This is a genomic window from Sphingobium sp., from assembly GCF_003248505.1.
Taxonomy (GTDB): Bacteria; Pseudomonadota; Alphaproteobacteria; order Sphingomonadales; family Sphingomonadaceae; genus Sphingobium.
On the sequence record NZ_QFOA01000010.1, the window covers coordinates 1 to 54,181 of the forward strand.

At 66.1% G+C, this 54,181-nt stretch carries 61 protein-coding genes and 1 tRNA gene (1 of these 62 cut by a window edge); 22 read left to right on the top strand and 40 right to left on the bottom strand.

Annotated elements, in window-relative coordinates; all coding sequences use genetic code 11:
- Positions 1-492: 492 nt before the first annotated feature.
- Positions 493-583 (bottom strand) — tRNA-Ser (locus tag DI606_RS06085).
- 82 nt (positions 584-665) lie between these two features.
- A complete protein-coding gene (locus DI606_RS06090) occupies positions 666-1,925 on the bottom strand; it encodes an MFS transporter (RefSeq protein ID WP_293980604.1) in 1,260 nt (419 codons plus the stop codon).
- A gap of 122 nt (positions 1,926-2,047) precedes the next feature.
- Here DI606_RS06090 and DI606_RS06095 point away from each other — a divergent pair, with 122 nt between their 5' ends.
- Together DI606_RS06095 and DI606_RS06100 are read left to right on the top strand one after the other, a co-directional pair.
- Entirely contained in the window at positions 2,048-4,072 is a 2,025-nt protein-coding gene (locus DI606_RS06095; RefSeq protein ID WP_293980606.1) for a TonB-dependent siderophore receptor, read from the top strand.
- A 233-nt stretch (positions 4,073-4,305) separates the two neighbouring features.
- Positions 4,306-4,944, top strand: a complete 639-nt coding sequence (locus tag DI606_RS06100; protein WP_293980608.1) for a 5'-methylthioadenosine/S-adenosylhomocysteine nucleosidase — start codon at positions 4,306-4,308, stop codon at positions 4,942-4,944.
- Positions 4,945-4,951: 7 nt separating this feature from the next.
- Here DI606_RS06100 and DI606_RS06105 read toward each other — a convergent pair whose 3' ends face one another.
- From DI606_RS06105 to petA, 4 genes are all read right to left on the bottom strand, one after another.
- Positions 4,952-5,488, bottom strand: a complete 537-nt coding sequence (locus DI606_RS06105; RefSeq protein ID WP_293980610.1) for an adenine phosphoribosyltransferase — start codon at positions 5,486-5,488, stop codon at positions 4,952-4,954.
- A 71-nt stretch (positions 5,489-5,559) separates the two neighbouring features.
- Positions 5,560-6,408 (bottom strand): cytochrome c1, encoded by an 849-nt coding sequence (locus DI606_RS06110; protein ID WP_293980612.1) that lies wholly within the window; start codon positions 6,406-6,408, stop codon positions 5,560-5,562.
- 15 nt (positions 6,409-6,423) lie between these two features.
- Positions 6,424-7,743 carry a cytochrome b/b6 gene (locus DI606_RS06115; protein WP_293980614.1) on the bottom strand — a complete coding sequence of 440 codons (1,320 nt, stop codon included), beginning with the start codon at positions 7,741-7,743 and terminating at the stop codon, positions 6,424-6,426.
- A 12-nt stretch (positions 7,744-7,755) separates the two neighbouring features.
- Positions 7,756-8,322 carry a ubiquinol-cytochrome c reductase iron-sulfur subunit gene (gene petA / locus DI606_RS06120; RefSeq protein ID WP_293980616.1) on the bottom strand — a complete coding sequence of 189 codons (567 nt, stop codon included), beginning with the start codon at positions 8,320-8,322 and terminating at the stop codon, positions 7,756-7,758.
- Between the two features lie 193 nt (positions 8,323-8,515).
- Here petA and DI606_RS06125 point away from each other — a divergent pair, with 193 nt between their 5' ends.
- The 3 genes from DI606_RS06125 to DI606_RS06135 are packed head-to-tail and all read left to right on the top strand — an operon-like array spanning position 8,516 to position 10,469.
- On the top strand, positions 8,516-8,986 hold the full coding sequence (locus DI606_RS06125) for a tRNA (cytidine(34)-2'-O)-methyltransferase (RefSeq protein WP_293980617.1): 471 nt from the start codon (positions 8,516-8,518) through the stop codon (positions 8,984-8,986).
- Entirely contained in the window at positions 8,983-9,867 is an 885-nt protein-coding gene (hemF, locus tag DI606_RS06130; RefSeq protein WP_293980619.1) for an oxygen-dependent coproporphyrinogen oxidase, read from the top strand. The genes DI606_RS06125 and hemF overlap by 4 nt, the downstream gene beginning before the upstream one ends.
- Positions 9,868-9,872: 5 nt before the next feature.
- Positions 9,873-10,469 carry a GNAT family N-acetyltransferase gene (locus DI606_RS06135; RefSeq protein WP_293980621.1) on the top strand — a complete coding sequence of 199 codons (597 nt, stop codon included), beginning with the start codon at positions 9,873-9,875 and terminating at the stop codon, positions 10,467-10,469.
- Here DI606_RS06135 and DI606_RS06140 read toward each other — a convergent pair.
- Entirely contained in the window at positions 10,454-11,215 is a 762-nt protein-coding gene (locus DI606_RS06140; protein ID WP_293980623.1) for a hypothetical protein, read from the bottom strand. The genes DI606_RS06135 and DI606_RS06140 overlap by 16 nt on opposite strands.
- 78 nt (positions 11,216-11,293) lie before the next feature.
- Here DI606_RS06140 and lipB point away from each other — a divergent pair, with 78 nt between their 5' ends.
- The 3 genes from lipB (at position 11,294) to DI606_RS06155 (ending at position 13,158) form a co-directional block, all read left to right on the top strand.
- Positions 11,294-12,010, top strand: coding sequence for a lipoyl(octanoyl) transferase LipB (lipB, locus tag DI606_RS06145; protein ID WP_293980625.1), 717 nt, complete (start codon positions 11,294-11,296; stop codon positions 12,008-12,010).
- A 62-nt stretch (positions 12,011-12,072) separates the two neighbouring features.
- Positions 12,073-12,366 (top strand): hypothetical protein, encoded by a 294-nt coding sequence (locus tag DI606_RS06150; protein ID WP_293980627.1) that lies wholly within the window; start codon positions 12,073-12,075, stop codon positions 12,364-12,366.
- 93 nt (positions 12,367-12,459) lie between these two features.
- Positions 12,460-13,158, top strand: coding sequence for a hypothetical protein (locus DI606_RS06155; RefSeq protein ID WP_293980628.1), 699 nt, complete (start codon positions 12,460-12,462; stop codon positions 13,156-13,158).
- A 5-nt stretch (positions 13,159-13,163) separates the two neighbouring features.
- Here the strand turns inward: DI606_RS06155 and queE are convergent, their stop codons facing one another.
- The 25 genes from queE to DI606_RS06280 all read right to left on the bottom strand — a co-directional run bounded on the left by queE (position 13,164) and on the right by DI606_RS06280 (position 35,146).
- Entirely contained in the window at positions 13,164-13,811 is a 648-nt protein-coding gene (gene queE / locus DI606_RS06160) for a 7-carboxy-7-deazaguanine synthase (RefSeq protein ID WP_293980629.1), read from the bottom strand.
- Positions 13,812-13,826: 15 nt separating this feature from the next.
- The gene (queC, locus tag DI606_RS06165; RefSeq protein ID WP_293980630.1) at positions 13,827-14,519 is read right to left on the bottom strand and encodes a 7-cyano-7-deazaguanine synthase QueC; all 693 of its coding nucleotides are present in this window, start codon (positions 14,517-14,519) and stop codon (positions 13,827-13,829) included.
- A 50-nt stretch (positions 14,520-14,569) separates the two neighbouring features.
- Positions 14,570-14,998, bottom strand: a complete 429-nt coding sequence (locus DI606_RS06170; RefSeq protein ID WP_293980632.1) for a hypothetical protein — start codon at positions 14,996-14,998, stop codon at positions 14,570-14,572.
- A 126-nt stretch (positions 14,999-15,124) separates the two neighbouring features.
- The gene (locus DI606_RS06175; protein ID WP_293980634.1) at positions 15,125-16,030 is read right to left on the bottom strand and encodes an Hsp33 family molecular chaperone HslO; all 906 of its coding nucleotides are present in this window, start codon (positions 16,028-16,030) and stop codon (positions 15,125-15,127) included.
- Between the two features lie 103 nt (positions 16,031-16,133).
- Positions 16,134-17,063, bottom strand: coding sequence for an ornithine carbamoyltransferase (gene argF, locus DI606_RS06180; protein WP_293980635.1), 930 nt, complete (start codon positions 17,061-17,063; stop codon positions 16,134-16,136).
- Between the two features lie 54 nt (positions 17,064-17,117).
- Positions 17,118-18,314, bottom strand: coding sequence for an aspartate aminotransferase family protein (locus DI606_RS06185; protein WP_293980636.1), 1,197 nt, complete (start codon positions 18,312-18,314; stop codon positions 17,118-17,120).
- Between the two features lie 165 nt (positions 18,315-18,479).
- On the bottom strand, positions 18,480-18,875 hold the full coding sequence (fliS, locus tag DI606_RS06190) for a flagellar export chaperone FliS (protein WP_293980638.1): 396 nt from the start codon (positions 18,873-18,875) through the stop codon (positions 18,480-18,482).
- Between the two features lie 17 nt (positions 18,876-18,892).
- Positions 18,893-20,317: a flagellar filament capping protein FliD gene (gene fliD / locus DI606_RS06195; RefSeq protein ID WP_293980639.1), complete on the bottom strand. Its 1,425-nt coding sequence runs from the start codon at positions 20,315-20,317 to the stop codon at positions 18,893-18,895.
- Positions 20,318-20,398: 81 nt separating this feature from the next.
- Positions 20,399-20,839 (bottom strand): hypothetical protein, encoded by a 441-nt coding sequence (locus tag DI606_RS06200; protein WP_293980640.1) that lies wholly within the window; start codon positions 20,837-20,839, stop codon positions 20,399-20,401.
- 146 nt (positions 20,840-20,985) lie between these two features.
- On the bottom strand, positions 20,986-22,131 hold the full coding sequence (locus DI606_RS06205; RefSeq protein WP_293980641.1) for a flagellar biosynthesis protein FlhB: 1,146 nt from the start codon (positions 22,129-22,131) through the stop codon (positions 20,986-20,988).
- 1 nt (position 22,132) lies between these two features.
- Positions 22,133-22,915, bottom strand: a complete 783-nt coding sequence (gene fliR, locus DI606_RS06210; RefSeq protein ID WP_293980642.1) for a flagellar biosynthetic protein FliR — start codon at positions 22,913-22,915, stop codon at positions 22,133-22,135.
- On the bottom strand, positions 22,912-23,184 hold the full coding sequence (fliQ, locus tag DI606_RS06215) for a flagellar biosynthesis protein FliQ (RefSeq protein ID WP_293980643.1): 273 nt from the start codon (positions 23,182-23,184) through the stop codon (positions 22,912-22,914). Before fliQ ends, fliR begins: the two co-directional genes overlap by 4 nt.
- Positions 23,185-23,201: 17 nt before the next feature.
- On the bottom strand, positions 23,202-23,993 hold the full coding sequence (gene fliP, locus DI606_RS06220) for a flagellar type III secretion system pore protein FliP (protein WP_293980644.1): 792 nt from the start codon (positions 23,991-23,993) through the stop codon (positions 23,202-23,204).
- The gene (locus tag DI606_RS06225; RefSeq protein WP_293980646.1) at positions 23,983-24,249 is read right to left on the bottom strand and encodes a flagellar biosynthetic protein FliO; all 267 of its coding nucleotides are present in this window, start codon (positions 24,247-24,249) and stop codon (positions 23,983-23,985) included. The genes fliP and DI606_RS06225 overlap by 11 nt, the downstream gene beginning before the upstream one ends.
- 85 nt (positions 24,250-24,334) lie before the next feature.
- Positions 24,335-24,670, bottom strand: a complete 336-nt coding sequence (fliN, locus tag DI606_RS06230; RefSeq protein WP_293980648.1) for a flagellar motor switch protein FliN — start codon at positions 24,668-24,670, stop codon at positions 24,335-24,337.
- The gene (locus DI606_RS06235) at positions 24,667-25,551 is read right to left on the bottom strand and encodes a flagellar motor switch protein FliM (RefSeq protein WP_293980649.1); all 885 of its coding nucleotides are present in this window, start codon (positions 25,549-25,551) and stop codon (positions 24,667-24,669) included. The genes fliN and DI606_RS06235 overlap by 4 nt, the downstream gene beginning before the upstream one ends.
- 141 nt (positions 25,552-25,692) lie before the next feature.
- Positions 25,693-26,367, bottom strand: a complete 675-nt coding sequence (fliL, locus tag DI606_RS06240) for a flagellar basal body-associated protein FliL (protein ID WP_293980650.1) — start codon at positions 26,365-26,367, stop codon at positions 25,693-25,695.
- A gap of 28 nt (positions 26,368-26,395) precedes the next feature.
- Positions 26,396-28,309 carry a hypothetical protein gene (locus DI606_RS06245; protein ID WP_293980651.1) on the bottom strand — a complete coding sequence of 638 codons (1,914 nt, stop codon included), beginning with the start codon at positions 28,307-28,309 and terminating at the stop codon, positions 26,396-26,398.
- Between the two features lie 4 nt (positions 28,310-28,313).
- Entirely contained in the window at positions 28,314-28,739 is a 426-nt protein-coding gene (locus DI606_RS06250) for a hypothetical protein (protein ID WP_293980653.1), read from the bottom strand.
- Positions 28,736-30,064 carry a FliI/YscN family ATPase gene (locus DI606_RS06255; RefSeq protein WP_293980655.1) on the bottom strand — a complete coding sequence of 443 codons (1,329 nt, stop codon included), beginning with the start codon at positions 30,062-30,064 and terminating at the stop codon, positions 28,736-28,738. Before DI606_RS06255 ends, DI606_RS06250 begins: the two co-directional genes overlap by 4 nt.
- Entirely contained in the window at positions 30,061-30,696 is a 636-nt protein-coding gene (locus DI606_RS06260) for a FliH/SctL family protein (protein WP_293980657.1), read from the bottom strand. The genes DI606_RS06255 and DI606_RS06260 overlap by 4 nt, the downstream gene beginning before the upstream one ends.
- Entirely contained in the window at positions 30,689-31,705 is a 1,017-nt protein-coding gene (fliG, locus tag DI606_RS06265; RefSeq protein WP_293980659.1) for a flagellar motor switch protein FliG, read from the bottom strand. The genes DI606_RS06260 and fliG overlap by 8 nt, the downstream gene beginning before the upstream one ends.
- Positions 31,698-33,467 (bottom strand): flagellar basal-body MS-ring/collar protein FliF, encoded by a 1,770-nt coding sequence (gene fliF / locus DI606_RS06270; protein ID WP_293980661.1) that lies wholly within the window; start codon positions 33,465-33,467, stop codon positions 31,698-31,700. The genes fliG and fliF overlap by 8 nt, the downstream gene beginning before the upstream one ends.
- Positions 33,468-33,470: 3 nt before the next feature.
- A complete protein-coding gene (gene fliE, locus DI606_RS06275; RefSeq protein WP_293980731.1) occupies positions 33,471-33,830 on the bottom strand; it encodes a flagellar hook-basal body complex protein FliE in 360 nt (119 codons plus the stop codon).
- Between the two features lie 20 nt (positions 33,831-33,850).
- Complete coding sequence (locus tag DI606_RS06280) at positions 33,851-35,146, bottom strand: sigma-54-dependent Fis family transcriptional regulator (RefSeq protein ID WP_293980663.1); 1,296 nt, start codon at positions 35,144-35,146, stop codon at positions 33,851-33,853.
- Positions 35,147-35,488: 342 nt separating this feature from the next.
- On the opposite strand from DI606_RS06280, the gene DI606_RS06285 reads away from it, so the two are divergent.
- From DI606_RS06285 to mdoH, 3 genes are all read left to right on the top strand, one after another.
- Positions 35,489-36,316: a flagellin gene (locus DI606_RS06285; RefSeq protein ID WP_293980665.1), complete on the top strand. Its 828-nt coding sequence runs from the start codon at positions 35,489-35,491 to the stop codon at positions 36,314-36,316.
- 237 nt (positions 36,317-36,553) lie between these two features.
- Positions 36,554-38,041: a glucan biosynthesis protein gene (locus DI606_RS06290; RefSeq protein WP_293980667.1), complete on the top strand. Its 1,488-nt coding sequence runs from the start codon at positions 36,554-36,556 to the stop codon at positions 38,039-38,041.
- 60 nt (positions 38,042-38,101) lie between these two features.
- Entirely contained in the window at positions 38,102-39,982 is a 1,881-nt protein-coding gene (gene mdoH / locus DI606_RS06295) for a glucans biosynthesis glucosyltransferase MdoH (protein ID WP_293980669.1), read from the top strand.
- A gap of 22 nt (positions 39,983-40,004) precedes the next feature.
- Here mdoH and DI606_RS06300 read toward each other — a convergent pair whose 3' ends face one another.
- The 8 genes from DI606_RS06300 to DI606_RS06335 form a co-directional block, all read right to left on the bottom strand.
- On the bottom strand, positions 40,005-40,736 hold the full coding sequence (locus DI606_RS06300; RefSeq protein WP_293980671.1) for a sigma-70 family RNA polymerase sigma factor: 732 nt from the start codon (positions 40,734-40,736) through the stop codon (positions 40,005-40,007).
- A 14-nt stretch (positions 40,737-40,750) separates the two neighbouring features.
- On the bottom strand, positions 40,751-42,871 hold the full coding sequence (flhA, locus tag DI606_RS06305; protein ID WP_293980673.1) for a flagellar biosynthesis protein FlhA: 2,121 nt from the start codon (positions 42,869-42,871) through the stop codon (positions 40,751-40,753).
- 9 nt (positions 42,872-42,880) lie between these two features.
- Positions 42,881-43,627: a lytic transglycosylase domain-containing protein gene (locus DI606_RS06310; protein WP_293980734.1), complete on the bottom strand. Its 747-nt coding sequence runs from the start codon at positions 43,625-43,627 to the stop codon at positions 42,881-42,883.
- Positions 43,628-43,837: 210 nt separating this feature from the next.
- Positions 43,838-44,146, bottom strand: a complete 309-nt coding sequence (locus tag DI606_RS06315; RefSeq protein ID WP_293980675.1) for a hypothetical protein — start codon at positions 44,144-44,146, stop codon at positions 43,838-43,840.
- Between the two features lie 4 nt (positions 44,147-44,150).
- Positions 44,151-44,423 carry a flagellar biosynthesis anti-sigma factor FlgM gene (gene flgM / locus DI606_RS06320; protein WP_293980677.1) on the bottom strand — a complete coding sequence of 91 codons (273 nt, stop codon included), beginning with the start codon at positions 44,421-44,423 and terminating at the stop codon, positions 44,151-44,153.
- Positions 44,424-44,468: 45 nt separating this feature from the next.
- The gene (locus DI606_RS06325) at positions 44,469-45,023 is read right to left on the bottom strand and encodes a flagella basal body P-ring formation protein FlgA (protein ID WP_293980735.1); all 555 of its coding nucleotides are present in this window, start codon (positions 45,021-45,023) and stop codon (positions 44,469-44,471) included.
- Between the two features lie 92 nt (positions 45,024-45,115).
- Complete coding sequence (locus DI606_RS06330; RefSeq protein WP_293980679.1) at positions 45,116-45,607, bottom strand: flagellar motor protein MotB; 492 nt, start codon at positions 45,605-45,607, stop codon at positions 45,116-45,118.
- Positions 45,604-46,269, bottom strand: a complete 666-nt coding sequence (locus DI606_RS06335; RefSeq protein WP_293980736.1) for a MotA/TolQ/ExbB proton channel family protein — start codon at positions 46,267-46,269, stop codon at positions 45,604-45,606. The genes DI606_RS06330 and DI606_RS06335 overlap by 4 nt, the downstream gene beginning before the upstream one ends.
- A 254-nt stretch (positions 46,270-46,523) precedes the next feature.
- Between DI606_RS06335 and flgB the strand changes: the two genes are divergently transcribed.
- From flgB to DI606_RS06390, 11 genes are all read left to right on the top strand, one after another.
- The gene (gene flgB / locus DI606_RS06340) at positions 46,524-46,892 is read left to right on the top strand and encodes a flagellar basal body rod protein FlgB (RefSeq protein ID WP_293980681.1); all 369 of its coding nucleotides are present in this window, start codon (positions 46,524-46,526) and stop codon (positions 46,890-46,892) included.
- Positions 46,893-46,894: 2 nt separating this feature from the next.
- Positions 46,895-47,305, top strand: coding sequence for a flagellar basal body rod protein FlgC (flgC, locus tag DI606_RS06345; protein WP_293980683.1), 411 nt, complete (start codon positions 46,895-46,897; stop codon positions 47,303-47,305).
- A complete protein-coding gene (locus DI606_RS06350; RefSeq protein ID WP_293980685.1) occupies positions 47,302-47,958 on the top strand; it encodes a flagellar hook capping FlgD N-terminal domain-containing protein in 657 nt (218 codons plus the stop codon). Before flgC ends, DI606_RS06350 begins: the two co-directional genes overlap by 4 nt.
- Positions 47,959-47,998: 40 nt before the next feature.
- Positions 47,999-48,844, top strand: coding sequence for a flagellar hook-basal body complex protein (locus tag DI606_RS06355; RefSeq protein ID WP_293980687.1), 846 nt, complete (start codon positions 47,999-48,001; stop codon positions 48,842-48,844).
- Between the two features lie 22 nt (positions 48,845-48,866).
- Positions 48,867-49,610 carry a flagellar basal body rod protein FlgF gene (locus DI606_RS06360; RefSeq protein WP_293980689.1) on the top strand — a complete coding sequence of 248 codons (744 nt, stop codon included), beginning with the start codon at positions 48,867-48,869 and terminating at the stop codon, positions 49,608-49,610.
- A gap of 85 nt (positions 49,611-49,695) precedes the next feature.
- Entirely contained in the window at positions 49,696-50,484 is a 789-nt protein-coding gene (gene flgG, locus DI606_RS06365) for a flagellar basal-body rod protein FlgG (protein ID WP_293980691.1), read from the top strand.
- 10 nt (positions 50,485-50,494) lie between these two features.
- Positions 50,495-51,172: a flagellar basal body L-ring protein FlgH gene (locus DI606_RS06370; RefSeq protein ID WP_293980693.1), complete on the top strand. Its 678-nt coding sequence runs from the start codon at positions 50,495-50,497 to the stop codon at positions 51,170-51,172.
- 19 nt (positions 51,173-51,191) lie between these two features.
- Entirely contained in the window at positions 51,192-52,292 is a 1,101-nt protein-coding gene (locus DI606_RS06375; protein WP_293980695.1) for a flagellar basal body P-ring protein FlgI, read from the top strand.
- Positions 52,292-52,630, top strand: coding sequence for a rod-binding protein (locus DI606_RS06380; RefSeq protein ID WP_293980738.1), 339 nt, complete (start codon positions 52,292-52,294; stop codon positions 52,628-52,630). Before DI606_RS06375 ends, DI606_RS06380 begins: the two co-directional genes overlap by 1 nt.
- Positions 52,627-53,961 (top strand): flagellar hook-associated protein FlgK, encoded by a 1,335-nt coding sequence (gene flgK / locus DI606_RS06385; protein WP_293980698.1) that lies wholly within the window; start codon positions 52,627-52,629, stop codon positions 53,959-53,961. Before DI606_RS06380 ends, flgK begins: the two co-directional genes overlap by 4 nt.
- Before the next feature lie 17 nt (positions 53,962-53,978).
- Positions 53,979-54,181: the 5' portion of a flagellin gene (locus DI606_RS06390; RefSeq protein WP_293980699.1), read on the top strand. Its footprint extends 643 nt past the window's final position; 203 of the gene's 846 nt are visible here — the first part of the coding sequence; its start codon is at positions 53,979-53,981; its stop codon lies off the right edge, out of view.

Below are 54,181 nucleotides of genomic sequence, written 5' to 3' on the forward strand. Positions count from 1 at the left end.
GAGCGCAACGCCGCCATCGCAGACAATAATGACGATGTTCGGCTAACAGAACCACGCCGGGATCGATCACGGCCTCGACCTCATCGCTGACTTGCTCCCCGACCACGTTCCCATGATGGACCCGCCGCCGCCCGAAACGCGACCTATGGTCAACGGCTACAGCCATCCTGGCAGTGATCGCGCGTCATACGTCCAAGTCTGAATCGCGCCGATCGCCGCGACCGACTGTACTTGCTTTGATAAACTGCTTCCTTTCGGGAAGCCGACCGGCCCCGAAGGTTCTCACACCCGCAGACCTCGATCTGCCTGATGGTGATGGAGCCGCGGCGGATCGGACGCGAAGCACGTTGAGACACACGCGTTAGTTCGCACGTGTCCTTTTCACGCTCATGTTGTGCGAGGCTGCTCAATTGAGTGTGGGACCGAAGGGGGAACTGCTATCTCAGCTATTCCATAGTTCCCACGGTTTTCAGATACTTGTATTAAATCATATGGCGGAGCGGGAGGGATTCGAACCCTCGATACGCTTTTGGCGTATACTCACTTTCCAGGCGAGCGCCTTCGACCACTCGGCCACCGCTCCGCATGCACTGGAAGGCGGCTCCCTATCGTGGGAGGACGCGCTAGGCAAGGGGCAAAGCTCGACCGCCGCAAAGCGGCGCACGTCACGTCGCGGGACGAGTTTCGGGCAAGGCCAGCAACACGGGAAGGCAGGCGAGCGCGACGATGGCGATCATGATCCCGGGGGCGGCGGACGAACCGGTGTAGCTGACGGCCCATTGCGCCAACAGGGGCGTGAGGCCACCGAACACCGCCGTCGCGCTGGTCGCGCCCAGGGCAAGGCCACTCAACCGTTCGCGTGCGGGGAATTGCTCGGCGGTGGCGACCGCGCCCACCGCGCTGACCCCGCCCGCCAACGACGCCAGCAGGATTGCGCTGCCCAGAACCGCCAGCGGGGACGCCCCTGCCAGCAGGACGAAGGCCGGATAGGGCAGCGCAGCGGCGAGGATCGCCAGAAGGACCAAAGTCGGCTTCCGCCCGAAACGGTCAGCGGCCATGCCCACGAACGGAGTCGCAACGATCACTGCCAGCGCGGCCAGGGTCGCCAGTTGCAAAGCCGACGCTTCCGATAGTTCGCCCTGCGCCACCAGATGGACGGGCAGATAGGTGATGCCGATATAATAAGTGATCGACCCAAGCGCCGAGATCGTAAATCCGCGCAGAATGCCGCTACGGTGCCGGGAAAGCGCTTCGCCGAGCGGGCGCCGAGCCAGCGTCCCCGCGTCTCGCGCCGCTTCGAACTCCGGCGATTCGGCCATGGCCGACCGCACGACCAGGATTGTGCCTGCCAGCAACGCGCCTAACAGGAAGGGCAATCGCCAGCCCCAGCCGTCAAGCGCCGCTTGGGGCAGCAACGTGACTGTGAGCGCACTGATACCGGCGGCGAGCAGCCCGCCCACTTCGCTGGTCGCGGCGGCCAGCGAGGTGACAAGGCCGCGCCGATGATCGGGCGCGCCTTCGAGGAGATAGGCGACAACGCCCGTATATTCCCCACCGACAGCGAATCCCATCACGCACCGTAGGAGGATGAGCAACACGCCAGCGACCGGGCCGACCTGCGCAGCGGTCGGCAGCAGGGCGGTCGCCAGCATTGCGACCGTCATCAGCGCCATGGACGCCAGCAGCGTTGCCCGCCGCCCATGCCGATCGCCGAAATGGCCGAACGCCATCGCACCGAGCGGTCGCATGAGGTAGGCGACGGCAAAGCCGCCCAGCGCGGCCAGCAGCGGATCCTGCCCGACAAAGAAAAGGCGCGCGATCACGGTCGCGAGATACAGGAACAGGGTGAAGTGGTACCACTCGACGATCGTCGAGAGCGCGGCGAGCGCCATGGAAGTACGGTTGAAGGAAGGCGGCGCAGCCATCCCCCACCTCTAGCCGCCAGAACCCGTTGGAACAACGATGCTTTCCTGTACCAGCGATTATTCGATCGCTACCCCCTCGCGCCCAGTGACAAGCGGTCTCGGAGGCGGCAGAACGCGCTGCGATGAAACGCACCACCCTGACCGCCATGATGTTACTGGTACCCTGTTCCGCGTGGGCGCAGGGCCAACCGACGCTGCCCGCACCCACCATCGTCGTGACGGGCGCTGGCCTTGCCCAGCCGCCCGGCGCGCCTGCTTATGGATCGGTGGTGATCGACCGGGACCGGCTGGTCGACAACGCGTCGGGGCGGATCGAAAATCTGCTGGCCGATGTCGCGGGCTTCCAGCAATTCCGGCGGTCGGACAGCCGGTCTTCCAATCCGTCCAATCAGGGCGCGACGTTGCGGGCCCTGGGCGGTAACGCGTCCAGCCGCACATTGGTGCTGTTGGATGGCGTACCGGTCGCCGATCCCTTTTTCGGCTACATTCCCTTTAGCGCCATCGTGCCCGACCGCCTGTCGTCGGTGCGGGTGACGCGGGGCGGTGGCATCGGCCCCTTCGGTGCGGGTGCGGTCGCAGGCACGATCGAATTGGCGGGCGGCACGCGTCAGGATCTGCCCATATTTTCGGCGAGCGCTTTTGCAGGTAGCCGGAATGCCAGCGAACTGGCCGCCGCCATCGCGCCGGATCTGGGCAACGGTTATGTCAGCCTGTCGGGTCGCTGGGACCGGGGCGACGGGTTTCAGACGACGCCGCGCGACCAGAGGGTGAGCGCCACCGTCCCCGCCGCCTATGACAGTTGGTCGGCGAACATCCGCGCGGTCGCGCCCTTGTCGGACCAGGCCGAGGTTCAGGTCCGCGCCACTCTGTTCGAGGACCGCCGCACGTTGCGCTTCGCCGGAGCCGACAGCATGAGCCAGGGGCAGGACGCGAGCATCCGCCTCGTCAGCCGCGGGCCGTGGCAGGTCGATGCCCTCGCCTATCTTCAGGCGCGCGATTTCTCGAACATCGTCATTTCGTCCACCAGTTTCCGCAAGTCGCTCGACCAGCGTGCCACGCCCTCGACCGGGATCGGCGGCAAGCTGGAACTGCGCCCACCGGTCGGCACCGATCATGTGCTGCGGATGGGTGTAGACACGCGGTTTGCGCGCGGCGAGATGATGGAGGACGCCTATAACGCCAACCTTGCCGCCAATCCGCTGACCGCGCGCCGTCATGCCGGTGGGCGGCAGGTTACCACGGGGCTGTTCGTCGAGGACGACTGGACGCCGAATGCGCTCGACCGAAGGCTGGTGCTGACGGCAGGCGCGCGGGCGGATCGCTGGACGATCAGCGACGGGTCGTTCCGCGCTACGGGACCGACCGGGGCGGTGACGGGCTCGACGCGCTTTCCCGACCGATCGGACTGGGCCTTTTCCGGACGAGCGGGCGCGCTCTACCGGGTGGCGGAAGCGTTGTCGCTGCGGGCGGCGGCCTATAGCGGCTTTCGCCTGCCGACACTCAACGAACTCTACCGGCCCTTCGTGGTGTTCCCCATCACCACGCAGGCCAACGCCGCATTGAAGCCCGAGATGCTCAAGGGAGTCGAGGCAGGGCTGGACCTGCACCCGGCAAGGGGCGTCGACCTTGCAGCCACGATCTTCGTCAACCGGCTGGACGATGCCATCGCCAATGTGACCGTCGCACCCAACATTCGCCAGCGTCGCAATGTCGATGCGATCCTGGCGCGCGGGGTCGAACTGACCGCGAGCGCGGCGCTAACACAGCGTCTGTCGCTGACCGCGTCCTATGCCTATAGCCGCAGCAAGGTCGATGCGCCGGGCACCGCGCTCGACGGTCTGGCACCGGCGCAATCGCCGCGCCACGCCGCGAGTGCGACAGCGACGTGGACAGCTGAACACGCATTTTCGCTATCGGGCACGGTTCGCTATATCGGGCGGCAATATGAGGACGACCTGCAAAGCGACAGCCTGCCCGATGCCCTGACCGTCGATGGGTTTGCGCGCCTACCCATCAGCCGAACCATCAGCCTTGTCGCGCGGGCGGAGAATATCTTCGATGCGCGGGTGGTCACGCGCAATGCGGGCGGATCGATCGACCTCGGCACGCCGCGCACCCTCTGGATCGGGGTGCGGGTCGGCGGTTAAGGGGCTGCCGAGCCCGGGAGGCCTACACCGGATTGCAACGCTCGCAGCCGCATCCGGCCAGCATCGGGATCGCGAAACGGTGAGAAATCCGGCAAACTGCATCACCATGGGCAGGACGTGGCTTCCTGCCCCAACCATCGGGGGCACCTTACTCGGCCTTGACCGCCTCGCTTCTACGGCGGCTTGCGCCTGCCTGTCAGCCCGTTATGGCAAGGTCGCTAGCGGGGGACGATATGGCGCAATGCGAAATTCTGGCGGGCAGACGTGTGTTGTTCGTCATGGCGGTCGAAATGGAATATGGGCCGCACCTCAAGGCGCGGTTTGACGCGCTGCTGACCGGAGTCGGGCCGGTCGAGGCGGCGATCGCCACCGGCGTGGCGCTGCAAAAATTGGCGGCGGAACAGGCGTTGCCCGACCTTGTCGTGTCGCTCGGGTCAGCGGGATCGCGCCGCTGCCCGCTGGGCGCGGTTTTTCAGGTCGCAAGCGTGTCGTGGCGCGACATGGACGCCTCCCGCCTCGGCTTTGCGAAGGGGGTGACGCCACTGATGGAGCATCCCGTCGACATTCCACTGGTTACGCCGCTGGACGTGCCGCTGGCGCGCCTGTCGACCGGCGCGAATGTCGTGGGTGGAGAGGAATATGCTGCCATCGACGCCGACATGGTGGACATGGAAAGCTTTGCCGTCGCGCGTGCTTGTGCCCGGTTCGGGGTGCCGATGATGGGGCTGCGCGGCATTTCCGACGGACCGGGTGAGCTGGACCATATCGACAGCTGGACGCAGTTGCTTGGACTGATCGATGAGCGTCTGGCGGTGGCGGTGGACGGGATCGAGCCAGCGTTGCGCGCGGGGAAGCTGAGGTCGCAGAACTGACGGCAGGTCAGTGCCCGTCGAAGGTGAGGATCGCCTGCGCCGGAACGCCCTGCCCTTCCAGCAGCGCCCGCCCGCCAAGGTCGGGCAGATCGATGGCGAAGAGTGCCATCGACACGTTTGCGCCCTGTTCGCGCAGCAACTGGGCTGCGGCAATTGCCGTGCCGCCGGTCGCGATGAGGTCGTCGACCAGGATGATGCGGCTGCCCGCCGGGGCCTGTCCTTCATGCAGTTCCAGTCTGTCGGTGCCATATTCGAGCACATAGTCGATGCCCACGGTCGGGCCGGGCAGCTTGCCCGCCTTGCGCACCGGGACGAAGCCCTTGCCCAGCGCCGCAGCGAGCGCCGCGCCCAGAATGAAGCCGCGCGCCTCGATCCCGACGATGAGGTCGGGGTCCAGCGGGCGGGCGATAGCGACCAGCCGGTCGACAAGTTCGCGCAGCCCTTCGCCATCTGCCAACAGGGTCGTGATGTCCCGGAACTGGATGCCTGGCTTGGGAAAGTCGGGGATGGTCCGCACCAGGGCGGTCAGCGTGTCGCGGCTCATGGCCGCCTCCATAGAGAAAGGGCGTGGCTCCCTCAAGGAAGCCACGCCCTTTTGTCTACGAACCGGTCGGTTCAGGCGGCCTTTTTCTTGTCCGCCCAGATATTCTGGTACGCCATATAGGCAAGAGCCGTAGCGATTAGCAGGAAGATGACCGTCGCCACGCCCGCACGATGGCGGTTTTCCAGCTTGGGCTCCGCCGTCCAGGTGAGGAACGCGGCGACGTCCTGCGCCATCTGGTCGACCGTCGGCTTGGTGCCGTCGCCATAGGTTACCTGACCCTCCGCCGTCAGCGGCGGCGCCATGGCAAGGTTGAGGTTCGCGAAATAGGGATTGTAGTGCAGCCCCTGCGGCGTTTTCGCGTCAGGAAATTCCTTCAGCAATGCAGCCGGCTGCGACTGGAACCCGGTCAGCAGCGAATAGACATAGGCGCTGCCATGGTGGCGGGCCTTGGTCATCAGCGACAGGTCCGGCGGGATCGCATTGTTGTTCGCCGCCGCCGCCGCGACATTGTTGGCGAAGGGCTTGGGGAAGTGATCGGCCGGGACCGGATCGCGCGTGGAAGCCTCGCCGGTCTTGGGATCGACGTCGGGGGTCTTGATCGCCCACTGCTTGGCGATCGCCTTCACTTCCGCCTCGTTGTAGCCCAGCTGCTGAAGATCGCGGAACGCCACGAACTTCAGGCTGTGGCAGGCCGAGCAGACTTCCTTGAACACCTGGAAGCCGCGTTGCAGCTGGCGCCGGTCATATTTGCCGAACGGTCCGTCGAACGAGAAAGACACGTGCTTGGGCGGAAGGTGGAATTCATGCTCCACCGTGGGTTGGGGCGGATCGGTGACGAAAGCCGTCGCGCCGACGAGGAAGGAGATCAGCAGCCAGCCCGAAAAGAACAGGCCGACGAGAATTGCGCCGATGCGAACCATGGAACCTGTTCCCCCTTAACCGGCGTTCGAAGGCTGCGGATCGGTGCCCATGCCGGGCAGCGCATCCTCTTCGCCTTTGATGTGGTGGCGATTGAGCACCGATTCCGTGATCGATCCGGGCAGCGGCAGCGGCTTTTCGTAGCGCGCGATGAGCGGCAGGACGATGAGGAAGTGCGCGAAATAATAGGCCGCGGCGACCTGGCTGATCATGACATAGGGTTCCGCCGCGGGCGCGCCGCCGCAATAGCCCAGCACCAGCACGTCGAGGATCAGGATCCAGAAGAACTTCTTGAAGGTCGGACGATAATTGCCGGACCGCACTGGCGAGGTATCGAGCCAGGGCAGGAAGAAGAGCAGCAGGATCGACGCGAACATCGCCAGCACGCCCAGCAGTTTCGCCGGAACGAAGAGGAAGTCGACCGTGAAGGCGCGCAGGATCGCGTAGAAGGGCCAGAAATACCATTCCGGCACGATGTGCGCGGGCGTCGAAAGCGGATTGGCCTCGATATAATTGTCCGGGTGGCCCAAATAATTGGGCGCAAAGAACAGCATGATCGCGAACAGGATCAGGAACACACCGACCCCGAAGCCGTCCTTGGCCGTATAATAGGGGTGAAAGGGCACCGTGTCCTGCGGCCCCTTCACGTCCACGCCCGACGGGTTGTTGGACCCTGGAATATGCAGCGCCCAGATGTGCAGGATGATGACGCCCGCAATCACGAAGGGCAGCAGGAAGTGCAGCGAGAAAAAGCGATTGAGCGACGCGTTTCCGGGAGCGAAGCCGCCCAGCAGCCAGGTCTGGATCGGTTCGCCCACGACCGGGATCGCGCCGAACAGGCCGGTGATGACCTTCGCGCCCCAATAGCTCATCTGCCCCCAGGGAAGCACATATCCCATGAACGCCGTCGCCATCATCAACAGGAAGATGACGAGACCGAGCAGCCACACCATTTCGCGCGGGGCCTTGTACGATCCGTAAAAGAGGCCGCGGAAAATGTGGAGATAGACGACGATGAAGAAGAAGCTCGCGCCGTTGGCGTGGGCATAGCGCATCAGCCAGCCCGCGTTCACGTCGCGCATCGTCTGCTCGACGGTGCCGAACGCGACAAGGTCGTTCGCGCCGTAGTGCATCGCCATAATGACGCCGGTGACGATCTGGATCATCAGCGCCAGCCCGGCGAGCACGCCGAAATTCCAGAAATAGTTGAGGTTGCGCGGCACAGGATAGCCCGCGCCGATGGCGTTGTAGACGAGGCGCGGAAGCGGCAGCTTCTCGTCCACCCACTGCATCATGGGATGCTTGGGGGTATAATGTTCAGCCCAGGGAAAGCTCATGAAATTACCCCCTTAACCCACGAGAATGGCGGTATCGGAAGTGAAGCTGAACTTCGGAACTTCCAGGTTCTTGGGCGCCGGCCCCTTACGGATGCGGGCCGCGGTATCGTAAGACGAACCGTGGCAAGGGCAGAAATAGCCGCCATATTCGCCGCGATTCTCGCCTTCGCCCGCGCCCAGCGGCACGCAGCCCAGATGGGTGCACACGCCCATCGTGATCAGCCATTCCTTCTTGCCGTCCACCGTGCGCTCTTCCAGCGTCTGGGGATCGCGCAGCGTCGACACGTCGACCTTGTCGGCCTCGGCGATTTCGGTCGGAGTGAGATGCCGCACGAACAGCGGCTGCGAACGGAATGTGGTCTTGATCGCCTGCCCCGGCTGGATCGCCGACAGGTCGACTTCGGTCGATGCCAGCGCCAGCACGTCCGCACTGGGGTTCATCTGGTCGATGAGCGGCAGCACGACCGCTACCGCACCCACGCCTGCGAAGCTTACGGCGGCGATATTGATGAAATCGCGGCGACGCACGCCTTCCTCGCCGGATAATGTCTTTCCGTCAGAATGCTCTACGCTCGCCATGCACCTCTACCCTTGCAAGACTTCCCTGTACACCGCATTGCCGTTGCCGGCACTGTTTATCAAGGGATTTGGGATGACAGCGATGGCTGGACCCGCCTCCCCCCCGGCGTGGTTCGTGGGCCTGATAACCAGACTGCACGCGCTTTGCCAACAGCAAACTCGCGCACCCTATGACAATTTGCCGCAGTGCATTATGGCAAAAGCCATGCGTATTGCTCTCTATCAACCCGAGATCGCAGGCAATGTAGGGGCGGTCCTGCGCCTCGCCGCCTGCCTTTCCGTCCCGGTCGACATCGTCATGCCGACCGGATTCGCCTTTTCGGACGCGCGCCTCAAACGCGCGGCCATGGACTATGGGGAGGCCGCCGACGTGACCCGCCATGCCAATTTCACCGCGTTCGACGCGCAGCGCCGCGCGCAGGGCCGTCGCCTGCTGCTCATGAGCGCGCACGCATCCCAGCGGCTGCCCGATGTCCGGTTCGAGCCGGACGACGTGCTGATGATGGGGTCGGAAAGCGCGGGCGTCCCGCCCGAGGTGCGCGACATCGCCGACATCCGCGTGCGCATTCCCATGGCGCCGGGTTTCCGTTCATTGAACCTTGCCGTATCGACCGGCATCGCGCTCGCCGAGGCGCTGCGTCAGACCGAGGGCTTTCCCGCATGACCCGTCCCGTTCCCGCCGTCCCCTTCCCGCTCGACGCCCGGCAGCAGGCGGCGCGAGGCTGGTTCGAATCGCTGCGCGACCGCATCTGCGTGGAGTTCGAGGCGATCGAGCGCGAGGCGGGCAGCGACGCCGCGTTCGTCTATACCGCGTGGGATCGCGAGGCGGAGGGGCAGGCACCGGGCGAAGGCGGCGGCGGCGTGCGCGGCGTCATGAAGGGCAAGGTGTTCGAGAAGGTCGGCGTCAACATATCGACCGTGGGCGGGGAATTCGCGCCCGGCTTTGCCCAGACGATCCACGGCGCGGCGGACAATCCCGCCTTCTTCGCGACCGGCATCAGCCTAGTCGCGCATATGGCGAACCCGAACGTCCCGGCCGTACACATGAATACGCGCTACCTCGTCACCACCAAAAGCTGGTTCGGCGGTGGCGCGGATCTCAATCCGCCCTTGCCGCGCGAGGAGGATACGGCGCATTTCCATGCGGTCTTCAAGGACGCCTGCGACGCGCACGACCCCGATCATTATCCCCGATTCCGCGCCTGGGCGGACGAATATTTCTTCATCCCCCATCGCGGCGTGCATCGCGGCGTGGGCGGCATCTTCTACGACCATCTCGAAACTCCGGACGATGCTGCGTTCGATGCGCATTTCGCCTTCACACGCGCAGTCGGCGACGCTTTCCTTACCGCCTTTCCGCCCATCGTGCGGCGACGCATGGACGAGCCGTCGAGCGAAGCGGACCATGCGACGATGCTGGAATGGCGCGGGCGCTATGCTGAATTTAATCTGGTGCACGACCGCGGCACGCTCTTCGGACTCAAGACCGGCGGCAATATCGACGCCATTCTCATGAGCCTGCCGCCGATGGCGAGCTGGAGCTGACCGCGATGGGCCTGACGCGGGTGGAGCCGGGCATGGTGGCGACCATCGTCACGTCTCTGGAAATGCGGCAACGGCCCGTGCCTGCGCCGGTGCCGCCCGCGCCCTTGCGTCTGGTGCGCTGGAAAAGCCCCGAAATCGACGCCTATCGCACGCTTTTCCGCCGGGTGGGCGAAGAGTGGCTGTGGTTTTCCCGGCTGGTCATGGCGGACGAGGCGTTGCGCGCGATCCTGATCGACCCGGCAGTCGAGGTCTATGCCGTCACCGACCCGCGGGGGACGGAGATCGGCCTGCTGGAACTGGATTTTCGCGCGCCGCCCGACTGCGAACTGAGCTTCTTCGGCCTCGCGTCGGGGTTCACGGGCAAGGGGCTGGGCCGCTGGCTGATAGCGCAGGCGACCGCGCTCGCATGGCGCAAGGGGGTGGAGCGGTTCTGGGTCCATACCTGCACCCTCGACAGTCCGGCAGCGCTCGGCTTCTACATGCGATCAGGCTTCGTGCCGTTCGCGCGCGATGTCGAAACCTTTGCCGACCCGCGCCTTGCCGGGGTGCTGCCACGCGGTGCGGCGTCCCATGTGCCCCTGCTGGATCAGCCCGCCGCCTGACGATAGAGCCGCGCCAGCATCACCAGCATATAGACCTGCACCACGCCCGACACGCCCGCCGCCGCGATGCCGCCCAGCAGGCGCGCGCCGTCGACGCCCGCGACAAGGCCGCCGATCACGCCGAACACCGCCTGCGCGGCAGACCCCGCGATGGTCGATACGACCAACACGATGGCGAGGAAGCCGAACAGGCGCCAGAAGCTGCCCTTCGTGAGCGCCCAGGCGCGCTTGAGCGAGGCGAGCACGCCCAGACGATCGTCGATGACCACCGGGTTCAGCAGCGCAAGCCGCGTGCCCACGAACAGCCCGACACCCACGATCGCGACCACAGGACCGCCCACGCCCGCCACCAGGATCAGCGGCGCGGACACGACCAGAATGGCGACGAACAGCAACAACCCCGCCAGCACGCTGGTCCCGATGAGCACCGGCAGCCGATGCAGCGCAAGCCTGAGCGCTTCGGCGACGCTGATGCCGGGTCGCAACGCCAGCGCGAACAGCGTCAGCGACCCGAACCAGATCAGCACGACCGCAAGCAGCAGGCTGAACCAATAGCTGCCCGGCACGGCGGGCATCGTGCCCTTCATGCTAGCGGACCACTGGACCAGTTCGGGCGGGGTCATTTCCTGAAGCAGCACGATGGGCAGCGCCACGAACAACAGCGCCACGGGCAGCAGCAGCGCGGCTTCGCGCGCGACGAATGCCGCCGTTTCCTCCCACGCCTTGCCGATCGACAGTGTCGCCATATCTCATGTCTGCCTTATGGAGCGGAAAAAGGAGCGCGAGACTTGATCGCTCGCCGCGTCCAAGTCAAGGAATGCGCCATGTCTTCTCCCCTGCCCCCGCAACAGCACGATGCGACGATCCCGGTCGCGGTGGAATGGCGCGTCGACACAGCGCCCGTCGATTATCCCACGGCGCTTGCCGACATGGAAGCGCGCGCCGCCGCGATCCATGTGGGCGAGGCAGGCGAGCGGGTGTGGTTGCTGGAACATCCGCCGCTTTACACCGCCGGAACCAGCGCCGATCCCGCCGAACTCATCGACCCGCGCTTTCCCGTCCACGATGCCGGGCGGGGCGGGCGCTATACCTATCACGGGCCGGGACAGCGGATCGGGTATCTCAACATCGACCTCGGACAACGCGGCAAGGACGTGCGCAATTTCGTCCATCATCTCGAAGGCTGGATGATCGCGGCGCTGGCCGACCTTGGCATCGCGGCGCGAAGGGCGGAAGGGCGCATCGGCATCTGGACCGACGACCGGGACGGGCGGGAAGCGAAGATCGGCGCGCTCGGCATCCGGGTGCGGCGCTGGGTCACGCTGCACGGCTTTTCGATCAACGTCGATCCCGACCTTTCGCACTTCGGCGGCATCGTGCCCTGCGGGATCAGCGAATATCCGGTGACCAGCATCGCAGCGCTCGGCGGCGACACGTCGATGGCCGCGCTCGACGCCGCGCTCCAAGCCCATTTCCCGGCCTTTCTCAATCGGCTCGGCCGATGTGGCGGAGGGCTTGAGCAATGCGAAGCCGCTCGCTAGGGTCCGGCTTCATTCGCCAGCTGGGGGCCGCCGGGCCTGACCTGCGTTGCAAGGAGACCCGGATGCCCCGGACCGCCATCATCGCCCTCGCCACGGCGCTCGCCGCGCTGCCGCTCGCGTCGTGCGGCGGCAAGGACGAGAGCCAGACGAAGGTGCAGATGAAGGACATGGACGTAGTGGACGGCACCGCGACCGATGCCATGACCGACCTCGACGGCGTGCAGAGCGAGGGCGCGGCAGTCGCAATGCCCGGCGCCAACGTCGCGGGCAACGCGACCGCGCCTGCCCCCGCCCCGTCGAACCAGGCCGAAGCCAAACCCGCCGATCAGGAGGCCGAAATCCTGTCCGACCAGTAAGCCACCCCCCTTCGGCGCCGGGACCGATGGCGCACCCCACACTATATCAAGCGGCATGACGCGGTTCGATCCGCGCCCACAAAGAGGTTTGAGATGACGAAGCTTGCCCCCACCCTGCGCCGCGCCCTTGCCATGGCGGCTATCGCGCTCGCGCCCGTCGCCGCGCAGCCTGCCGCCGCGCAATTCTTCTGGTCGCCGCCCGATTTCAGCGCCCCGCCCCTGACGGACGAGGCCGCCGCCAACGCGCTCGGCCTGCCCGGCGCGACCGCCGCCGAAATCAAGGCGGGCCTTGCATGGAACGTGCGCGCCGCGCTCAATGTCGCCGCGCTTCAGTGCGATTTCGACCCGACCCTGCTCACCACCAGCAACTACAACGCGATGATCGCCCATCATGACGCAGAACTGGACGAAGCGCAGGCCGGGCTGCTCGGCTATTTCCAGCGCATCAAGGGCAAGGGCAAGCCGGGCCAGACCGCGTCCGACATGTACAACACCCGCATCTATTCGAGCTATTCGACGGTGCAGGCGCAAAAGGGCTTCTGTCAGGCGGCGGCGCGCATGGGGCGCGAGGCGATCTTCGCCGATCGCGGCAAGCTCAACGAAGTGGGGCGCAGCGGCCTCGCCTCCATCCGCAAGGCGACCGTGCTGGCGGGCGAGCAGGCCTATGGCACGCCGGGCTACGACTATGTCACCGCGCTGCCGTCGCTGGACGCTGCATGCTGGAAGAAGGGCGTGCTCCAGCCAGCCTGTCATCAGGCGTGGAACGATAAAACCGGCGTCGGCAAGCCCTGACGCGGTCAGCGCAGGCCCAGATATTTATGGGCCTGCACCGTCAGCCGCCACATCGGCCGTTCCATTACCAGATCGACGCATGCGCGCGCGTTATCGACCGCGCGTGCGTCGTCGAGCGGCTGGATGAGGTGATGGGCGAACGCCCATCCCTCCATCGCCGCCAGGTCGGACATGCTGTGCCCGGCTCCCGGCTGCGGCCAGACGAGCTTGAGTTCGTCGCCCGACCTTTGCACCACCTCGCTTCCCGCCTTGGGGCTGATGCACACCCAGTCGATGCCCGAATGCGCGGGCAAGGTGCCGTTGCTTTCGATCGCGACGGTAAAGCCGCGCGCGTGCAGCGCATCGACCAGCGCGTCGTCGATCTGAAGCATCGGTTCGCCGCCCGTCAGCACGATGTAGCGGCCCTCGGTCCGCTCGCCCCAGAAGCCCAGCGCCGCATCGGCCAGCGCCTGCGCATCGGCGAACCGCCCGCCGCCCAGCCCGTCCGTGCCGACGAAATCGGTGTCGCAGAACCGGCAGACCGCACTGTCCCGGTCCTGCTCGCGCCCGCTCCACAGATTGCATCCGGCAAAGCGCAGGAAGACGGCGCGCCGCCCCGCCTGCACCCCTTCGCCCTGGAGCGTCAGGAACATTTCCTTGACCGCATAGCTCATCGCATCGCCCCGGTGTCAGGGCCGCGTGGCGTAGATAGTGGGATCGGGCAGGCCCGCTTCCGCGAACCCCTTGGCGCGCAGGCGGCAGCTGTCGCACAGGCCGCAATGCTTGCCGTCGGGCGTCGGATCGTAACAGGACCAGCTGATCCCGGCATCCAGGCCCAGGCGATGCGCCTCGCGCACAATGTCGGCCTTGCTCATATATTGCAGCGGCGTGTTGATACGGATCGCATGACCCTCCACCCCCGCCTTCGTCGCCAACGCCGCCATCGTCTGAAACGCGTCGATGAATTCCGGGCGGCAATCGGGATAGCCCGAATAATCGAGCGCATTGACCCCGATGAAAATGTCACTCGCCCCCGCCACTTCGGCAAGGCCCAGCGTCAGCGACAGGAAAATGGTGTTGCGCGCCGGAACATAGGTGACCGGAATCTCGTCACCCACCCCATCCTTGGGCACGTCGATGTCGGCGGTCAGCGCCGATCCGCCGAATGCGGTGAGGTCGAGCGGCAGGACGATGTGCCGCATCGCGTTGAGCGCCCGCGCCACGCGTTCGGCGGCGCGCAGTTCGACCCGGTGCCGCTGGTTATAGTCGATCGAAAGCGCCAGGATGCGATAGCCCGCTTCGCGCGCCAGACCGCCCGCGACCATGGAGTCGAGACCGCCCGAAAGCAGCACGACGGCGAATTTCTTGTCATTGCCAACCATGGGCTCGCGCTATCCCTCCCGCGTCCGCAACGCAAGCGGCGGACGGGCGATCATCCCTTGCACGCGCCTACGCGACGCCCTTCGGCGGCGAAGGCGAACGGTGCGCCATCGGCGATCCCCTGCGAGCGGATCTGCACCAGACGTGGCGTCTCTACCCGCAAATCGGTGCGCCCATTGCCCGCCGCCGCGCAGTCATAGGTCACGGACATGTCATGGGGGGCGTCGCTGCCGATGAAGCTGCGGCACTGCGCCTTGCCATGCCGGATATGAAGCAGCTGCCGAAGGTCGGTGACGCAAAGCTTGCGCACGTCCGACCCGTCGCCGCGTTCGCGCAATTCCCATTCCCCCGTCTCCAGCGCCTGCAAGGCAGACGGGAGCGCGGGAGGAGGCGCCGGCACCGGAACGCTCGCCGCACCGGCGGCAGTCGCGGCCGCGAGGATGGTGAGAGCGCAAAGCCCCCGGCGAAAATAGCTGCTCATGGTCCCTGTCCGATCCGGTATGACTGGCGTCGCGCGCCGCGTCGCTGCGACCAGTTGCGTTTTGCTACACAATTGCGGCAATTTGATAACGCAATCGGCCCGGCCTGCCTTTATTGACGCCCGCGATCAGGACGTGGCGAAACTGTCCAGCGCGATGGGAAAGATGCGCGAGCAAAAAGCGCAATCGACGCCGATGATCCCCTGCTCATCCGCCATGTCCGTCCGCTCGCTTTCGGGAAAACGGCCGATTACGTCGCGGATATGCGTCAGGTCGCACCGGCACCCCTTCGCCAGACGCCCCTCCTCGGTCACGCGGACTTCCTCCTCCTCATGGAACAGGCGCCACAGGATGTCGGACAGCGGTAGAGCGTCGTCGGTCAGTTCGTCGGGCCGCAGCGTTTCGGCGAGCACCTGCACATGCTCCCATTCCGGTTCGTCGTGGCGCACATGCAACCGCTCGCGCCCCACTTCGCCTTCGGGCAGATGCTGCAGCAACATGCCCGCCGCGATGCAACCATCGCCCGAATCGTGCCGCGTCGCGATGCGGATGACGCTGGGGATCTGTTCGGACTGGAAGAAATAATGCTCCGCGGCCTCAGCCAGCGACTGCCCCTCCAGCGGCACGATGCCCTGATAGCGCTCGCCGGTTTCCGCAAGATCGAAGGTGATGGCGAGGTAGCCCTTGCCGAACAGCCCGAACAGCGATGGGTCGGTGCCCAGTTCGACCAGGCGATCCGCGTCGAACTTGGCATAGCCGCGCAGCGCGCCGTCCTTGTAATCGGCGACCAGCAGGCTGACGACGCCGCTTTGCGTCTGCGCCTGAAGCGTCATCTGCCCGCCTTCATGCTTCAACGTGCTGCCGAGGAGCGCGGCGAGCACCAGCGCGCTCGCCAGCAGCCGCTCGATTGGCGGGGGATAGGCATGGGCGGCCAGCACCGCGTCCAGCGCCGGTCCCAGCCGCACGACGCGCCCGCGCACATGGCGCGCGGGGATGGTAAAGCCAAGGGCGGTATCGAGAAGGTCGGCAGTCACGTCACAGCTCCGGTGGTCCGAAGCGCAAGGCAGGCGCGACGGAACAGATCAGGCATCCGATGATGCGGGCAGGCGGCCTAAATAGGAAGCCTGCCGCGCAATCTCAACCGATCCGGCCCAGCGCCCAGAGCAGCACCGACTTCTGACCGTGGATGCGGTTTTCCGCCTCGTCCCAGATCAGCGACTGCGGACCGTCGATAACCTCCGGCACGACTTCCTCGCCGCGATGGGCGGGCAGGCAGTGGAGGAACTTCGCCTGTGGCTTGGCATGGCGCATCAGGTCGGGCGTCACCTGATAGGGCATCATTGCCGCCAGTTTTTCCTCGGCATGGGCCTGCCCCATGGAAATCCAGGTGTCGGTGACCACCACGTCCGCGCCCGCGACCGCCGCCACCGCGTCGCGGGTCAGCGTCACGGTCGATCCGGCGGCGCGCGCCGCCGCGACGAAGGCGGGGTCGGGATCGTAGCCCTGCGGCACGCCCACGCGCACGTCGAACTTCAACAGGCCCGCCGCCTCGACGATCGAATGGAGCACATTATTGCCGTCACCCAGCCACGCCCACTGACTGCCCGGCAGCGCCAGACCGTGTTCTACCACGGTCAGCAGGTCCGCGACGATCTGGCACGGGTGCGACAGGTCGGTAAGGCCGTTGATGACGGGGACGGTCGCATAATGCGCCATTTCCTCGACCTTGGCATGATCGTCGGTGCGGATCATGATCGCGTCGACCATGCGCGAGAGGACTCGCGCGGTGTCGGCGATGCTTTCGCCGCGCCCCAACTGGCTGGTCGCGCCGTCGAGGATCAGCGACGTGCCGCCCAGCTGGCGGATCGCCATGTCGAAACTGACGCGGGTGCGGGTCGAATTCTTTTCGAAGATCATCGCCAGCGTATGCCCGGCGAGCGGCGCGTCACGGTCCGCCGCGCCCTTCGGCCGGTCGCTGCGCGCCGCCTTCCGGTCGATGGCGTCGGCGATCATCGCGGCGATGGCGTCGCCGCCCGCGTCGGAGAGATTGAGAAAATGCTTGGTCATGATGAACCCCTCTTCCGTCCGGGCCGCCTTTCGCGCGCCCGGACGGGGGTTGGACTAGGCCGCCTGGGCTGTCGAAAAGCTCCGCGCTCCGGCGGACATCTTTTCCATGGCTTCGGCGATATGGCTTTCCTCGATGACGAGGGGCGGCAGGATGCGCACGACATTCTGCCCCGCCGACACCGCCAGCAGGCCGTGATGGTCACGCAGATGCGCCACGAAGGCGCGCGCGTCATAGGCATCGTTCATTCGGACGCCCAGCATCAGGCCCATGCCGCGCACATCCTCGAACATGTCGTCGTGGTTGGGGATGAGCTGTTCGAGCGAGGAGCGCAGGCGCGCGCCCATCGCCTTCACATGATCGAGGAAGCCGTCGGCCAGCACTTCGTCCAGCACGGCAAGGCCCACGGCCATCGCCAGCGGGTTGCCGCCATAGGTGGACCCGTGCGTGCCGAACACCATGCCCTTGGCCGCTTCCTCGGTCGCCAGGCACGCGCCCAGCGGGAAGCCTGCGCCGATCCCCTTGGCGACCGCCATGATATCGGGCTTCACACCATATTGCTCGTGCGCGAAGAAGGTGCCGGTGCGCGCATAGCCGCATTGCACCTCGTCCAGGATCAGCAGCAGCCCCTTTTCGTCGCACAGCTGGCGCAGCCCCTGGAGAAACGCCTGCGTCGCGGGCGTCACGCCCCCTTCGCCCTGCACCGGTTCCAGCAGGAAGCCTGCCGTATCGGCGTCGACCGCGGCGGTCGCGGCGGCCAGATCGTTGAACGGCACCACCTGGAAACCGGGAAGGAGCGGTTCGAACCCGTCGCGCATCTTGGGCTGGCTGGTGGCGGATATGGTCCCCAGCGTCCGCCCGTGAAACGCATTGTCGAAGCTGACGATCTTGTGCCGGTGCGCTTCCCCGTTGGCGTAGTGATAGCGGCGCGCGGTCTTGATAGCGCATTCGACCGCCTCCGCGCCCGAATTGGTGAAGAACACGGTGTCGGCGAACGTATTGTCGACGAGGCGCTGCGCAAATTTTTCGCCCAGCGGCATCCCGTAGAGGTTGGATGTGTGCATGAGCGTCGCGGCCTGATCCGCGATCGCCTTCACGATCGTGGGGTGGCCGTGGCCCAGCAGGTTGACCGCGATGCCGCTCGCAAAGTCGAGATAGCGCTCTCCGCGCTCGCCGATCAGGTGGCAGCCCTCGCCTCGGACCGGACGCACGTCGCACCGGGGGTAAACGGGCATGAGCGGCGTAATCGACATGGGCCTTCCCTTTCTGGACAGTGGCGGTCTTCGTGGGTGCGCGGGACAAATTGCGCGAAACGCAAAAAGGCGACCCCGCCGGGCCGCCCTTTGCGAGTGCCGCCTATACCGCCCGCCGCAAGGGGGTGCAACCCCGCCGCATAAGGCCGGTCGCGGGCAAGTGGATCAGCCGATCTGGTTCCAGGCGTCGGCGATTTCGGCAACGATGGCGCGGGCCTGCTCGACCGGCTCGGCCGCCCGATCCCTGGCCCCTTCGAGCAGCAGGCGGCGTGCCTCGCGGTAGATTTGCGCTAGGCCGGTGGCGACGTCACCGCCCTTGTCGAAGTCCAGGCTCGATTCGAGCGCATAGATGATCGACATGGCGCGGGCCTGCTTGTCGGACACCTTCGCCCGGTCGCCGTTGCGTTCGGCAAGCGCCGCCGCGTCCATCGCCAGCAGCAATTCGTCGAACAGGATCTTGACGAGGGCATGGGGCGTCGCGCCTTCCGTCCGGCTGCCCGAATGGACCGCCGCATAGCGCCGTGCCGCCGCGCCCCCTGCATAACCCTGGTTGTAGAACATCGTGCTGTCGTCCCGATTCAGTTATTGTTGCCGTTGGTCCAGACCTTGACCTGCTGGTCGAGGTAGTTTTGCGTAGCCTTGAGCGTGGTGAGCCGCGTATCCATGGCCGCGTAGATCTTGGTCAGCCGGTCTTGGTAATCCGACATCTGCGTGTCGAGCTTCGCCAGCTGGTCGGTGAAGGACTTGGCCGTATCCTGGTAACGCTGCTGCAACAGCTTGAGCGGGCCGTTGTCGCGTTCGACATTGTCGCGCACGCTGTCCATCAGCTTGGACAGACCCGGATTGGCGGTCGTGGATGTCTGCGGATTGACCATGTTGGTCACGCCTTCGGGGTCCGCCTGCAACGCGGAGGTCAGCCGCGTGGTGTCGAGCGAGAGCGTGCCATCCCGGTTGGTGGTGATGCCGATGTCCGCCAAAGTGCGGAAACTGCCCGTGCTGGCGAGCGGCGTGGAGGTCAGCGTCCCGAGCTGGCGCTGCATGTCGCGCACCGCCGACACGCCGTTCAGCACCCCGGCATTGGACGAATCCGTCCCCTTGGCCGTGGCTGTCCCCAGTGCCTTCGACAGAGTGTTGAACGCGCTCACGAATTCCTTGAGCAGGTCCGCGATACCGGCGGTAGGCTGCGTCATCGACAGGGTCGTGCCGGTGTCGGGAGCCGAAACCTTTGCGATGTCGATCCGCACGAACGGGATCGCGCCGTCGATCGTGTTGCTCGCATATTCATACTTTTGCCCGTCGAGCGTGATCTTCGCATTGAGGGGGTCGGACGTGCTGGTCATGGTCGACGGCGTGGCGCCATTGTCCCAGGCGAGGCCCTTCAGCACCGTGCCGTCGGCAGCGCCGGTGACGGCGAGCGTAAAATCGTTGTCGACGCCCGTTTCGCCCTTGAGCACCAGGCGTGTGCCCGACTGGTCGGTGACGACCCGCGCGGTGACGCCGCTGCCGCTGGCGTTGATCGATGCGGCGAGCCCGGAATAGCTGTTGTTGTTGAAATCGACCGTGATCGCCGTTTCCTTGCCGCCTGCGCCCTTGATCGTGAGCGTGCCGGTGCCGACCGCATCGCTGCTCTTCGCTCCAACCGCCGCGGTCGACGACAGGGCGCGCGCGGTGGCCAGCTGCTGCACCGACAGGCGCACTGGAAGGCCGCTGGGCGTGCCGCCGCTCAGCACCGATATGGTGGCGGTGGCCGGGTCGCTGCTGTTGGCGGTGCCGGTATAGTCTGAGCCCGACAACACCTCGCTCAGCGCATTGGCGAAGGTGTCGAGCGAACTGATCGCCGATCCGACCGCCGAGATGCGCGAATTGTTTAGCGTTTGCTGGTTGGTGATCGCCTGCTGCTTGGGATCGCGGGCGGCGCTGACCAGATTCTTGACGAGAGCGGACGTGTCCACGCCGGAACCCGCGCCGAGCGACGTCAAAATGCTGCTGCCTAACGTGGTCATGGGGCCGTCCTTTCAGGAAGATAGAACGGCCATATCGCGCAGACCTTTAGGAAATATTGTCGTAAGGTCGCTCGGAACGGGTCACAGGCTCCCGATCTGCTCCACCATGGCGCGCGACAGCTGCGCATGGGCGCTGTGGGCATAGGATGCGCGCTCGACGATCCGCTTCGCGACGGTTTCGGCATGCTCCACCGCCTCGCGGCTGGCGGGCGGCAGCGGCACGAACACGAAGGGCCGTGGAATCACCTGTTCGGTCGCATCTTCGACGCTCATCGCGCCTGCACCGAGGTCGGAGAGGATGGCGGCGACGCGCGCGTGGACCTCCACGAACTCGGCGACGCTGGCCAGGTCGCCGTCGCGCGGCGGGGCGGCGGCATCGGCCGATACCGGCCGGGCCTGCGTTTCGGGGGCGTCGGTGACGCGAACGGCGGCCGCCGCCTTCACTGCCGGAACGGGAGCGACGGCCCGCACGACCGAACGGTCGACAGGCGCAATCTGTGTCCGCGATCTGAAATCGTCCATGGCGCGCAAACCTTTCAAGTCCCCGACAACCGATAACGGATCGCCGCGAAAGGACTTTAAGTCGTGAAAGACATTTTTAGAATGCGACAACGAAGTAGACAGCTAAAACATTGTTTTCGCGACGAAGTAAAATCGCTCTCATCTGTCTATTTCGCTGTCTCCTTTCGCCCCTCCGCGTCGAAGCGCAAGTCGTCAGGGACCGTGACGAAAGGCCGATCCATCTCGCTCGCCATGCGGTTCTGTACTCGAAAGACGAAAGCGAGGACCGTCGCGACCGCGACATACAGTCCCTCGTTGACAATCTGTCCGGCGCGGCTGGTGAAGTAGATGGCGCGCGCGAGTTCGGGATATTGGAGCACGGTCACGCCGTTGGTGTCGGCCAGTTCGCGGATCGCGGCGGCGATGGCGTCGCACCCGCGCGCGACAACGACCGGCGCGGCGTCCTGCCCGGGGCGATAGCGCAGCGCGACCGCAAAGTGCGTGGGATTGGTGAGGATCACGGTCGATTCGGCGACCGCCTTGCGCGTCGATCCGCTCAGCACCTCGAACTGGCGGCGACGGATATGCCCCTTGAGTTCGGGCGAGCCTTCGCTTTCCTTGTGCTCGTCCTTCACTTCCTGCTTGCTCATGCCCAGACGCTTGGCGCGCTGCATGATCTGCGCGGGCACGTCGATTCCCGCGATCAGGAAAAGCCCGCCTGCCATGGCGAGGCAGGTGAAGATGAAGATGTCGCCCACATCGGCGATGGCGGAGGTGACGTTCGTCTTGCCAAGGCCGGCAATCTCCGCCAGCCGATCCCACAGGATCCACACGCCGATGCTGCCGAGCAGCAGCACCTTGGCGAGCGACTTCAAAAGCTCGATGAGGCCCTGCATCCCGAAGATGCGCTTGAGCCCCGCGGCGGGATTGAGCTTTTCGGGCTTGGGCGCGAACGCCCCGGGCCGGAAGCCGAGCGATCCCAGCAAGGCGGGCGCGGCAATCGCGGCGAGGAAGGTCGCGAGCATCACGCCCGCCACCGGCAGCAGAATGCCCGCCAGCAGCGCAGCGCCGCGCCGCGCGGGGGAAAAGTCCACGATGTCGTCGCGGCGGAAACGCAACGCTTCGACCAGCATATGCTGCAACGCGTCGATCAGCGCGGGGCCGATCACCGCCATGCAACCGATGCCCGCCATCACGACGAGCGCGGTGCCCAGTTCCCTGGACTGGAGAATGTCGCCCTTCTTGGCGGCATCCTGCAATTTCTTGGCTGTCGGCTTTTCGGTCTTTTCGCCGCCCTCGCTCCCGCCCGCCATGTCAGCGGCCCTCCGACAGGTCGCGCGCCTGTTCGAGGCCCGCCTTGAGCGAGGCGGTCATGCCTTCGGCCATGATCGGCACCCCGATCGCGAGCAGGACGAGGCCCGCCATCATCGCCATCGGCATCCCCACCGCAAAAAGGTTGAGCGACGGCGCGGCGCGCGACAGCATCCCCATCATGATCTGCACCAGGACGAGCGCGAAGGCGACCGGCAGCGCGACGGTGACGCCCGCGCCCAGCAGCGATCCGCCGAACTCGATCATGCGCCAGACGGTATCGTTCGACAGCAGCGCCGCGCCCGGCGGGATCGCGACATAGCTCTGCACGATGAAGCTCACCAGCAGCAGATGCCCGTCCATGCCGAGCAGCAGGAAGGTCGCGAGGATCGAGAGGAACTGCCCCACCGCCTGCGTCCCCTGCCCCGACGAGGGATCGACCATCGCGGCGAAATTGAGACCCATGGCGTTGCCGATCACTTCGCCCGCGACGAAGGCGGCGGCGTAGCCGATCTGCACCGCAAAACCCATGGCGAGGCCAGCGAGCACTTCGCCCGCAACCATCATGACCCCTTCGATGCTGGCGACACCGTCCTGCGGCAGCTGGATCGTGACGCTGTTGAGCGCGGCCAGCCCGAGCGCGAGCGCAAGGATGAGGCGCAACTGAAGCGGGACCGAGGGCGCGCCGAAGACGGGCGCCGCGATAAAGGCCGCGCCGGGCCGGATCATGGCGATCAGCCAGACCCACAGCTGCGTCTCGACGCCCGCGAAGCCCGGCGCGATCATTGCAGCAGGTCCGGGATGCGCTCAAAGATTTCGCGGGTGAAGTCGGCGATCAGCACCATGATCGACCCGCCGAACAGCACCAGCATCCCACCCACGACCAACAGTTTGGGAATGAAGCTCAATGTCTGTTCGTTGATGGATGTCGCGGCCTGCACCATGCCTATGACGAGACCCGCGATCAGCGCCGGGATCAGGACGGGCGCGGCCGCCAGCGCCGTGATCCACAGCGCCTGCTGCGCCAGACCCATGAAGAAGTCGGCGTTTTCCATGGCTCAGCGCCTGCGCCTCATGTCGCGAAAGACCCGGCGAGCGACCCCATGGTGAGCGCCCACCCGTCGACAAGCACGAACAGGAGCAGTTTGAAGGGCATGGATATGATGGTGGGCGAGAGCATCATCATGCCGAGCGCCATCAGCGTGGACGCGACGACGAGGTCGATGATGAGGAAAGGGAGAAAGATCATGAACCCGATCTGGAACGCGGTCTTGAGCTCGCTGGTGACGAAGGCGGGCAGGAGGATCGAGAAGGGGATGTCTTCGGGCGTGCGGAAGGCAGGCGCCTTGGCAAGGTTGGCGAACAGCTTGAGGTCGCTTTGCCGGGTCTGTTTGGTCATGAAGCCGTGCAGCACCCTGCCCGACCGCCCGACCGCTTCCTCGATGCTGATCTGCCCCTTGCCATAGGGGTCGAAGGCCTGCGCATTGATGGCGTCGACCGCCGGGCGCATGACGAACAGCGAGAGGAAGAGGGCCAGGCCCACCAGCACCTGATTGGGCGGCGTCTGTTGCAGCCCCAGCGCCTGGCGCAGCAGCGACAGGACGATGATGATGCGCGTGAAACTGGTCATCATGAGGATCAGCGACGGCAGCACCGTCAGCAGGCTCATGAGGATCAGGATTTGCAGCGACAGCGAGAGCGAGCGCCCGTCGCCCGACACCTGTCCGAGCGCGCGGGTCAGCGCGCCGCCATTGTCGACCGGCGCCGTGGGCGCTGCCGCCTGCGCCAAAGCCGGTTCCGCAAGGGCAAGGCCGGCGACGACGATCGCGCCGCCGATCAACCACAGCGTCGTCCTACCGGACACGGTAGGGGTCGCCTTCCGCGATCTTCTCGATCCGGTTGCGGGTGACGGCGACGAGGATCTTCTTCCCCTCGAACTCGACGACGGCAAGCTTGCCGAACGCGCCCATGGGAAGCGCCTCCAGCAGCTTGAGCGAACGGTCGCCCTGCCCCGCCCCGACCATGCCGGGCTGATATTTGCGCCACAGCCACAGGGCGCCGAACGCCATGCCGCCGACCAGCGGCAGGAGGATCAGCAGTTTGACGAAATACCAGACCATGAAAGGGCCGCCCGCTTGTCGTGGTTAATGCCTGTCGATTCGCGCTTTCCGCGCCCAAGGCAAGCGCAAAATCGCGCAGGCGCGATCAGCCGCGGCGTTCGATGCCCGCCAGGCGGTTTTCGGTCGCGGCGATGTCGACGATGCGGATGCCATAACGGCCATTGACCGTCACCACTTCCCCCTTCGCGATCAGCGCGCCGTTGACCATGATGTCGAGCAGGTCGTCGGCCTGCCGGTCCAGTTCCACGATGGAGCCTTCGGCAAGGTCCATCACCTCGGCAAGGCGCAGCGAGGTGGAGCCGACCTCCACCGACATGCGCACGGGAATGTCGGCCAGCAGCCTGAACTGGCGGTTGCTGGTCATCCGGCTGATCGGATCGTCGCCCCGCTCGATGCGGGGGGCTTCGCTCATGTCGCTCATTGGTCGGGTTCCTGTGCAAGCTTTTCGATCTGGAATGCGGCGCGGCCGTCCTGTTCGCCGATGCTGCCATGGGCGACGATGCGATTGCCCACGATCAGGGGCAGCGACCGGCCGATGGTGACGGGGATGACGTCCCCGACCTTCAATTGCATGAGGTCGGCGATGGAGAGGTTAGGGCGCGCCACCACGGTGCGGGCGGGCAAGCGGATGTCGCGCATCCGCCGGGCGATGCGCGTTTGCCAGACGGGATCGCGATGTTCCTCGTCGGCGGGGATGTTGGTGCCGGTCAGCGCCTCCACCGCGCGCAGGGCGGCCAGCGGGAAGAGGATGTCGACCGGCCATTCCTGATCGCGCGTCAGCGACACGGTGAAGCGCTGGAGCACCATCTGGTCGCCGGGCTGGGCGGCGGCGGCATATCCCACGCCGCTTTCGCGCAGGATGAGGCCGGAGTCGAGCGCAAGGATATCGGTCCAGGTTTCGACCAGCCGCGCGACGATCGAATCGGCGAGCCGGGCGATCAGGCGATCTTCGGTCGGGGTGAATTCGGTGCGCGCGGGCAGCGGGCGGTTGCCGATACCGCCGTAGAAACAGTCGACAAGGGTCGAGATCATGCCGGCGTCGAGGCGCAGCATCATCTGCCCCTTGAGCGGCATCAGGCGATAGAGGGAGAGGCTGCAAAAGGTCGGCACGTCCGCCGACCAAGCGCCGAAATCGAGGACGCGGGTGTCCTGGGGCGCGACATGGGGGCGAACGCCCGCGATCGGTTCGACCAGCGCGCGGATTCGCCGTCCGAGCTTTTCCGCCAGCCGGTCAAGCCCCGACAGCATGATCGGCGCCTGGCTTTCCCCGCGCCCGAAGGCGTAGGCCTGTACATCCGTCATCTCGGTCCCCTGCCCTGTGCCGGATGATCGGGGAACGTCCCGATCCCTTTGCGGGCAGGCCTATAAAATAACGAAAATGGTAAAATTCCGGTTAATCCGGGATGAGAGGACCCGGCCCGGCAACCTGGCCGGGCGCGCCGCCTACTGGATCACGAAGTTCGTGAAATAGACGTTGTCGATGCCGCCATAGCCGGTCTTCTGCTTCAGCACGTCGTTCACAACACCGCGAATCTTCTGTTGCAGCATCTGCTTGCCCTTGGGCGTGTCGAGCACTTCCTGCGGCTGTTGCGCCAGCATCATCAGCACCTGGCTGCGGATCGGCATTTCATGCTGTTTGACCGACGCGATCACGCGATAATCGTAATAGGTGGAGACCGCGATGCTGATTTGCGCGAAGGCATCGGTGTCCGACATGTTCGACGTGAAGGGCTGGGTAAGCTGGAAATAGGTCGCCTGATAGGCAGCGGGGTTGGCGGGCGTCGGCAGATCGATGCCCTTGCCGGGCGCGTGGCCGGGCGAGGGGGCATGGGCTTCGGGCGCAGCGCCGCCTTCGTGACCGCCCCCACCCTCGCCGCCACCGCCTGCCTCACCGGCCCAGCCATGCGCGGTCGCAACCGCCTGCGCATCCTCACCGGCGAGCACGAGCACCGGTTTGTTGGGGTCTTCCTTCGGGCCTTCCGCCTTGGGGCTGAAAAAACCGGCCGCATAAAGGCCGCCTGCCGCCCCGGCCCCGCCCACGACGACGCCGAGGACCAGCAGCAGGATCATTTTCATGCCCCCGCCCTTTTTCTTCTTGGCCTTCGGCTCTTCGCTCATTGTGTCTGTCCCCTGGGATTAGCGTGGCTCACGCATAGCGCGCGCGCGGCAGGTCCGCGGCATTTACGCCGACCTGTTCGGAATGCAGAACGACCGCATCGCCCTGGGCTTTAGCGCCGGAGCCGAAATTATCGCGCCCCTGCCCCCGGCCCTGCATCTGGGATTGCGCCGATGACTGGCTCCATCCCTGTTGCTGGCCCTGTTGCTGGCCCTGGGCCGTCCATCCGCCCTGCCCCTGCTGGCCGGACGATTGCTGCGAGCCCGGATGATTGCCGCTGTCGGTGCGTGACGCTTCGGCGACCACATGTCCGCGTTCGATCTTCATGTCGGCGATGCGAACCGCCGACAGCGCCGGGTCGCCGCGCAGCCGATCGCTTTCCTGCCTCAGCGCCTGTTCGGCGATGTCGCTCGCCACGGTGAGGCTGACCGCCGCGCCGTCCGCCGACTGGCGGATGTCGACCTGCACCGGGCCGAGCCGGCCCGCGTCGATCTGAAAGTGGCTCCGCGCCCCATCGGCGGAAAATCGGGCAATGTCACGGGCAAGACCGTCGATCCATTGGCCCGATACGCCCATGTCCACCACCTGCGCGCCGAGCGTCGCGGAAAGATCGACGGTCGGGAGGGCGGTCATGGCCTGAACCGGCGATGGCGGCGCGGCGGTGGGAGACAGTATCGGCGGCGTTGGAACGGCCTCCGGCGTCGCATGGCTGCGGGCCGGCATGTCGATAGCGCGGTCGGCGACCGACGTGCCCGCGTCACCCTCCCGCTTGTGGAGCTGGTCACGGGCCAGTTGCAGCAGCGACATCACCTCCGTCATGGACCGGCGCGGCAGGGCAGCGGCTTGCGAAGCTTCGGGCGACGGCGCGGGCCGGGCTTGGTCCAGCGCTTCGGATGCAGCCGGGTCAGCAACAGCGTTCGGGAGCGGCACGGACTGCGTAGCCTTGGGTGGGATTGGCGCGGATTGGGCCACAGCGACCGGGGGAACCGGCGCGGATGGGGGTGTCTCCGTCGATTCCGCGACCATGACGGGCAGCGTCGTGTCGGGGGATAGCGGTTGCGACGCCCCATTTGCGACCGGCGCACGGGCGGCGGGAAGCGAGGGTTCGAGCGTCGGCTGCTCCCCTACCGACGGACCGCGAGGGGTTTCCACAAAGGGCATCGCCGGGGCTTGAGCCATGATCGCGGCCGGTCGCGCGCTGCCGGTCACTGGAGACGTCGATGCTTCCATGCCAGCGATGGCCGGGGACGGTTGCGGCGTTTGCGCAACGACGATCGGCGGCGCGACTGCGACAGGAATCGGCGCAGGCGCGAACGGGGACGCAGGCACGGCAACCGCAGCGTCGACCGCTGGCGTTGCTGCCGTCTCGCGCTCCATCTCATGCGACGAGGCGTCTGCGGCGGGTATATCGTCATCCGCCAGGGGTAGTGCCGGGGTGGCAGGTGCCGCTTCCGGGAGCCGCGCGGGCCTGCCCTGCTTCACCGGTGGCGCATCGGCGGCGGCCCGCGCTTGCCCGCTGGGCGCCGACGGTAATGGGAGGGGCGCGACCGACACCTGTTGGGGCGACGTTTCGGAGGGGGCTGCTATTGCCGCGTCTTCAGCCGAAGGAGGACTGCCGTCGGGCGCAGGCGCGGGGACGCCCAGGGGCGCTGCTGGAACGGCGTCAGCGGTCCCCTGAGGTGGCGAGGGCAAGGGTGCTGACGCGGGCGGCGCGGGATGCGCAGATATAGGTAGAGCGGACGATTCGAACGCAGGGGACGCGGGCTCGGCTGGAGCGGGCGCGGGATGCGAAGACCGTTTCTCCACAGAGGGCGGCGGCGCTGCCGCATCCTGCATCAGCGTGGCGAAATCCGGACCGTCGCCCGTTGCCGGATCGCCCGATCTGGCGCTGGCGGGCGCGATGCCGGGCAGCAGCAGGGACTTGAGACTGGTCAGCATATTCATGTCTTCACGCCTCCCCAGACCGCTGCATCCGGCGATAGCGCGGCAATGCGGCCAATTTGTTTTCACGCCATTCCTCCAGTTCCGCGCGAGCGCGGTCCTTCAAACGAGTGGCGATTTCCTTTTCACGGTTCGCCGCGAGCGTCAGGCCTTCCTTCGTCTCGACCTTCCTGTTCGCGTCGTAAAGCGCTCCGTCGAGCTGGCGACCCGCCTGTTCCAGCCGGGTCGCAAGTTCCTGCATCGCGGCGAAGGATGCGCCGGTGGCAAGGCCCTGCGTGCCGAACAGGTCGCTGCGCACGCGGGCGAGCCGCTCGATATTATGGGCGATGCCCGCCGCCTCGTCCCGCGCACGGGCGGCTTCGGCGACGGCCATGGCGTGCTGCACATGGCGGACGCGCAACACGCGCTGGCGGCGACCGACAAGCCCCTTCATGCGCCGAAGCCCGCGACGAGCGCGTCGGCGCTGGTAGACAGGTCGATGCGGCTTTTCTGGTCCTGCCGGATGAAGTCGAGGATTTCCTGGCGGCGGCGCACCGCTTCGTCGATCACGGGATCGTTGCCGGGACGGTAGGCACCCATCAGGATGAGATCGCGATTTTCCTCATAGGCGGCCCACAGGCGGCGATAGCCCGCCGCCGCCTGGCGATGTTCGTCGTCCACCACATCGGCCATGACGCGCGAGAGCGACTTGCCGATATCGATGGCGGGAAAGATCGACTGTTCCGACAAATGGCGCGACAGGACGAAATGGCCGTCGACGATGGCGCGCGCCGCGTCCACGATCGGGTCGTCGGTGTCGTCGCCGTCGGCCAGCACGGTGTAGAGCGCGGTGATCGACCCGCCGGTGCGGGCGTCCACCCCTGCGCGCTCGACAAGGCGCGGGATCAGCGCGAGGGCGGAGGGCGGATATCCCTTCATCGCGGGCGGTTCGCCCAGTGCCAGGCCGATCTCCCGCTGAGCGTGGGCGCAACGGGTCAGGCTGTCGATCAGCAGCAGCACTTTCTTTCCGCGTGCGCGGAAATATTCGGCGATGGCGGTGGCGCGCGCGGCGGCGCGCAGGCGCAGCACCGGGGGATGATCGGCGGGCACGGCGACGACGATGCTCTTGTGCATCGCGCCCTTGAGCTTGGTTTCGAGGAAGTCGCTGACCTCGCGGCCCCGTTCGCCGATGAGGCCGGTGACGACGATGTCCGCTTCGGCCCCGGCGATCATCTGCCCCATCAGCACCGACTTGCCGACGCCCGACCCCGCGATGATCGCGATGCGCTGGCCGCGCCCGGCGGTCAGCAGCGCGTTGACCGCGCGCACTCCGAGGTCGAAAGGTTCGGTGACGCGACCGCGGTCGAGGACGTTGCCCCTGACCCCGTTCAGCGGCCAGACGCCACCCGCGATGATCGGCCCCTTGCGGTCGAGCGGCTGGCCCATAGCGTCGATGACACGGCCGATGAGGCCATCGCCGACCTGCACCATGTTAGCCTGACTGTCAGGCTCCACGCGGATGCCGTTTTCGAGCGGGGCGTCGGCGTCGAGCGGCACCAGCAGCGTGCGGTCGCCGCGAAAGCCGATGACTTCGGCGCGGCAGACCGACCCGTCGCTGGCAAGCACGCGTGCGCCCGAACCGATGGGACGGCGAAAGCCGGTCACTTCCAGCATCCCGGCGTCATGGCTGACAAGGCGGCCGACATGGCGCGGCGCGCGGTTCTGCACCTGAAGATGGTCGAACAGGCTTTCGGCCTGCGCCAGCGCCGCGCGGATCATGCCTTGCCTTCCATATCGTCGAGCAGCGCGCGCAAGCGCGACAGGCGCACGTCCGGGCCATCTTCGACCCAGCCGTCCATGGTTTCGAGGCGGACGCAGCCGCGCTGCATCGTCTGGTCGGCGACCAGCGGCACGCCGATGGCCTCGTCCTTCAACATATCGGCATCGTCAGGATGGAGATGCAGGGCACTGCGGTCCTGATTGCCCTCGATGAAGGCGGCGACGGTATCGCAGCGCTGAACGAGGCGGTCCATGTCGATCTCCACCTCGCCCACGATCTGTTCGACGAGGCGCACCACCGTGGCGGACAACATGGTGGACAGCATCCCGCTGGGCGCGGGCGCCAGCAATTCGAGCGCTTCGGAAAGGCGGCCCTGCGCCTCGACCGCGTCCGCCTGCGCTTCGGCAGTGATGCGGCACCCTTCCTCGAACCCCATGGTGAAGGCTTCCATCCGCGCTTCCTCGAGCACGTCGACGGGTTCGACCGGCACCAGTTCGCCGCGCAGGGCAGCGGTCTGCTGCCCCGCAGGCGCGGTGTAGAGGCTGCGAAAGCCCCCTTCGACCGGGCGGAAGCCCGCGACCGCGACCGGCGCTGCGTCGATCGCCGCGTCTGCGCCCCAGATCCTAGACAAAATCGTTGCCCTTTCCGCCGAGCATGATGGTGCCCGCGTCCGCCATGCGGCGCGCGGTCGCGATGATGAGCTTCTGCGCGTCGATCACTTCGGCAAGGCGGATCGGCCCGCGTTCCTCGATCTCGTCGGCGATGGCCTGCGCGGCGCGGGCCGACATGCAGCTGAAGATCTTGCCCTTGAGCATGTCGTTCGTGCCCTTCAGCGCCACGACCAGCACGCTGCTGTCGATCGTGCGCATGAGCGTGCCCAGATTCTTGTCGTCCATGTCGATGAGGTTGTCGAAGACGAACATTTCCTCCTCGATGGTCTGGGCGATCATCTTGTCGCGTTTGGCGACGGCCTTCATGATCCGCTGCTCATTGTCCTTGCGGACATTGTTCATGATCGCGGCCGCCTCGACCGTGCCGCCGCGCTGCGACGCTGCACCCTGCTTGTTGACCGGGCCGCGCAGCAGGAGCGTTTCCAGATCCTCCAGCGCCTCGTTCGACACCGGGCCGAGCGTGGCGATGCGGTACACGATCTCTTCCTGATATTCGACCGGCAGGAGTTGCAGCACGTCGGCGGCGACCGGCGCTTCGAGATGGGCGAGCACGATCGCCATGATCTGCGGATGCTCCGCCTCGATAAGCGCTGCGATCTCCTTGGCGTCCATCCACTTCAGCATTTCGAGCTGGGTGGAGCGGGTCGGCGGAGTGATGCGCGCCAGGATGGTTTCGGCGCGCTCCTCGCCCAGCGCCTTGGTCATCGCGCCCCGGATGTGGCGGGTCGCGCCATAGCCGATGGTGGTGCGCTTCTTGGCCTTGTTGACGAAATGGTCGAGCGCCTCGTTCACTTCCTCAGGCTCGACATCCTGCACGTCATACATGGCGTAGCCGAGCTGGCGCACTTCGTCGGGTTCGAGGCGCGAGAGGATCTGGGCGGCTTCGTCCTCGTCGAACAGCATCAGGAGGACGGCGGCGGCGGCGCTGCCCTTGAGCGCCTCGGGACGACCGGGGACGATCTCAGGCATTTTCCTTTTCCTTCTTCGCTTCCTTGAGGAGGTCGCGAACCACGAGGGCGGCGCGATCCGGGTCCTGCTTCACGAAGTTGCGGATGAGGTCGGCGCGCTGGGCATAGTCGTAAGCGGAGGAGATCATGTCGAGCGTCACCTTCCCCTCGCCGCCTTCGGCATTGGGGACGGGGGCCTGCCGCATCAGTTCGCCCGATATTTCGCGCCCGATCTGTTGCCCGGTTTCCGCCTTCGCCTCTTCCTCGGCGGCCTGTGCCGCGGCGCGGCGCTTGAGCAGCGGGCGACCGATGCCGAAGATCACGAGCAGCGCGACGAGCAGCGCGGACAGGTTGCGGGTCAGCGGCGCGATCCAGTCGGCTTCATACCAAGGCGTTTCCACGGCGGCTTCCTTGACGAAGCTGCGCGAGGACAGCGCGACCACGTCGCCGCGCGCCTGGTCGAAGCCGACCGCGCCCTTCACCAGTGCTTCGAGCGCCGCGATTTCCTGCGCGGAACGGGGCTTGCCGTCCGGGCCGTTGTCGAGCGCCACGGCGACCGACAGACGCTTGACCGTGCCGATCGCGTCCTTGGTCACCGAAACCTCGCGGCCCAGTTCGAAGGAGCGGTTGAAGGTTTCTTCCGTCTTCATCAGCGGATTGGGCGGCGTGCCGGGCTGCGCGCCCTGGGCACCCTGCGCCGTCTGGCCCTGCGCCACCGCCTGCCCGTTGGGGTTGGTCTGCGTGACGGTCGGGTTGACGGGCGCCTGATTGCTGAGCGCGCCGGGGATGCCCGAGGCTTCGCCTGCGCCCTGGCCGCGCGGGTCGGATGCCCATGTGCCCTGTTCGGTGCGCAGGCGCGCTTCGTCCTGCGGATAGGTTTCGCGGGTCGCCTGCCTTTCGGCGAAGTTCAGTTCGGCATGCACTTCGGTCGAGAAATTGCCCTGCCCCAGGATCGGGGTCAGCAACGCGATGACGGACTGCTTGTAGCGATCCTCCATCTTCGACTGGACAGCGATCTGGCGGTCGTCGGCGGCATTGCCGTCATTGTCGCTCAGCAGGCGTCCGTTCTGGTCCACCAGCGAAATGTCGTCCGGGCTGAGTTCCGGGATCGACGATGCGACGAGGTGAACGATGGCGCTCACCTGCTGATCGGTCAGCGTGCGCCCGTTGGCCAGACGCAGCATCACCGATGCGGACGGCTTGGTCCGTTCGCGCAGGAAGACGCTGGGCGGTTCGACGGCAAGATGCACCTTCGCGCTTTCGACGCTGTCGATCGCCTCGATCGTTCGGGCGAGATCCATCTCGCGGGCCGAGCGCAGCTTTTCTCCCTCGACCGCGCGGCTCGCGCCCATCGGCAGGCTGTCGATCATGCTGTTGCCGTCGGGCGCGCTCTTGGGCAGGCCCTGCGCGGCGAGCATCATCTTCGCCTTGAAATAATCGCCCTCGCCCACGGTCATCGCGCCGCCATTGTCGAAGTCGTATTTGATGCCGTTCTGGTCGAGCACCTGCGCCACAGCCGACTTGTCGGCGTCGGGCAGGCCCCGGAACAGGTCGCGCTGCGGCGGTTCGCGCAGCGCCAGCCAGGCAGCGCCAGCGACCGCCACGGTGCCGAGCAGGCCGATCAACGGCAGGCTCTTCGCCACGGCGGGTTGCTTCATGAAGCCGGTGAAGCGCGCCTTGACGGCGTCGAAGCCTTTGGCCCCGCTGCCGAAGGAGGCGGCCGAAGCGGCGGGGAGCGCGGGGGCGGCGGTGCCGACCGTGGTGGAAAGGGCGTTCTCGCTCATCGATTATACCGGCATGCTCATGATGTCCTTGTAGGCGGACAGGAGTTTGTTGCGGACCTGGAGGGTCGCCTCGAAGCTGACCGACGCCTGCTGCTTGGACAGCATGACGGCGGCGATATCGGTGGTTTCGCCCTTTTCGAACGCGGCGGCGGCTTCGCCCGCCTGGTTCTGAAGGCCGTTCACCTGTTGCAGCGCGCTGGACAGCGCGTCGGTGAACGCGCCGGGCTTGGTTTCCTGCGCACCGCCCAAAGGAGCGTTGCCGCCCACGGTGGGCGCGGAGGACACGTCGCGCAGCGCCGCGTTCCTTTGCAGGATGGCGTTGCGGATCGCCATCACGCTGTCGGTCGGGGACAGGCCGTTGATCGCCATGGTTCAGCGCTCCTTCAAGCCGCGGCCAGCTCGCGCATTTCGGCGAGCCGATAGCGCAGCGTGCGTTCGGAAATACCGAGCTTGCGCGCGGCGGCGGCCCGGTGGCCGTCCGTTTCGCGTAGCGCGGTGCGGATCGCCTCCAGCTTGGAATGGCGGGCGACGTCGCGCAGGCGGATCGGCTCGGCGGGCATCAGAGCGGCAGGCGCGACGATCGGATGCGCGGGCGCGGCGGCGATCTGGGGTGCGGACCCCATGTGCAGGTCGCTCGCCTCGATCCGGTCGCCGTCGCGCAGCACCACAGCGCGCTGAAGCACATTGCCCAGTTCGCGGGCGTTGCCGGGCCAGGCGTGGGCGAAGAGCTTGTCCAGCGCATCGGCGGTCGGCCAGACGAGCCCGGCCTTCCCCATGTCGGACATGCGCAGCAGCATGGCGGCGGCGATCGCGCTCACATCGCCGCGACGCTGGCTGAGCGGGCGCAGTTCGAGCGGCATGACGTTGAGACGCCAGTAAAGATCTTCGCGAAAGCGGCCTGCGGCGACTTCCTCGGCAAGGTTGCGGTTGCACGCGGCGATCACGCGGACGTTGACCGGAACCGGATGGGTCGCCCCGACCGGGAGCACTTCGCCCTCCTGCAGCGCACGCAGCAGCTTGGCCTGAAGCGCGAGCGGCAGTTCGGCGATTTCGTCGAGAAACAGCGTGCCGCCGTCCGCCGCGAGGAACAGGCCTTCCGAAGCGGTCGCGGCGCCGGTGAAGCTGCCCTTGCGGTGCCCGAACAGCATCGCTTCCATCATGGTTTCGGGTAGCGCAGCGCAGTTCACGGCGATGAAGTCGTGGCCGGTCCGGCCCGACTGGGCGTGGAGGAAGCGCGCCATGCCTTCCTTGCCGGTGCCGGTATCGCCCTGGATGAGGACGGTCGCGTCGCTACGCGCCACGCGGCTCGCCAGCGTCATCAGGCGGGCGCTGCCCTGATCGCCCACTGCCGGGACGTTCGCCGGACGGGCGAGTTCGGCGATGAGGGCGAAGGCAAAGCCCATGTCCGCCATGCCGAAGGCGACGCGTGCGGGCAGGCCGTTTGCGGCGGCAAGCAGCGAGGGTGCGCCATCGACAAGGGTGATGAGGATATCGCGATGCGTCGCATGGGCGATCTCGGTCGCCAGCAGTATGCGGCGCGTGTCCCGATCGGGCGCACCGGACTTCTCGCGCGGGCTGGCGGCATCCACGATCCGCACGGCGTAAAGCGCATTTTCAAGCCAGTGCTGCAAGCCCGGAACGAGCGCGCAGACGCCACGGCTCACGTCAAGCGATGACATGACCAATTTCCCACATTCTGGCCGGCTTGTACCCCCGTACGCCCCTAGCCCCTTCGATGATCGGGTTTTACCGCGAGCGTGGTTATTAGATGGTTAATGCCGGTCGGCATCTTGCCGCCCGACCGGCAATTTTTTTCCGGCAAAAACGGCAGCTTATAAGACCTTGGTCTAAAGCGCGCGCGATGCGCCCGCGTAAGGAGTGCGGACGCCTGCCGAATCGCCGCGCTTTTCAAAAAAATCGCAGGCCGCGTTAAAGCCCGGACGCCCCCCGCCGTTATCCCCTTTCGAGGCCGCAAGCGCCCTGATGGCAGCGACCGAATGATTGAACGGAAAGGGAATATCATGACTGTTATCGGAACCAACTCGTCGGCGCTGCGTGCAGCCAACTCCTCGACCATGGCCAGCAAGGCGCTGTCCACCGCCATGGAACGCCTGTCGACCGGCAAGCGCATCAACAGCGCGAAGGACGACGCCGCCGGCCTCGCCATCGCTTCGTCGATGACCGCGTCGATCAAGGGCATGACCCAGGGCATCCGCAACGCCAACGACGGCATTTCGATGGCGCAGACGGCGGAAGGCGCGCTCGGCGAAGTCAGCAACATGCTCCAGCGTATGCGTGAACTGGCGGTGCAGGCAGCCAACGGTACCTACACCACCACCGACACCGACAACATCCGCGTCGAACAGGCCCAGCTCAAGGCGCAGATCAACGACATCGTCACCAAGACGACCTTCAACGGCAAGAACCTGTTCGACGCCGCCGCCGCCACCGGTTTCTCGATCCAGACCGGCGCAAACTCGACGGATACGGTCACGCTGAAGTCCGCCGACCTTACTGCTACCGCTTCCAAAGTCGGGGCTGTTCTCGCCAAGACATTCGCCGCAGGCGGCGCGAGCGACGCATCTCTGCAGGACTATGACGATGCGCTGGCGGAAGTGTCGGGAACCCGCGCGACGCTGGGTGCGGCGCAGAACCGCCTGGAATCGGCCGTCAACAACCTGACCAGCACGGTCACCAACCTGACCGACGCCCGCAGCCGCATCGAAGACGCCGACTTTTCGGCGGAATCGACCGCCCTCGCCAAGCAGCAGATCCTAAGCCAGGCTTCGACCGCGATGCTGGCGCAGGCCAACCAGAGCCAGCAGGGCGTGCTGAAGCTGATCGGCTAAGACAAGACCATGAGATTGGTCGGCTGAGGTCTTGGTCACCGCCAGCCGCCCAAGTCATCCCCGGCGCATCAACAGTCCCCACCGCGCCGGGGGAGACACCTTCGATCGAACGACCAGCCTTTTCGAAGCCTCCGTCCCCCCGGGCGGAGGCTTCATCGCGTTCAGGGCGGTTCGATGGATGGATTTGATGGATACGGGGGCTTGGCGCGCGCGTTTGCCCGATCCATGATGACATCCATGATCCAAATGAACCGCCGCACGATCCTGACCGCCTCGGGCGCTGCCCTGCTCCTGCCGCAAAGCCTGCGCGCACAGGCGAAGGGAGACGCCTTTTCCTGGGACGCGCTGGTGGCACGGGCGCAGGCGCTCGCCCGCGCGCCCTATCGCGAAACGCCGCCGAACCCCGGTGCGGCAAAAGTGGATTACAACGCGCTCCACGCCGCACGCTTTCGCGACGAGCGGACTTTATGGGGCGACCTTCCCGGCGACACGGGCGTGCGCTTTTTCCCCTTGTCCGCCACCGCGCCGCAGCCGGTGGAGATCGCCATCGTCGAAAAGGGGCGCGCAACGCCGCTGCGATACGACCCGGCGATGTTCGACGCACCGGCGGGGAACGCTGTGGGCGCGCTCGGCCCGGATGCGGGTTTTGCCGGATTTCGCATCATGAACGCGGCGCGCGACGGGGACTGGCTATCGTTTCTGGGCGCCAGCTATTTCCGCGCGCCCGGCCCGCAAAAGCAGTTCGGCCTGTCCGCCCGCGCCGTTGCGATCAACACCAGCATCCAGGGGCAGGAGGAGTTCCCTCGGTTCACCCATTTCTGGCTGGAACGCACCGGAGCGACGAGCGTCACCGTCTACGCTTTGCTGGACGGCGCATCCATCGCCGGGGCCTTCCGGTTCGCGAGCAGCCTCGGCAGGGACGGCGTGCGGCAGGACGTTACCGCCGCGCTCTTCCCGCGCCGGGCGATCCGCGAACTGGGCATCAGCCCCATGACCAGCATGTTCTGGTACGATCAGGCGAACCGCGCAAAGGGCACAGACTGGCGCCCGGAAATTCACGATTCCGATCTGCTGTCCATCGCCAGCGGCGATGGCGGCGTGCAGGCGCGGCCTATCGTCAATCCCGCGAACCCGCATTTCAGCGCCTTCGTCGAACGCGATCCCAAAGGCTTCGGCCTGCTTCAGCGCGACCGCGATTTCGATCATTATCAGGATGACGGCGTCTTCTACGACCGACGCCCCTCGCTCTGGGCGACGCCTGCCGCCGGATGGGGGGCGGGTCAGGTGCGGCTCTACGCCTTTCCCACCGATAGCGAATATACCGACAATGTCGCGGCTTACTGGACCCCCGACGGTGCGGTGAAGCCCGGCCGCCGGATCGACGCACGATACCGCCTGGACTGGAGCGCGGCGCGCGCGCCGGCGTCGTCCGGCCTTGCCATAGTGGAGAATGTCTGGCGCGGACGTGGCGAGCAGGACGGCGTCGAACGGCTGGTGGTCGATTTTTCCGGTGTGCCGCAGGACATAAAGCCGCAGGTGTGGAGCGATGTCGCGAACGGCGCGGCGGTCAAGACGGCGGGCTATCCGGTGCTCGGCAGGCCCGGTCTGTTCCGGACGGTCATCGATCTGCGGCGCGGCAGCACCGTTCCGGCGGACGTGCGGTTGCAATTGCGCTCGGGAAATCGTGGGTTAAGCGAGATGCTGCATTACCCGATCGGGGCTTGAAGGGAACCCGCGCTCATGCGCGGGGTTCAAACGCGCGGGTCAAGACAGGGTGTTTGTGATATGATGCAGGGAGGCGGCCCGGCGGCAGGTGCCGCAGCCGGGGAGAAACCATTGGCGCGGGCGTTCGAACAGGTTCCGGCGGAGCAGCCGCTCGACATGCCGGAGCAGGATTTTTCAGCGCGTCCGCCGATGGTTTCCGGGCGGTCGTTCAATATCGACATCTGGGCGCGTCGGTTGCTCGTCGTGACCCTTGCCCTCCTCCCCGCCGCGATGGCCGCGCATGAGATGCGCCGATCCATCGGCCTGGATGGGATCAGCGGGATGGAGGGCGTGTATCTCGTCCTGTTCGTATCGCTCTTCGCGTGGATCGCGTTCGGCTTTTCGACTGCGACAATCGGGTTCCTGCTGCTGACGGTGGGTCAGGGCCGAAGCGTGACGCCGCGCCCCCTCCTTGCGTCCGAACCCCTTCGCGGTCGGACCGCGATCCTGCTCCCGGTGTGCAACGAGGATTTCCTCGGCGTACTGGGCCGCCTTTCGATCATGGAGCGCAGCCTGTCGCAGGTGATGGGCGGCGAACGGTTCGAATTTTTCATCCTGTCCGATTCCAACGCGGAAAGCGGGGAGGTGGAGCGTCAAGCGTTCCAGGAGATGCGCGCGTCTTTCTCCCGCCCGGTCCATTATCGCCGCCGCGCACTCAATATCGGGCGCAAGCCCGGCAACATCGCCGAATGGGTACAGCGCTTCGGCGGCGGCTACGATCATATGGTGGTGCTCGATGCCGACAGCGTGATGAGCGGCCAGACGATGGCGCGACTGGCGTCCGATATGGAGCGGCATCCGCATGTCGGACTTATTCAAACCGTGCCGACCGTCATGGGCGCAGCGACGCTCTTTGCGCGATGGCAGCAATTCGCCAGCCGCCTTTTCGGCCCGATTTCCGCAGCGGGCATGATCTGGTGGGCAGGGTCGGAGGGCATGTTCTGGGGCCACAACGCCATCGTGCGGGTTCGCGCCTTCGCCGAAAGCTGCGGCCTTCCGGAGTTGCCGGGCCGCGCGCCCTTCGGCGGACATATCATGAGCCACGACATGCTGGAGGCCGCGCTGCTGCGGCGACGCGGGTGGGATGTTCACATGGTCACCGCCGAGGATAGTTTCGAGGAATTCCCACCGTCGATGCCCGACATGTTCACCCGCGACCGCCGCTGGTGCCAGGGCAACATCCAGCATGTCCCCTTGCTCTTCCGGATCGCGGGACTGCATCCGGTGAGCCGGTTCCAGTTGCTGGTGGGCGCGAGCGCCCATTGCACTTCGCCTCTCTGGCTCGCGCTGATCCTCGTCGTGCTGGGCGGCGCTGCGAGCGGGCTGTGGCCTGCGGCAGCCGTGCTGCCATCGGGTGGTTTGCTGGCGGTCACGGCGGTGCTGTTGTTCGGACCGAAGATCCTCTCGATCCTCTGGGCGCTGGTCGATCCGGCGCGGCGCATCGGCTTCGGTGGCGGGCTGCGCATGACCCGTGGGGTGATCGCAGATATCCTGCTTTCGATCCTGATGGCCCCGGTCGCGATGCTGACGCAGACGATCAACCTGTTCGGCATCCTCATGGGACGCAAGAGCAGCTGGAACGGCCAGACCCGCGATCGCGACGGCATGGCGATGGGCGGCGCGATCTGGCTGTTCAAATGGCATTTGCTGCTGGGCGTGGGCCTCACGCTGCTGGCGATCCGGGCGGATGCGCTCGGGTGGACGCTACCGGTGGTGGCGGGCCTGTTCGCCTCGCCGGTTCTCGCCGCGATTACGGCGCGCAAGGATGTCGGGCGCTGGGCGGCGGAACGGGGCCTGTTCCAGGTCGCAGACCCCTGGTGGCAGACGCAAAGCTATCGTCCGTTGCGCTTCCGCTGGCCCACTTCCGCGAGCCGCCCCGCGGTCGTCGCGAACGACGAGTGAGACAGCTGCGCACGCGTGCGCGTCACTCGTTCCAGCCGCGCAGTTTTTCGCGCAGCTTGTCGAGCGCGGCTTTCTTGATCTGACACACGCGAGCCGCGCCGATGTCCAGCGTCTGGCCGATTTCCTCCAGGTTCATTTCTTCGACGAAATAGAGCTGGAGTACCATCGCCTCACGTTGCGGCAATTCGCCGATGCAGGCGGCCAGCGCCTTTTTAAGCGATTCGCGTTCCAGCACCTGATCGGCGCGGTCCTCGACATCGGCGAACCACATCGACTGATCCGAATAGACTTCGTCCATGCTGGTGTGCTGCACCATTTCGACGCTGTCGGCGATTTCGCGGAAGTCCGCCGGGTCGATGCCCATCGCGCTCGACATTTCGGCTTCGGTGGGAAGCCGTCCGAGGCGCTGTTCAAGCCCCCCCCGGACCTTCGCGAGTTCCTTGCGCTTGGCCATGGCCGAACGGCAAAGCGTCGCCTGCCTCCGCAGATGGTCGATCATTGCGCCGCGCACGCGTAACTGCGCATAGGCGCCGAAGCCCAGGCCCCGATCCTCGAAACCGTTGGCGGCCTCCACCAGGGCGACCATTCCGATCTGAAGCAAATCCTCCACCTCGATGGCGGTCGAGACGCGCCCGTGGACATGCCACGCGATCTTGCGCACCAGCGGCATATATTGGCGGGCGAGCCGTTCGGGGCTGTTGTCACCGGGCTTTGCATAGGTATGGGCACCGGCCGCGATCTTGTTCATGTACATGGCTCAGTCTTCCCTCAGGCGACCCGTTCGCGCTGCGGCAGAGGATCGTGCCGCGGCTGGAGGCGTGATTCGTTTCCTACGACCGCAACCACTTCCACTCCCTTACCGTCCGGGATTTCGAGGAAGGACAGCACGGGCGTTTCGGGCAGATGCGGCTTGAAAAGGCGGGCGAGCGCGCGGCGCGCGACCGGCGAAGTGACGATGGCGAAATTGCGAGCCTGTCCCATGATCGGGCGCGCGGCCTGCACCACCTGCTCGACGATGCGGTTGGCAAGGCTGGGTTCGATGGGATGCTTGGCATCGCCCGCTACGCGCATCGCCTGCGCCAGCATGGCTTCGAGTTCGCCGTCGAGCGTGATGACGGGAAGCGGCATCTTTACAGGGACAAGGCCCTGGATGATGAGCGCGCCGATCCGCTGACGCACCGCCTCCACCAGTTGTTCGTGCGTCATGTCGGGGCGGGCGGCGTCCACCATCGCCTCGCAGATGCGACGGAAATCCTTGAGCGCGATGCCTTCGGACAGGAGCGCGCGGCAAACGGCACTGATCTGCGTGAGGCTGAGCGTGCCGGGGGTGAGGCCGTCGACCAACTGGGGCGCGGCATCCTTCAGATTGTCGAGCAGCTTGCGCGCTTCGTCGAGGCCGAACATTTCGGCGGCGTTCATGGCGATCAACTGGTTGAGATGCGTCGCCACCACCGTCGGCGGATCGACCACGGTATAGCCCGCGACGACCGCTTCGCTGCGTTTGGCCTGCGCGATCCAGACCGCGTCGAGGCCGAAGGTCGGATCCTTGGCCGCCCGGCCCTGCACCGTGCCTTCGAGCGCGCCGCTGTCGAGCGCCAGCAGGTCGTCGGGCCAGATTTCATCCTCACCCACGACAACGCCCGCGATGGTGATGCGATACTGGTTGGGTTCGAGCGCCAGATTGTCCTTCACGCGGACCATCGGCACGACGAAGCCCAGTTCCTTCGACAACTGGCGACGGATGCCGGTGATGCGGGCCATGAGCGGCGCACCCTTGCGTTCGTCGACAAGGCCGATGAGACCATAGCCGATCTCAAGCCCCAGGATCGCGCCGTCCGACACGTCATCCCATTCGATGAGCGCGGGGTTGGGCGCCGGCGGCGCAGGCGCGGGCTCTGCCGCTTTCTTCTGGCTCGCCTTGCGCAATTGCCAGGCGATGCCGCCCGCGATCGCCGCTGCGGGCAGGATGATCATGTGCGGCATTCCCGGCAGGACGCCGAGGAAGCCCAGGATCGCGGCAACCGGCACCCACGCCCTGCCGCTGCCGAACTGGCCTGCGACCTGCGCCGACAGATCCTGCTCGCTCTTGACGCGGGTGACGATGGATGCGGCGGCGATGGAGAGCAGCAGCGCGGGGATCTGCGCCACCAGGGCGTCGCCGATGGCGAGGACGACATAGGTCTGCGCCGCTTCGCCGATGGGAAGCTTGTGGCTGACGACGCCCAGGATGATGCCGCCCACGATGTTGATGGCGAGGATCAGGATGCCCGCGACCGCGTCGCCCTTCACAAACTTGCTGGCACCGTCCATCGACCCGTAGAAATCGGCCTCGGTCGCGACTTCCTGGCGGCGGAGCTTGGCTTCCTCCGGCGTCAGGAGACCGGCATTGAGGTCGGCGTCGATCGCCATCTGCTTGCCCGGCAGGGCGTCGAGGGTGAAGCGCGCCGACACTTCCGACACGCGGCCCGCGCCCTTGGTGATGACGACGAGGTTGATGATCATCAGGATCGCGAAGACGAAAATGCCCACCACATAGTCGCCGCCGATCAGGAAGTGGCCGAACGCCTCAATCACCTGGCCCGCCGCGTCCGACCCTTCATGCCCCGACACCAGCACCACGCGGGTCGACGCGACGTTGAGCGCGAGACGCAACAGCGTCGCGAACAGCAGCACGGTGGGGAAGCTGGAGAAATCGAGCGGCTTGGCCGCGTTCAGCGCCACCATCAGCACGGCGAGCGAAATCATGATGTTGGTGATGAACCCGATATCCAGCATGATCGCGGGCACCGGCACCATCATGAACATAACGACCATCAACGTTGCAAAAGGCAGCACCGCGCCCTTCACCGTCGATATCCAGATTTTCGATTTGACCTGAGCAGGCGTCATTTCGGGCCGTTACCTTCCGAGGGTGGCGAGCATGAGATAGGCGAGGCGCGCCGTCTGCGGCTGCGGCGCGACGGTCACGTCGGGCTGCTGGCTGAGGCGCTGGGTTTCGATCCGCACATAGTCGGCGGGTTGCACCGCTTTCGCACCGTCGGGCAGCGCGGCGTCGGCATATTGGACCGGGCCACCCAGCGTATCGCTGCCTTTTTGCAGCTTGGCGGCGAAACGGTCGCGGATTTCGGTGAAGCTGCGCGGATGGCCGGATTTGTCGTAAAAGATCGAGCGATTGGCGCGCGCCGCCGCCGGAAACAGCGAGGCGGCGGTGGCGTCGGGATTGCTGTCGTGCGCCGACAGGAACTTGGCCGCCCCCCCGACACCCAGGAAGTGCGCAAGGTAGAGGTCGACCGGCTGCGCTTCGCGCCCCAGCCGGCTTTCCAGATAGGCCTTGTTGTCGGCGGCATGTTCCGCCGCCATCACCGATGCGGTTTCGGGATGCTTGCGCAGGTCCAGGATCTGCTGCCGCAGGTTAGGATCGGCGACATAATAGCGCCCGCCGCTCTGCTGGATCGCATCGGCGGCCCAGCCGAGGCCATATTGCGCGCCATGCTTGTCGATGACGGCAAGCCAGCTCTGATCGATAAACTGATACAGCCCGGTCGCGGACGATGTCGCCGCGCGCGCCGTGGGGTTGAGGCTCGATTCGATCTTCGCCTGGCCCAGCAGATAGCTGAAGTCGACACCCGTGCGGCGGCTGGCCATGGCGATCGCGTTGGTCACGCGATTGCCGGGCGAACCCTCGACTGCCGATATGCCTGAAAACAGAGACACTGACCCTGATACCCCAATTGCTAGCAGGGGCATTAGAGCAAGGCTTGTGCCAAGATTTGGTTAACGCGGCTTCAGAAAAAGCGACGGCAAAACGAAAAACGGCGCCGCGTGGCGCCGTTTTAGCTGAAGGACAAAATAAATTTAGCGGCCGTAGGTCAACGGCGCGACCGTCGCGCCGTGGGCGGCCAGCATCGACAGGCGCTGGCTGGTATGATCGGCCAGCAGGTTGACGCGGATGCGGGCGCTTTCGATCAGCGGTGCAAGGGCCGTGAGCCGATCCGCCACGGCGGGATCGCTGCGCCAGGCCCCGATGGCGCGCACGGCGGCGGCGGCTTGCCCGACCCGCGCGGTGGCCGCCTCTATCGCATGAGGGTCATTTCCGCCGAGCGCCGCGCGCAGATCGTCGACCGCCTCGCCGAGGCTGTCGAGCGCGGCAAGGCCCAGCGGCATCGAATCAGGCCGGCAGGTCGAGCGCGATCATGCGCTCGGCAATGGCGTCGGCATCGACCGGATAGTTGCCCGAAGCGATCGCCGCCTTGATCTGGGCGATGCGGTCGAGGTCGATGGGCGCGCCCTCGGCGGCCATGCGTGCGGCGGGGCTGGCCGACGCTGCGGTCGACACCGTCGCGCTCGCGCTGCCGGTCGAAGAGGCACGGGCCTTGCCGGTCTCGCGCAGGCCGGTCGTGCCGATCGCGCTGCTGATGCCCTGGCCAATGGAATTGATCATCGGGTTAAATCCTTCACTCGTCCCTCTCGACTATAACGGACAAGTTCAAAAATCATTAAATCCCGGAATGCGCACCACGCCCATTTCCACGACCTGCGCGAATATGGGCGCGCTTTTGCGGTCTTCGCGCACGCGGATCGTGTCGCCGAGCGCGCCGTCTTCGTCCGCCAGCATGATACGGGACACGCTGAAGGCCGCGTTACCGGCCATGAGTTGCACGGGATCGCCCTTACGCACGACCGCTTCCCTGGGTGCATTCGCCGCGGGACGGGCGAAGCGATTCTGCGGCGATGCGGCGGTGCGCGGCAGCGGGCCGGATGCAGCGGCGGCGGAACCGCCGACCAGCGGCACGCGGATGCGCCACCCCAGCGCATCGCACTTCACCATCGCCGCGCCGAATACCGGGCCTTCGACGCTGGGCGTCGTGGGACAGGCCGCAAGGCGAAGGCGCCGGTCGACCGGCGCGGCGGGGCCGCCCGGTTCGCCCAGGTTCGCACCCACCGTCATCGCGACGAGGCTGTCGATCCGGTCGAGATTTTCGAATTTCTGCGCGCCTTGCGCATGCGCAGCCTGCGCACCTGCCAGGGCGGCGGCGGTCATGAGAAAGGTAGGTAGGCGAGCCACGGGCTTGTCTCCGGGAAAGAAACGAACAGTCTTTCCCGATCCTCTAGCAATATCTGTGCCAGAATCCGTCAGTGGGCGGCGGGCGCTATGCGGATGCGCTGCCCCTTGCCGGACGACGCATCGGCCTGATCCAAGCCGCGAATGCGCAGGCGGTCCTGCGCAATGCCATCGGCGCGCAGCGCGCGCGCGACCGCGCCCAGCCGGGCGGCGGCAAGATCCCATGCATCGAACCGCTGATGCGCGGCATCGACGCCGCTGCTGCGCAGGTCGATCGCGCCCGTTTCGCGTCGTAACCGCTGCGCGAGGGCCGAAAGCGTGGCGCGGCCTGCGGGCGTCAGCAGCGCCTCGCCCGGGGCGAACAGGTCCGCCGCGCGCCATTCTTCCCCCTGCGCCATTGGCCGCCCGCCAAACTGGCGGCTGACCTGCGCCAGCATCGCGTCACGGCGCGAGCCGCTCGCCTGGAGCATTACGAAAAAGCCGAGGATGAGGAGCAGCAGGTCGGCAAAGCTTATCGCCCAGCGGTTGCGCCGGGCGGACGCGCTGGCAAGGGCGGCGCTCATGCGACTTCGCGGATCGCGGCGCGGCGGACCGGCGCGCTTTCGCGTCGGGCGATGGCGAGCATCCGCTCGGCTGCCTCACGCTGCCAGGCGAGTTCGCGTTCCGAGATGTCGACGAGCCGCGCGGCGACGGGGGCCGCGATCATGTTGGCGATGACGACACCGTAGAAGGTCGTAAGCAGCGCAAGCGCCATCGATGGGCCGAGCTTTGCCGGATCGTCCATCGCGGCAAACATACCCACAAGGCCGACGATCGTGCCGGCCATGCCGAGCGCGGGCGCAGCGTCGGCGACCGAGAACCACAGCCTGTGTACTGCGCCGTGTCGCTGCGCCCGGTCGGCCAGCGCCTGGTTCACCCATAGTTCGAAGGCGTCCACCCGGTCGCTGTTGGCAAGCCGCCGCGCCGCTTCCGTGAGGAAGGGGCTCGTTGTCCTGACCCGGTCGGTGCAGGCGAGACCGCGCAACTGTGCAACCTGATCGATCTGTAGCATCGCGCCGCGCGCGGCGTCGCGGTCGGCGGTCGGATCGGCGGAAAAAAGCGGGCGCAAAGCGCCGATGGCGCGGCCCCAGACCGCCCAGCCATTCTGCATCATGGTCACGGCCACGATGCCCGCAACCATGCCCAGCAACGTCAGCGGATCGAAAAACTGCCCCAGCCACGCCATTTCGCACACCGCCTTTTTCACGAAAATCCCTGCCGCGCCGGGCGCGGCAACATCTTTCCGGCGAGCGGCAAAAAATTGCCGCCCTTGCCGTCCGAACCCGGAAAACCCCCGTTTGCCAGCGATTGCCGACTTGCCGATGCGTCACCCACGCAAATTGGCACGGCTCTTGCTGATATCCGGCTGGATCACCCGAAGGAGACGCCATCAGGCTTCAGAACGGCGGGTGAAGGCGAAACTTTAGAGCGAATGTGAACATGGCGGTCGAAGACAATCTGTTCGGGATCCACGGGAAGGCGCTGGCGCTGCGGTCGCAGCGACTGTCCCTGCTTGCGTCCAACATCGCCAATGCCTCGACGCCCGGATACAAGGCGCGCGATATCGATTTCGAGGCGGCGCTCAAGGAAGCGACCGCACGGAACGGCGGATCGGCAACCGACGTGTCCAAGGCCGCCGACGATCAGATGGGCTATCGCGTCCCGCTTCAGCCCAGTCTCGACGGCAATACGGTGGAACTGAGCACCGAACAGACGCTGTTCGCTGAAAATGCGGTCAAATATCGCACCACCCTCTCCTTCCTGGAGGGCCGCATCAACACCATCAATCGCGCGCTGAAGGGAGAATGAGCATGAGCAACCATGCGCCCATGAACGTTTTCGACATCGCCGGCCGCGCCATGAGCGCGCAGCTGGTGCGCCTCAACGCCACCGCGTCCAACATGGCGAACGCGGGCAACGTCACCGGCAGCGCGGGCGAAGCCTATCGCGCGATCAAGCCGGTGTTCGAAAGCGTCACCGACACGCCCGGCGTATCGACGGTGAAAGTCAAGAATGTCGTCACGACGAGCGCTCAGCCGACCAAGCGCCACGATCCCAACCATCCGCTTGCCGACAAGAATGGCGACGTGTGGGAAGCGGCGGTGGATGAAAATGCCGAGCTGGTCGACATGATCGAGACCGCCCGCATGTACCAGAACAACGTCCAGGTGCTCAACACCGCCAAGTCGCTGATGATGGAAACCATAAGGATCGGCAAATGACGACGACCACCGCCACTGACAGCGCGGGGCTGTCCGTCTACAACCCCAACAAGAATGTCGGCACCGGCAAGTCGACGATGGATCAGGCGAGCTTCCTGACCCTGCTGACCGCCCAGATGCAGTATCAGGACCCGTTCCAGCCGGTCGACAATGCGCAGATGGTATCGCAGATGGCGACCATCACCAATTCGTCGGGCATCGCGGAAATGAACGCGACGATCAAGAATCTGGCGAGCCAGCTTACCGGCACGCGACTGGGCGACGCGGCGAGCTGGATCGGCAAATCGATGCTGGTCCAAAGCAACATCGCCGCGCCCGACGCCACCGGCGCCTATGCCGGGCAGATCACGCTGCCCAAGGCGGTAGAGGGCGCGACCGTCGATCTGGTCGATGCCGCGGGCAACACGGTCAAGACCATCGAAATGGGGCCGCAGGCGGCAGGCGACGTCACCTTCTTCTGGAACGGCAAGAACGACGCGGGCGAAACGATCGCGTCGTCGGCGCTGCAGGTCAAGGTCAACGGCGCGACCCCGACCAAAGTCGCGACCTGGGCCACCATCGCGGCAGTCCAGTCGCCGGCGGACGGTTCGTCCTCCAAACTCATCACCGCGCTCGGCAGCTACAAACCGTCCGATGCGCTGAGCCTCATGTAACCCCCTTCCACCCTATCCTTTTCACCCAAGGAGCAACGCCATGTCCTTCTACGTCTCGCTTTCCGGTCTCAAGGGCGCACAAGCCGACCTGTCGACCATTTCCAACAACGTCGCCAACGTGAATTCGACCGCCTTCAAGAAGAGCGAGGCGCAGTTCGGCGATATCTTCGCCGCGTCGCCGATGCAGACGACCCACCAGGTCGCAGGCCAGGGCGTGCGCGTTCTGGGGATCAATCAGCAATATACGCAAGGCACGATCGAAACCACGGACAAGACGCTGGACCTTGCCATCACCGGCGAAGGCTTCTTCACGGTCAAGGCGGCGGACGGAACGGTCGGCTATACCCGCAACGGCGCTTTCGCCGTCGACGATAGCCGGTTCGCGGTGGACACCACCGGCGCGCGGATACAGGTGCTGGCGGTCGACAAGAACACTGGCACCATTACCAGCCCGCCCACCAACGCCACGACGCCTGCCAACCTCACCGACCTCAAGATTCCCACGACGCTCGACGAAATCGCCAACGGCCCGCAGTTGACCAGCGTCGGCGTGAACAAGGCGGGTCTCGTGTCGGCCATCTATGCCGACGGTTCCACCCGTTATCTGGGTCAGGTGGCGATGGCCTCGTTCAACAGCATGGAAGGCCTGCGCCAGCAGGGCAACGCGCACTGGTCCTCCACCGTCGCCAGCGGCGCGCCGATATTCGGCACGGCGAACCAGGGCATGTACGGATCGATCAATTCGGGTTCGCTCGAACGGTCCAACGTCGACATCACCGACGAACTGGTCGCCCTGATCGCGGCGCAGCGCAATTTCCAGGCGAACAGCAAGGCGATCGAGGCGGCCAACACGCTGACCACCACCATCGTCAACCTGCGCACCTAAGCCCGATCGGAAGAGATAGCCCATGGACCGGCTCGTCAACACGGCCCTGACCGCCATGCGCGGCGCGATGGCGCGGCAGGCGGCGGTCGCGAACAACCTCGCGAACGTCAACACCGTAGGCTTTCGCGCCGAAGTGGCGAATGCCGAGACGCGCTGGATCAAGGGCGACACTTTCGACACGCGGGCGCAGGCGTCCGAACAGGTGATCGCCGCCGACATGGCGCAAGGCGCGGTCACCGCCACGGGCAATTCGCTCGATGTCGCGGTGGACGGGGATGCCCTGTTGTCCGTGCAGGCGCAGGACGGCAGCGAAGCCTACACGCGGCGCGGCGATCTCAAGGTCACCGACAGCGGCCTCCTGACCACCGGGAACGGCCTTGCGGTGCTGGGCGAAGGCGGCCCTATCGTCCTGCCGCAGATGGACAGCGTTTCCATCGCGCAGGACGGCAGCATCTGGGGCGTGCCGCAGGGCGGCGATCCCGCCAACCCGCAGCAGGTCGATCAGCTGAAACTGGTCAATGCCGCAGGATCCAGCATCGCCAAGGGCAAGGACGGCCTGTTCCGCGAAGTCAACGGCGGCGCCCTTCCCCCCGATCCGCTGGCCACCGTCACGTCCGGATCGCTGGAGGGATCGAACGTCAACGCGACCGACGCTCTGATCCAGATGATAGAGGCCAGCCGCGCCTACGAAACGCAGGTCAAGATGATCGATACCGCCAAACAGCTGGACGATGGCGGCGCGTCGTTGATGCGCCTCGATAGCTGACGGGCACATGGTTAATTCTGGCACGCCTCTTGCTTTATGATGCGTGCATGAGCGCCCTTCGGGACGCGCCACGGAGAAACGAACGATGAGCAACGCCGCCCTTCACGTCGCCCGCACCGGCCTCGATGCGCAGAACACCAAGATGCGCGTGATCGCCAACAACCTGGCAAACGTCAACACGACCGGCTTCAAGAAGGATCGCGCCGATTTCGAGACGCTGGCCTATCAGCAGGTCGTGCAGGCGGGCGCCAACTCCGACAGCCAGAACAAGTTCGCCAACGGGCTTAACCTCGGGTCGGGCGTCGCGCTTCAGGGCACGAGCAAGATTAACACGCAGGGCACGCTCAACCAGACAGGCAACACGCTGGACATGGCGATCGAGGGGTCGGGCTATTTCCAGGTGCAGCGCCCCGACGGCTCGGTCGCTTACACCCGCGCAGGCAATTTCAGCGTCAGCGCCGAAGGAACGGTGGTCACGTCCGAAGGGCTGCCGCTGATCCCGCAGATCACCGTACCCCAAGGCGCGACGTCGGTGTCGGTCGGCAACGACGGCACCGTTTCCGCCACGCTTCAGGGGCAGAGCGAACCCACGCAGCTCGGCCAGATCGAGGTGGCGAGCTTCATGAACCCGGCGGGTCTCCAGTCGCTGGGCGGCAACCTGCTCGTCGAAACCGCCGCCAGCGGCACGCCCCAGGTCGGCGTCGCGGGACTGGAAGGCCGGGGCGTCATCCGTTCGGGTTTCCTCGAAACGTCGAACGTCAACATCGTCGAGGAACTGGTCGACATGATCGAGACGCAGCGCGCCTATGAGGTGAACAGCAAGATGATCAAGGCGACGGACGAAATGCTCCAGTACGCCAACCAGAATATCTGACGGCCGACCGATGCGCCTTTCCCTCATCCTCGCCGCCGTTTCGGTCCTTGCGCTTGCCGCCGCACCCGCAGACGCGGGCCGCAAGAAGCGCGATGTCGAACGCGACTATTACGCGCCGACGATCGTCGCGTCGCCGCCCGCCGCGCCCGCCAACGGCTCCATCTTTCAGGCGTCGATGGGCTATACCCCTCTTACCAGCGGCGCGCGCGCGACCAGCGTGGGCGACATCATCACCATCGTCCTGGTCGAGCGAACGCAAGCGACCAAGAGCACCAGCGCGGACACCAGCCGCAACGGATCGGTCGGCCTGACCCCGCCCACCACCGGCATTCTGTCCAAGCTGTTTTCGGCGAGCGACGTGTCGGCAGGCGGCACCAACGCCTTCACCGGCAAGGGCGGTGCAAGCCAGTCCAACGCCCTGACAGGCGAGATCACGGTCACGATCGCGGCAGTCTATCCCAACGGCACCATGTTGGTGAAGGGCGAAAAGGCGCTGACGCTCAACCGGGGCGACGAATATATCCAGCTGAGCGGCCTCGTCCGCCAGGCGGACATCGCGCCCGACAACCGCATCGCATCGACCCGCGTGGCCGATGCCAAGATCATCTACAAGGGCAAGGGCGAGATCGCGAATGCGAGCCGGCAAGGCTGGCTCCAGCGCTTCTTCTCGGCCATCAGTCCGTTCTGACGAGGATTTGGCCATCATCATGATCCGCCTCCTGCGCCTTTTCCTCGTTGCCGTCGCGCTGATCGGCGCGCCTGCCGCCCATGCCGAACGGGTCAAGGATCTCGGCACCTTTCAGGGCGTGCGACCCAACCAGTTGACGGGATACGGCATCGTCGTCGGCCTCGCCGGCACGGGCGACGACAGCATCCAATATGCGACCGAAGGCATGAAGGGCGTCGTCTCGCGCTTCGGCCTCACGCTGCCGCAGGGGGTCAACCCCGCGCTCAAGAATGCGGCGGCGGTGCTGGTGACGGCGGACCTGCCCGCCTTCTCCAAGCCCGGCCAGCGGCTCGACGTCACCGTGTCGGCGCTGGGCAAGGCGAAGTCGCTGCGCGGCGGCACGCTCATCATGACGCCGCTGCGCGGTGCGGACAACGAAATCTATGCCATGGCGCAGGGCAATCTGGCCGTGGGGGGACTGGGCGTTTCGGGGGCGGACGGCAGCCAGGTATCGGTCAATGTCCCATCCGCCGGGCGCATTCCCGGCGGCGCGACGGTGGAGCGCGCGGTCGCGACCGGCTTCGACACCGCGCCGACGCTGACTTTCAATCTGGCCGAAGCGGACCTCACGACCGCGCTGCGCGTGGCGGACGGCATCAATCACGCCTTCGGCGACAAGCGCGCCAGCGCCGTGGACGCCGTGTCGGTCGCGATCAATGCGCCGCAGGGCGCGGAAAGCCGCATCATGATGATGGGCATGATCGAGAATATCGAGGTGTCGCCCGCCGATGCCCCGGCCAAGGTCATCGTCAACGCCCGCACCGGCACCGTCGTCATCAACGGCGCGGTCAGGATCCATCCTGCCGCCATCGCGCACGGCAAGATCACGGTCAGCGTCAACGAAAGCCCCCGCGTCGTGCAGCCCGCACCCTTCAGCCAGGGCCGCACCGCGACCGAGCAGTCGAGCAGCATCAGCATCGACGAACAGAAAAAACCGATGATTAATTTTAAAGGTGGGGCGTCTCTGGCCGATATAGTCAAGGCAGTGAACGCGATCGGTGCGTCGCCTGCGGACATGGTCGCAATCCTCGAGGCGCTGAAGCAGGCAGGCGCGCTCAAGGCGGAACTGGTGGTGTTGTGATGCAGGTTGGAACGATTGCACGGGGCGCGACGCCCGCTTCCCCCGACAGCGGAAAGGCTGCGCTGCAAAAGGTGGCGCAGCAGTTCGAAGCCGTATTCCTGCGCCAGATGATCGGCGCGATGCGCTCCGCCAGTCTGGCGGAGGGCATCGGCGATTCGAGCGCGACGCAGCAGTTTCAGGACATGGCCGACGCCCGCACCGCCGACGGCATGGCGGCCAAGGGCGCGATGGGCATTGCCGAACTGCTGATCCAGCAGTTCGGCAGCCGGGTCGCCGCCGCCCCTGCCCCCGCCTCCACCGCGACGCCGAACGGCGCGGCCAAGGCTGAGAGCGCATGAGCGATCTCTTCATCATCGGTGCGTCGGGGACCAAGGCCTATCGTTCGGCCATGGCCGCGATTTCGGAGAATATCTCCAACGCAAGTACGCCAGGCTTTGCCCGCCGGTCGGTGACGACGGCGGAATCGGGCGCGTCGACCGCGACGATGGCGACCTATGTGACCAACGCCAATTTCGGCGGCACCCAGGTCAAGAGCGTCGACCGCGCGACCGACCCCTATCTCGATTCCACCGTCCGATCGACCGGAATGGCGCTGGGCAGCGCGTCGGCGCGACTGCGCTGGCTGAGCGACGCCGAAACCGCGCTCAACGACACCGGCACCGGCATCGGCAAGCTGATGGCGGGCATGTACCAGAATATGGAAAAGCTGGCCGCGAGCCCCAGCGACAAATCGCTGCGGGTCACCACCATCGACAGTATCGGCCGCGTGACGCAGGCGTTCAACCAAACGGCAGCGGATCTCAAGACGGTGTCCGCCGGGATCGCGACCGAAGCGCGCAGTTCGGTCGAAAGCGTCAACGCCTCGCTGTCCGCGCTGGCGGACATCAACAACAGCCTGCTGCGGGCGCAGCCGGGCACGTCGGCCTACGCTCAACTGCTGGACAGCCGCGATTCCGCGCTCGCCGACATCACCGAAAATCTGAACGTCACGATCGGTTTCGGCGCGCACGACAGCGCCGAGATCAGCTATGGCGGGCAGACGCTGGTGAGCGGCAACAAGGCGGCCGGCGTATCTGTATCGGCCAATGCCGACGGAACGCTGGCATTCAGCCTGTCCGACGGCACCGCGCTCAGCGCGCCGGGCAGCGGCAAGCTGGGCGGCTACGCCTCGGCAGCGTCGACGGTCGCGAACCGGCGCAACGATCTCGATACGCTGGCGGCGCAGTTCGTGAGCGACCTCAACGGTTGGCACGGGCAGGGCAGGACCGATGCCGGTGCGGGGGGCGGCGCTCTTGTGTCTGGCACCGATGCCGCGACGCTCGCGACCCTCATCACCGATCCCGCAGACCTTGCGACCCGATCGGCGGACGGGCGGCTCAACGGCAACCTGCTCAACGTCACGTCCGTGCTGCGCGGCAACGGCAGCGTCGAACAAGGCTGGACCGGTATCATTACCGCACACGCCAACCTGCTGGCATCGACCAAGGCGGAAAGCGACACCGCGACCAGCCGGAACGACCAGGCCGTCGCCGCCCGAGAAGCGGTAAGCGGCGTCGACCTCGACATGGAAGCGGCCGATCTGCTGCGGATCCAGCAAGCCTATTCGGCAAGCGCCAAGATCATCCAGGTAGCCAAGGATGTCGTCGATTCGATCCTGCGGATCAGCTGACAAGGGAAGGACCCACCATGGTAGGCATCACCAGCAAGATCATGATCGCCGAAATGCGCCGTCAGCAAAAGCTGTCGCAAAGCATCGTCGACGGGCAGACCGCGATTTCCAGCGGCGTCACGCTGACAAAGCCGTCGCAGGACGTGCTGTCGTGGGTGCAGTTGTCGGAAGTCGGCCGGTCGCAGGCGCAGCAGGCCGCATGGCAGGACAATGTCAAATA

Excerpts from the sequence above, each read along its gene's own strand:
- DI606_RS06090 (WP_293980604.1), bottom strand. The coding sequence starts at position 1,925 with ATGGCTGCGCCGCCTTCCTTCAACCGTACTTCCATGGCGCTCGCCGCG.
- DI606_RS06095 (WP_293980606.1), top strand. The coding sequence starts at position 2,048 with ATGAAACGCACCACCCTGACCGCCATGATGTTACTGGTACCCTGTTCC.
- DI606_RS06100 (WP_293980608.1), top strand. The coding sequence starts at position 4,306 with ATGGCGCAATGCGAAATTCTGGCGGGCAGACGTGTGTTGTTCGTCATG.
- DI606_RS06105 (WP_293980610.1), bottom strand. The coding sequence starts at position 5,488 with ATGAGCCGCGACACGCTGACCGCCCTGGTGCGGACCATCCCCGACTTT.
- DI606_RS06110 (WP_293980612.1), bottom strand. The coding sequence starts at position 6,408 with ATGGTTCGCATCGGCGCAATTCTCGTCGGCCTGTTCTTTTCGGGCTGG.
- DI606_RS06115 (WP_293980614.1), bottom strand. The coding sequence starts at position 7,743 with ATGAGCTTTCCCTGGGCTGAACATTATACCCCCAAGCATCCCATGATG.
- petA (WP_293980616.1), bottom strand. The coding sequence starts at position 8,322 with ATGGCGAGCGTAGAGCATTCTGACGGAAAGACATTATCCGGCGAGGAA.
- DI606_RS06125 (WP_293980617.1), top strand. The coding sequence starts at position 8,516 with ATGGCAAAAGCCATGCGTATTGCTCTCTATCAACCCGAGATCGCAGGC.
- hemF (WP_293980619.1), top strand. The coding sequence starts at position 8,983 with ATGACCCGTCCCGTTCCCGCCGTCCCCTTCCCGCTCGACGCCCGGCAG.
- DI606_RS06135 (WP_293980621.1), top strand. The coding sequence starts at position 9,873 with ATGGGCCTGACGCGGGTGGAGCCGGGCATGGTGGCGACCATCGTCACG.
- DI606_RS06140 (WP_293980623.1), bottom strand. The coding sequence starts at position 11,215 with ATGGCGACACTGTCGATCGGCAAGGCGTGGGAGGAAACGGCGGCATTC.
- lipB (WP_293980625.1), top strand. The coding sequence starts at position 11,294 with ATGTCTTCTCCCCTGCCCCCGCAACAGCACGATGCGACGATCCCGGTC.
- DI606_RS06150 (WP_293980627.1), top strand. The coding sequence starts at position 12,073 with ATGCCCCGGACCGCCATCATCGCCCTCGCCACGGCGCTCGCCGCGCTG.
- DI606_RS06155 (WP_293980628.1), top strand. The coding sequence starts at position 12,460 with ATGACGAAGCTTGCCCCCACCCTGCGCCGCGCCCTTGCCATGGCGGCT.
- queE (WP_293980629.1), bottom strand. The coding sequence starts at position 13,811 with ATGAGCTATGCGGTCAAGGAAATGTTCCTGACGCTCCAGGGCGAAGGG.
- queC (WP_293980630.1), bottom strand. The coding sequence starts at position 14,519 with ATGGTTGGCAATGACAAGAAATTCGCCGTCGTGCTGCTTTCGGGCGGT.
- DI606_RS06170 (WP_293980632.1), bottom strand. The coding sequence starts at position 14,998 with ATGAGCAGCTATTTTCGCCGGGGGCTTTGCGCTCTCACCATCCTCGCG.
- argF (WP_293980635.1), bottom strand. The coding sequence starts at position 17,063 with ATGACCAAGCATTTTCTCAATCTCTCCGACGCGGGCGGCGACGCCATC.
- DI606_RS06185 (WP_293980636.1), bottom strand. The coding sequence starts at position 18,314 with ATGTCGATTACGCCGCTCATGCCCGTTTACCCCCGGTGCGACGTGCGT.
- fliS (WP_293980638.1), bottom strand. The coding sequence starts at position 18,875 with ATGTTCTACAACCAGGGTTATGCAGGGGGCGCGGCGGCACGGCGCTAT.
- fliD (WP_293980639.1), bottom strand. The coding sequence starts at position 20,317 with ATGACCACGTTAGGCAGCAGCATTTTGACGTCGCTCGGCGCGGGTTCC.
- DI606_RS06200 (WP_293980640.1), bottom strand. The coding sequence starts at position 20,839 with ATGGACGATTTCAGATCGCGGACACAGATTGCGCCTGTCGACCGTTCG.
- DI606_RS06205 (WP_293980641.1), bottom strand. The coding sequence starts at position 22,131 with ATGGCGGGCGGGAGCGAGGGCGGCGAAAAGACCGAAAAGCCGACAGCC.
- fliR (WP_293980642.1), bottom strand. The coding sequence starts at position 22,915 with ATGATCGCGCCGGGCTTCGCGGGCGTCGAGACGCAGCTGTGGGTCTGG.
- fliQ (WP_293980643.1), bottom strand. The coding sequence starts at position 23,184 with ATGGAAAACGCCGACTTCTTCATGGGTCTGGCGCAGCAGGCGCTGTGG.
- DI606_RS06225 (WP_293980646.1), bottom strand. The coding sequence starts at position 24,249 with ATGGTCTGGTATTTCGTCAAACTGCTGATCCTCCTGCCGCTGGTCGGC.
- fliN (WP_293980648.1), bottom strand. The coding sequence starts at position 24,670 with ATGAGCGACATGAGCGAAGCCCCCCGCATCGAGCGGGGCGACGATCCG.
- DI606_RS06235 (WP_293980649.1), bottom strand. The coding sequence starts at position 25,551 with ATGACGGATGTACAGGCCTACGCCTTCGGGCGCGGGGAAAGCCAGGCG.
- fliL (WP_293980650.1), bottom strand. The coding sequence starts at position 26,367 with ATGAGCGAAGAGCCGAAGGCCAAGAAGAAAAAGGGCGGGGGCATGAAA.
- DI606_RS06245 (WP_293980651.1), bottom strand. The coding sequence starts at position 28,309 with ATGAATATGCTGACCAGTCTCAAGTCCCTGCTGCTGCCCGGCATCGCG.
- DI606_RS06250 (WP_293980653.1), bottom strand. The coding sequence starts at position 28,739 with ATGAAGGGGCTTGTCGGTCGCCGCCAGCGCGTGTTGCGCGTCCGCCAT.
- DI606_RS06255 (WP_293980655.1), bottom strand. The coding sequence starts at position 30,064 with ATGATCCGCGCGGCGCTGGCGCAGGCCGAAAGCCTGTTCGACCATCTT.
- fliG (WP_293980659.1), bottom strand. The coding sequence starts at position 31,705 with ATGCCTGAGATCGTCCCCGGTCGTCCCGAGGCGCTCAAGGGCAGCGCC.
- fliF (WP_293980661.1), bottom strand. The coding sequence starts at position 33,467 with ATGAGCGAGAACGCCCTTTCCACCACGGTCGGCACCGCCGCCCCCGCG.
- DI606_RS06280 (WP_293980663.1), bottom strand. The coding sequence starts at position 35,146 with ATGTCATCGCTTGACGTGAGCCGTGGCGTCTGCGCGCTCGTTCCGGGC.
- DI606_RS06285 (WP_293980665.1), top strand. The coding sequence starts at position 35,489 with ATGACTGTTATCGGAACCAACTCGTCGGCGCTGCGTGCAGCCAACTCC.
- DI606_RS06290 (WP_293980667.1), top strand. The coding sequence starts at position 36,554 with ATGATCCAAATGAACCGCCGCACGATCCTGACCGCCTCGGGCGCTGCC.
- mdoH (WP_293980669.1), top strand. The coding sequence starts at position 38,102 with ATGATGCAGGGAGGCGGCCCGGCGGCAGGTGCCGCAGCCGGGGAGAAA.
- DI606_RS06300 (WP_293980671.1), bottom strand. The coding sequence starts at position 40,736 with ATGTACATGAACAAGATCGCGGCCGGTGCCCATACCTATGCAAAGCCC.
- flhA (WP_293980673.1), bottom strand. The coding sequence starts at position 42,871 with ATGACGCCTGCTCAGGTCAAATCGAAAATCTGGATATCGACGGTGAAG.
- DI606_RS06310 (WP_293980734.1), bottom strand. The coding sequence starts at position 43,627 with ATGGCCAGCCGCCGCACGGGTGTCGACTTCAGCTATCTGCTGGGCCAG.
- DI606_RS06315 (WP_293980675.1), bottom strand. The coding sequence starts at position 44,146 with ATGCCGCTGGGCCTTGCCGCGCTCGACAGCCTCGGCGAGGCGGTCGAC.
- flgM (WP_293980677.1), bottom strand. The coding sequence starts at position 44,423 with ATGATCAATTCCATTGGCCAGGGCATCAGCAGCGCGATCGGCACGACC.
- DI606_RS06325 (WP_293980735.1), bottom strand. The coding sequence starts at position 45,023 with ATGACCGCCGCCGCCCTGGCAGGTGCGCAGGCTGCGCATGCGCAAGGC.
- DI606_RS06330 (WP_293980679.1), bottom strand. The coding sequence starts at position 45,607 with ATGAGCGCCGCCCTTGCCAGCGCGTCCGCCCGGCGCAACCGCTGGGCG.
- DI606_RS06335 (WP_293980736.1), bottom strand. The coding sequence starts at position 46,269 with ATGGCGTGGCTGGGGCAGTTTTTCGATCCGCTGACGTTGCTGGGCATG.
- flgB (WP_293980681.1), top strand. The coding sequence starts at position 46,524 with ATGGCGGTCGAAGACAATCTGTTCGGGATCCACGGGAAGGCGCTGGCG.
- flgC (WP_293980683.1), top strand. The coding sequence starts at position 46,895 with ATGAGCAACCATGCGCCCATGAACGTTTTCGACATCGCCGGCCGCGCC.
- DI606_RS06350 (WP_293980685.1), top strand. The coding sequence starts at position 47,302 with ATGACGACGACCACCGCCACTGACAGCGCGGGGCTGTCCGTCTACAAC.
- DI606_RS06355 (WP_293980687.1), top strand. The coding sequence starts at position 47,999 with ATGTCCTTCTACGTCTCGCTTTCCGGTCTCAAGGGCGCACAAGCCGAC.
- DI606_RS06360 (WP_293980689.1), top strand. The coding sequence starts at position 48,867 with ATGGACCGGCTCGTCAACACGGCCCTGACCGCCATGCGCGGCGCGATG.
- flgG (WP_293980691.1), top strand. The coding sequence starts at position 49,696 with ATGAGCAACGCCGCCCTTCACGTCGCCCGCACCGGCCTCGATGCGCAG.
- DI606_RS06370 (WP_293980693.1), top strand. The coding sequence starts at position 50,495 with ATGCGCCTTTCCCTCATCCTCGCCGCCGTTTCGGTCCTTGCGCTTGCC.
- DI606_RS06375 (WP_293980695.1), top strand. The coding sequence starts at position 51,192 with ATGATCCGCCTCCTGCGCCTTTTCCTCGTTGCCGTCGCGCTGATCGGC.
- DI606_RS06380 (WP_293980738.1), top strand. The coding sequence starts at position 52,292 with ATGCAGGTTGGAACGATTGCACGGGGCGCGACGCCCGCTTCCCCCGAC.
- flgK (WP_293980698.1), top strand. The coding sequence starts at position 52,627 with ATGAGCGATCTCTTCATCATCGGTGCGTCGGGGACCAAGGCCTATCGT.